The sequence below is a fragment of the Amycolatopsis mediterranei genome (genome assembly GCF_026017845.1).
Lineage (GTDB): Bacteria > Actinomycetota > Actinomycetes > Mycobacteriales > Pseudonocardiaceae > Amycolatopsis > Amycolatopsis mediterranei.
The window spans coordinates 1450147-1507817 of record NZ_CP100416.1 but is presented as its reverse complement, the minus strand read 5'-3'; the positions used below and the strand labels follow the sequence as shown (position 1 = coordinate 1507817).

At 71.1% G+C, this 57671-nt stretch carries 52 protein-coding genes (2 of these 52 only partly in view); 30 read left to right on the top strand and 22 right to left on the bottom strand.

Annotation, left to right across the window (positions count from 1 at the left end):
* Window positions 1–245, bottom strand: partial view of a GNAT family N-acetyltransferase gene (locus ISP_RS07230; RefSeq protein ID WP_013223228.1) — the 5' portion only. Its footprint begins 52 nt before the window's first position; 245 of the gene's 297 nt are visible here — the first part of the coding sequence; the start codon lies at window positions 243–245; its stop codon lies beyond the left edge, outside the window.
* Window positions 246–411: 166 nt separating this feature from the next.
* Here ISP_RS07230 and ISP_RS07225 point away from each other — a divergent pair, with 166 nt between their 5' ends.
* From ISP_RS07225 to ISP_RS07200, 6 genes are read left to right on the top strand one after another with little or no spacing between them, the layout of a single operon-like run.
* Window positions 412–2631, top strand: a complete 2220-nt coding sequence (locus ISP_RS07225; RefSeq protein WP_014466652.1) for a terpene synthase family protein — start codon at window positions 412–414, stop codon at window positions 2629–2631.
* A gap of 60 nt (window positions 2632–2691) precedes the next feature.
* Window positions 2692–3474 carry an MBL fold metallo-hydrolase gene (locus ISP_RS07220; RefSeq protein ID WP_013223226.1) on the top strand — a complete coding sequence of 261 codons (783 nt, stop codon included), beginning with the start codon at window positions 2692–2694 and terminating at the stop codon, window positions 3472–3474.
* Entirely contained in the window at window positions 3471–4052 is a 582-nt protein-coding gene (locus tag ISP_RS07215; RefSeq protein WP_013223225.1) for a DedA family protein, read from the top strand. The genes ISP_RS07220 and ISP_RS07215 overlap by 4 nt, the downstream gene beginning before the upstream one ends.
* On the top strand, window positions 4049–6160 hold the full coding sequence (locus ISP_RS07210; protein WP_013223224.1) for a phage holin family protein: 2112 nt from the start codon (window positions 4049–4051) through the stop codon (window positions 6158–6160). Before ISP_RS07215 ends, ISP_RS07210 begins: the two co-directional genes overlap by 4 nt.
* Window positions 6157–6387, top strand: coding sequence for a putative acetyltransferase (locus ISP_RS07205; protein WP_013223223.1), 231 nt, complete (start codon window positions 6157–6159; stop codon window positions 6385–6387). The genes ISP_RS07210 and ISP_RS07205 overlap by 4 nt, the downstream gene beginning before the upstream one ends.
* Window positions 6384–7139: a class I SAM-dependent methyltransferase gene (locus tag ISP_RS07200; RefSeq protein ID WP_013223222.1), complete on the top strand. Its 756-nt coding sequence runs from the start codon at window positions 6384–6386 to the stop codon at window positions 7137–7139. Before ISP_RS07205 ends, ISP_RS07200 begins: the two co-directional genes overlap by 4 nt.
* Here the strand turns inward: ISP_RS07200 and ISP_RS07195 are convergent.
* Complete coding sequence (locus ISP_RS07195) at window positions 7117–7911, bottom strand: TetR/AcrR family transcriptional regulator (RefSeq protein ID WP_013223221.1); 795 nt, start codon at window positions 7909–7911, stop codon at window positions 7117–7119. The two genes, ISP_RS07200 and ISP_RS07195, sit on opposite strands and share 23 nt — an antisense overlap.
* Before the next feature lie 76 nt (window positions 7912–7987).
* Here ISP_RS07195 and ISP_RS07190 point away from each other — a divergent pair, with 76 nt between their 5' ends.
* Genes ISP_RS07190 through ISP_RS07180 form a run of 3 tightly spaced genes read left to right on the top strand, consistent with a single transcriptional unit; the run spans window position 7988 to window position 11939 of the window.
* Window positions 7988–10261, top strand: coding sequence for an ATP-binding cassette domain-containing protein (locus ISP_RS07190; RefSeq protein ID WP_013223220.1), 2274 nt, complete (start codon window positions 7988–7990; stop codon window positions 10259–10261).
* Window positions 10258–11082 carry a siderophore-interacting protein gene (locus tag ISP_RS07185; RefSeq protein WP_013223219.1) on the top strand — a complete coding sequence of 275 codons (825 nt, stop codon included), beginning with the start codon at window positions 10258–10260 and terminating at the stop codon, window positions 11080–11082. The genes ISP_RS07190 and ISP_RS07185 overlap by 4 nt, the downstream gene beginning before the upstream one ends.
* On the top strand, window positions 11067–11939 hold the full coding sequence (locus ISP_RS07180; protein WP_013223218.1) for a phosphotransferase family protein: 873 nt from the start codon (window positions 11067–11069) through the stop codon (window positions 11937–11939). The genes ISP_RS07185 and ISP_RS07180 overlap by 16 nt, the downstream gene beginning before the upstream one ends.
* Window positions 11940–11966: 27 nt before the next feature.
* Here the strand turns inward: ISP_RS07180 and ISP_RS07175 are convergent, their stop codons facing one another.
* Complete coding sequence (locus ISP_RS07175; protein ID WP_013223217.1) at window positions 11967–12530, bottom strand: TetR/AcrR family transcriptional regulator; 564 nt, start codon at window positions 12528–12530, stop codon at window positions 11967–11969.
* 121 nt (window positions 12531–12651) lie between these two features.
* On the bottom strand, window positions 12652–13356 hold the full coding sequence (locus ISP_RS07170) for an SDR family oxidoreductase (RefSeq protein WP_013223216.1): 705 nt from the start codon (window positions 13354–13356) through the stop codon (window positions 12652–12654).
* Window positions 13357–13457: 101 nt separating this feature from the next.
* On the opposite strand from ISP_RS07170, the gene ISP_RS07165 reads away from it, so the two are divergent.
* Together ISP_RS07165 and ISP_RS07160 are read left to right on the top strand one after the other, a co-directional pair.
* Window positions 13458–13949 (top strand): winged helix-turn-helix transcriptional regulator, encoded by a 492-nt coding sequence (locus ISP_RS07165; protein ID WP_013223215.1) that lies wholly within the window; start codon window positions 13458–13460, stop codon window positions 13947–13949.
* A 60-nt stretch (window positions 13950–14009) separates the two neighbouring features.
* Window positions 14010–15167, top strand: a complete 1158-nt coding sequence (locus ISP_RS07160; protein ID WP_013223214.1) for an AAA family ATPase — start codon at window positions 14010–14012, stop codon at window positions 15165–15167.
* 6 nt (window positions 15168–15173) lie between these two features.
* On the opposite strand, the gene ISP_RS07155 is transcribed toward ISP_RS07160, so the two are convergent.
* Entirely contained in the window at window positions 15174–16178 is a 1005-nt protein-coding gene (locus tag ISP_RS07155; RefSeq protein WP_013223213.1) for a LacI family DNA-binding transcriptional regulator, read from the bottom strand.
* 153 nt (window positions 16179–16331) lie between these two features.
* On the opposite strand from ISP_RS07155, the gene ISP_RS07150 reads away from it, so the two are divergent.
* Genes ISP_RS07150 through ISP_RS07130 form a run of 5 tightly spaced genes read left to right on the top strand, consistent with a single transcriptional unit; the run spans window position 16332 to window position 23422 of the window.
* Window positions 16332–17411 (top strand): ABC transporter substrate-binding protein, encoded by a 1080-nt coding sequence (locus tag ISP_RS07150; RefSeq protein ID WP_013223212.1) that lies wholly within the window; start codon window positions 16332–16334, stop codon window positions 17409–17411.
* The gene (locus ISP_RS07145) at window positions 17408–18985 is read left to right on the top strand and encodes a sugar ABC transporter ATP-binding protein (protein WP_013223211.1); all 1578 of its coding nucleotides are present in this window, start codon (window positions 17408–17410) and stop codon (window positions 18983–18985) included. Before ISP_RS07150 ends, ISP_RS07145 begins: the two co-directional genes overlap by 4 nt.
* Complete coding sequence (locus ISP_RS07140; protein WP_013223210.1) at window positions 18966–19916, top strand: ABC transporter permease; 951 nt, start codon at window positions 18966–18968, stop codon at window positions 19914–19916. The genes ISP_RS07145 and ISP_RS07140 overlap by 20 nt, the downstream gene beginning before the upstream one ends.
* The gene (locus tag ISP_RS07135; RefSeq protein WP_013223209.1) at window positions 19913–20896 is read left to right on the top strand and encodes an ABC transporter permease; all 984 of its coding nucleotides are present in this window, start codon (window positions 19913–19915) and stop codon (window positions 20894–20896) included. The genes ISP_RS07140 and ISP_RS07135 overlap by 4 nt, the downstream gene beginning before the upstream one ends.
* A gap of 30 nt (window positions 20897–20926) precedes the next feature.
* On the top strand, window positions 20927–23422 hold the full coding sequence (locus ISP_RS07130) for a glycoside hydrolase family 2 (protein ID WP_013223208.1): 2496 nt from the start codon (window positions 20927–20929) through the stop codon (window positions 23420–23422).
* A 148-nt stretch (window positions 23423–23570) separates the two neighbouring features.
* Here the strand turns inward: ISP_RS07130 and ISP_RS07125 are convergent, their stop codons facing one another.
* Genes ISP_RS07125 through ISP_RS07115 form a run of 3 tightly spaced genes read right to left on the bottom strand, consistent with a single transcriptional unit; the run spans window position 23571 to window position 26084 of the window.
* A complete protein-coding gene (locus ISP_RS07125) occupies window positions 23571–24221 on the bottom strand; it encodes a TetR family transcriptional regulator (protein ID WP_013223207.1) in 651 nt (216 codons plus the stop codon).
* 10 nt (window positions 24222–24231) lie between these two features.
* On the bottom strand, window positions 24232–24660 hold the full coding sequence (locus ISP_RS07120; protein WP_013223206.1) for a PGPGW domain-containing protein: 429 nt from the start codon (window positions 24658–24660) through the stop codon (window positions 24232–24234).
* A complete protein-coding gene (locus ISP_RS07115) occupies window positions 24639–26084 on the bottom strand; it encodes a serine hydrolase domain-containing protein (protein WP_230468722.1) in 1446 nt (481 codons plus the stop codon). The genes ISP_RS07120 and ISP_RS07115 overlap by 22 nt, the downstream gene beginning before the upstream one ends.
* Before the next feature lie 154 nt (window positions 26085–26238).
* Between ISP_RS07115 and ISP_RS07110 the strand changes: the two genes are divergently transcribed.
* Window positions 26239–26847 (top strand): dihydrofolate reductase family protein, encoded by a 609-nt coding sequence (locus ISP_RS07110; RefSeq protein ID WP_013223204.1) that lies wholly within the window; start codon window positions 26239–26241, stop codon window positions 26845–26847.
* A 62-nt stretch (window positions 26848–26909) separates the two neighbouring features.
* On the opposite strand, the gene ISP_RS07105 is transcribed toward ISP_RS07110, so the two are convergent.
* The gene (locus tag ISP_RS07105; protein WP_013223203.1) at window positions 26910–27497 is read right to left on the bottom strand and encodes an FMN reductase; all 588 of its coding nucleotides are present in this window, start codon (window positions 27495–27497) and stop codon (window positions 26910–26912) included.
* Window positions 27494–28603 (bottom strand): LLM class flavin-dependent oxidoreductase, encoded by a 1110-nt coding sequence (locus tag ISP_RS07100; protein WP_013223202.1) that lies wholly within the window; start codon window positions 28601–28603, stop codon window positions 27494–27496. Before ISP_RS07100 ends, ISP_RS07105 begins: the two co-directional genes overlap by 4 nt.
* A 107-nt stretch (window positions 28604–28710) precedes the next feature.
* Between ISP_RS07100 and ISP_RS07095 the strand changes: the two genes are divergently transcribed.
* From ISP_RS07095 to ISP_RS07085, 3 genes are all read left to right on the top strand, one after another.
* Complete coding sequence (locus ISP_RS07095) at window positions 28711–30213, top strand: phospholipase D-like domain-containing protein (protein ID WP_013223201.1); 1503 nt, start codon at window positions 28711–28713, stop codon at window positions 30211–30213.
* 134 nt (window positions 30214–30347) lie between these two features.
* Window positions 30348–32399, top strand: coding sequence for a DNA gyrase/topoisomerase IV subunit B (locus tag ISP_RS07090; protein ID WP_013223200.1), 2052 nt, complete (start codon window positions 30348–30350; stop codon window positions 32397–32399).
* Window positions 32400–32428: 29 nt separating this feature from the next.
* Entirely contained in the window at window positions 32429–34915 is a 2487-nt protein-coding gene (locus tag ISP_RS07085; RefSeq protein ID WP_013223199.1) for a DNA gyrase/topoisomerase IV subunit A, read from the top strand.
* A gap of 42 nt (window positions 34916–34957) precedes the next feature.
* Here the strand turns inward: ISP_RS07085 and ISP_RS07080 are convergent, their stop codons facing one another.
* On the bottom strand, window positions 34958–36229 hold the full coding sequence (locus ISP_RS07080) for an RICIN domain-containing protein (protein WP_013223198.1): 1272 nt from the start codon (window positions 36227–36229) through the stop codon (window positions 34958–34960).
* Window positions 36230–36257: 28 nt separating this feature from the next.
* Entirely contained in the window at window positions 36258–38090 is a 1833-nt protein-coding gene (locus ISP_RS07075) for a glycoside hydrolase family 3 protein (protein WP_013223197.1), read from the bottom strand.
* A gap of 154 nt (window positions 38091–38244) precedes the next feature.
* Here ISP_RS07075 and ISP_RS07070 point away from each other — a divergent pair, with 154 nt between their 5' ends.
* From ISP_RS07070 to ISP_RS07060, 3 genes are all read left to right on the top strand, one after another.
* On the top strand, window positions 38245–38736 hold the full coding sequence (locus ISP_RS07070) for a mycothiol transferase (protein WP_013223196.1): 492 nt from the start codon (window positions 38245–38247) through the stop codon (window positions 38734–38736).
* A gap of 37 nt (window positions 38737–38773) precedes the next feature.
* Window positions 38774–39544, top strand: a complete 771-nt coding sequence (locus ISP_RS07065; protein WP_013223195.1) for a helix-turn-helix domain-containing protein — start codon at window positions 38774–38776, stop codon at window positions 39542–39544.
* A 72-nt stretch (window positions 39545–39616) separates the two neighbouring features.
* Window positions 39617–40759 (top strand): 4-hydroxybenzoate 3-monooxygenase, encoded by a 1143-nt coding sequence (locus ISP_RS07060; RefSeq protein WP_013223194.1) that lies wholly within the window; start codon window positions 39617–39619, stop codon window positions 40757–40759.
* Here ISP_RS07060 and ISP_RS07055 read toward each other — a convergent pair.
* From ISP_RS07055 to ISP_RS07030, 6 genes are all read right to left on the bottom strand, one after another.
* Complete coding sequence (locus tag ISP_RS07055) at window positions 40756–41250, bottom strand: YbaB/EbfC family nucleoid-associated protein (protein ID WP_013223193.1); 495 nt, start codon at window positions 41248–41250, stop codon at window positions 40756–40758. The genes ISP_RS07060 and ISP_RS07055 overlap by 4 nt on opposite strands.
* Window positions 41247–41630: a hypothetical protein gene (locus ISP_RS07050; protein ID WP_013223192.1), complete on the bottom strand. Its 384-nt coding sequence runs from the start codon at window positions 41628–41630 to the stop codon at window positions 41247–41249. Before ISP_RS07050 ends, ISP_RS07055 begins: the two co-directional genes overlap by 4 nt.
* A 3-nt stretch (window positions 41631–41633) precedes the next feature.
* Complete coding sequence (locus tag ISP_RS07045; RefSeq protein WP_013223191.1) at window positions 41634–42752, bottom strand: C40 family peptidase; 1119 nt, start codon at window positions 42750–42752, stop codon at window positions 41634–41636.
* Complete coding sequence (locus ISP_RS07040) at window positions 42749–43078, bottom strand: hypothetical protein (protein ID WP_013223190.1); 330 nt, start codon at window positions 43076–43078, stop codon at window positions 42749–42751. The genes ISP_RS07045 and ISP_RS07040 overlap by 4 nt, the downstream gene beginning before the upstream one ends.
* Before the next feature lie 168 nt (window positions 43079–43246).
* The gene (locus ISP_RS07035; RefSeq protein WP_013223189.1) at window positions 43247–43993 is read right to left on the bottom strand and encodes a DsbA family protein; all 747 of its coding nucleotides are present in this window, start codon (window positions 43991–43993) and stop codon (window positions 43247–43249) included.
* Window positions 43994–44059: 66 nt separating this feature from the next.
* Entirely contained in the window at window positions 44060–44566 is a 507-nt protein-coding gene (locus ISP_RS07030) for a MauE/DoxX family redox-associated membrane protein (RefSeq protein ID WP_013223188.1), read from the bottom strand.
* Between the two features lie 87 nt (window positions 44567–44653).
* Here ISP_RS07030 and ISP_RS07025 point away from each other — a divergent pair, with 87 nt between their 5' ends.
* From ISP_RS07025 to ISP_RS07010, 4 genes are all read left to right on the top strand, one after another.
* A complete protein-coding gene (locus ISP_RS07025; RefSeq protein WP_013223187.1) occupies window positions 44654–45484 on the top strand; it encodes a glutamate ABC transporter substrate-binding protein in 831 nt (276 codons plus the stop codon).
* A complete protein-coding gene (hrpB, locus tag ISP_RS07020; RefSeq protein ID WP_013223186.1) occupies window positions 45481–47874 on the top strand; it encodes an ATP-dependent helicase HrpB in 2394 nt (797 codons plus the stop codon). Before ISP_RS07025 ends, hrpB begins: the two co-directional genes overlap by 4 nt.
* Before the next feature lie 71 nt (window positions 47875–47945).
* A complete protein-coding gene (locus ISP_RS07015) occupies window positions 47946–48860 on the top strand; it encodes an ATP-binding cassette domain-containing protein (RefSeq protein ID WP_013223185.1) in 915 nt (304 codons plus the stop codon).
* Window positions 48857–49645, top strand: a complete 789-nt coding sequence (locus ISP_RS07010; RefSeq protein ID WP_013223184.1) for an ABC transporter permease — start codon at window positions 48857–48859, stop codon at window positions 49643–49645. The genes ISP_RS07015 and ISP_RS07010 overlap by 4 nt, the downstream gene beginning before the upstream one ends.
* Window positions 49646–49718: 73 nt before the next feature.
* Here ISP_RS07010 and ISP_RS07005 read toward each other — a convergent pair whose 3' ends face one another.
* Entirely contained in the window at window positions 49719–52673 is a 2955-nt protein-coding gene (locus ISP_RS07005) for an ATP-binding protein (protein ID WP_014466650.1), read from the bottom strand.
* A 293-nt stretch (window positions 52674–52966) separates the two neighbouring features.
* Window positions 52967–53620 (bottom strand): TetR/AcrR family transcriptional regulator, encoded by a 654-nt coding sequence (locus ISP_RS07000; RefSeq protein WP_013223182.1) that lies wholly within the window; start codon window positions 53618–53620, stop codon window positions 52967–52969.
* On the opposite strand from ISP_RS07000, the gene ISP_RS06995 reads away from it, so the two are divergent.
* The gene (locus ISP_RS06995; RefSeq protein WP_034284685.1) at window positions 53561–54697 is read left to right on the top strand and encodes an FAD-dependent monooxygenase; all 1137 of its coding nucleotides are present in this window, start codon (window positions 53561–53563) and stop codon (window positions 54695–54697) included. The two genes, ISP_RS07000 and ISP_RS06995, sit on opposite strands and share 60 nt — an antisense overlap.
* Here the strand turns inward: ISP_RS06995 and ISP_RS06990 are convergent.
* Both ISP_RS06990 and ISP_RS06985 read right to left on the bottom strand, forming a co-directional pair.
* Complete coding sequence (locus tag ISP_RS06990; RefSeq protein ID WP_013223180.1) at window positions 54642–55316, bottom strand: response regulator transcription factor; 675 nt, start codon at window positions 55314–55316, stop codon at window positions 54642–54644. The genes ISP_RS06995 and ISP_RS06990 overlap by 56 nt on opposite strands.
* Window positions 55313–56887: a sensor histidine kinase gene (locus ISP_RS06985; RefSeq protein WP_013223179.1), complete on the bottom strand. Its 1575-nt coding sequence runs from the start codon at window positions 56885–56887 to the stop codon at window positions 55313–55315. Before ISP_RS06985 ends, ISP_RS06990 begins: the two co-directional genes overlap by 4 nt.
* Window positions 56888–57312: 425 nt before the next feature.
* Here ISP_RS06985 and ISP_RS06980 point away from each other — a divergent pair, with 425 nt between their 5' ends.
* The gene (locus ISP_RS06980) at window positions 57313–57522 is read left to right on the top strand and encodes a hypothetical protein (protein ID WP_013223178.1); all 210 of its coding nucleotides are present in this window, start codon (window positions 57313–57315) and stop codon (window positions 57520–57522) included.
* A protein-coding gene (locus ISP_RS06975; protein ID WP_013223177.1) for a hypothetical protein crosses the window boundary here: on the top strand, window positions 57519–57671 show its 5' portion. 594 nt of this gene lie beyond the right edge of the window; only the first 153 of its 747 coding nucleotides appear in the window; it begins with the start codon at window positions 57519–57521; its stop codon lies off the right edge, out of view. The genes ISP_RS06980 and ISP_RS06975 overlap by 4 nt, the downstream gene beginning before the upstream one ends.

The following is a 57671-nucleotide window of genomic DNA, read 5'->3' as shown; positions in this document are numbered from 1 at the left end:
TACCCGGCGATGAACGGGCAGACCGGCACGATCGTCCCGCCGTGGGCGACGACGTCGTCGAGCGCACCCGCGGCGAGCACCTTGCCCAGGCCCTGGCCGGAGAAGGCGTCGTCGATCTCGGTGTGGGTGAACACCGTGAGGTCGCCGCGCCGGTCGTACTGCGCGATCCCCGCCAGCTTCTCGCCCGCCCACAGCTCGTAGCGGTCTTCGTCCGGGTTGTCGACCACCCGGTTTTCGTCGGTCATCAGCTCTCCTCGCTCGCCGGACACCCACCATCGTGCGACGGCTCGCCACCGCGTGCCGATCGGGCCGGGACACCGCTGGGCCGGCCGGGGGAAGCGCCCGTCCCGTTCGTGTGCTTCGCGGCTGTTCCCCTTGGCGGACACCGCGGCCGGCTGGTTGCCTCGCGGTGTGCCTGAACAGCCGTTCGTCCTCCCCGAGTTCTACCTGCCCTACCCGGCGCGCCTGAACCCGCACCTGGACCGGGCGCGCGAGCACAGCAAGGCCTGGGCGCGCGAGCACGACATGATCGACGTGCCGCAGCACGGCACGGTGATCTGGACCGAGCACGACCTCGACTCCCACGACTACGCGCTGCTCTGCGCGTACACCCACCCCGACGCCGGCGCCGAAGAGCTCGACCTGATCACCGACTGGTACGTCTGGGTGTTCTACTTCGACGACCACTTCCTCGAGCTCTACAAGCGCACCGGCGACATCGACAGCGCGCGGGGCTACCTCGACCGGCTCGAGCTGTTCATGCCCGCCGAAGGCGAAATCACCGCGGACCCGGAGAACCCGGTCGAGCGCGGCCTCACCGACCTGTGGAACCGGACGGTCCCGCACCGGTCGGCCGGCTGGCGGCGCCGGTTCGCCGACAGCACGAAGGCGCTGCTGGACGAGTCGCTGTGGGAGCTGGCCAACATCAACGAAGGCCGGCTCGCCAACCCGATCGAGTACGTCGAGATGCGGCGGAAGGTCGGCGGCGCGCCGTGGTCGGCGAACCTGGTCGAGCATTCGGTGCACGCCGAGGTGCCCGGCGCGATCGCCGCGTCCCGGCCGATGGAAGTCCTGCGCGACTGCTTCGCCGACAGCGTCCACCTGCGCAACGACCTGTTCTCCTACCAGCGCGAAGTGCAGGACGAGGGCGAGCTGTCCAACGGCGTGCTCGTGTTCGAGAAGTTCCTCGGGCTGGGCACCCAGGAAGCGGCCGACGCGGTCAACGACCTGATCACCTCCCGGCTGCACCAGTTCGAGCACACCGCGCTCACCGAGGTGCCCGCGCTGCTCGACGACCACTGCGTCGACCCGGCCGCGCGCGCGGCGACGTTCGCCTACGTCAAGGGCCTGCAGGACTGGCAGTCCGGCGGGCACGAATGGCACCTGCGGTCCAGCCGGTACATGAACGAAGGCGCCTTGACCGACCGGGGCGGCCCGGATCTGGGCGGCGCGAACGGCCTGGGCACCTCCGCGGCGCGCATCTTCGCGTCGGTGCTCGCCACCGCACCGCAACGGCTGCGGGCGTACGGTTCGACGCCGTTCCGCGCGGTGGACGTGCCGCGGCCGTCGGTCGACGTGCCGTTCCCGCTGCGGCTCAGCCCGCACCTCGCCGCGTGCCGGATCCGCAACGTCGACTGGGCGCGGCGCACCGGCTTCCTCGACGGCGTGGTGTGGGACGAGCGGAAGCTGCGCGCCGCCGACCTGCCGCTGTGCGCGGCGGGCATCCACCCGGACGCGACGGCCGAGGGCCTCGACGTCACGAGCGACTGGCTGACCTGGGGCACCTACGCCGACGACTACTACCCGGTGGAGTTCGGCGCGACGCGTGACCTGGCGGGCGCCAAGGCGGCCAATCTCCGCCTGTCGGCGTTCATGCCGGTGCACGATTCGCCGATGCCGGCGCCGGCGACGGCGCTGGAAGCGGGCCTGGCCGACCTCTGGCCGCGGACCACAGCGGGCATGCCCACGGAGAACCGGCGCGCGGTGCGCCGCGCGGTCGAGTCGATGACGTCGAGCTGGCTCTGGGAGCTGGCGAACCAGGCGCAGAACCGCATCCCGGACCCCATCGACTACGTCGAGATGCGGCGCCGGACGTTCGGTTCGGACCTCACGATGAGCCTCTCGCGGTTCTCGCACGGCCGTTCGGTGCCGCCCGCGCTGTACCGCACGCGGCCGGTGCAGGCGATCGAGCACTCGGCAACGGACGTGGCGTGCCTGATCAACGACCTGTACTCCTACCGCAAGGAGATCCAGTACGAAGGCGAGCTGCACAACGCGGTGCTGGTGGTGCGGAACTTCCTGGACTGCACCGAGGAGCGCGCGTTCGGCGTGGTGACCGACCTGGTGCACGCCCGGCTGGCGGAGTTCGAGCACGCGGCGGCGATCGAGCTGCCGGCCCTGGTGCGCGACCACGCCATCGAGCCGGCCGTCGAGGAGATGCTGCTCGGCTACGTCCAGGAACTCCGCGACTGGCTGGCCGGCATCCTGAACTGGCACGAGAACGTGGGCCGCTACACCGAGCCCGAGCTGCGCTACCACCCGGCGGCGGCGACGGCGACCACGTTCGGCGGCCCCACCGGCATCGGGACCTCGTCGCTGCGCATCTCGTCCCTGCTCCCCGCAGGTCACTGAACGGCGTTGCCCTGGCCACTCCGCCGGGCATTCGGCGGCGGAGGAGGTGATACTCGGGGCGTGAGCGGCTTCAGCCTGCGGTTCCTCGGCCATTCGACCGTCCGCCTGAACCTCGGCGGCCGGGTCCTGCTGACCGATCCCGTGCTTACCGCGCGCGTGGGCGGGCTCGTCCGGGTGGTTCCCGTCCCAGACCCCGGCGCCTACGCCGGCGTCGACCTCGTCCTGCTCTCCCACCTCCACGGCGACCACCTGCACCTGCCGTCGCTCGAACTGCTCGGCGCGGACACCCGGATCGTCGTCCCCCGCGGCGCGGGTTCCTGGCTCACCAAGAAGGGCTTCCGAAACGTCGAGGAGATCGCGCCCGGGGAGACGCTCACCGACGGCAGCCTGACCATCACCGCCACCGAAGCCGTCCATTCCGGACACCGGTGGGGCCCGCGCCTCACCCACGGCCCGCAAAGCCCCGCGCTCGGGCACCTGATCGAAGGCGACGGCAACACGATCTACAACGCGGGTGACACCGACCTCTTCGACGGCATGCGCGACCTCGGCCCGGTCGACATCGCCCTGCTGCCCGTCTGGGGCTGGGGGCCGACCCTCGGCCCCGGGCACCTCGATCCCGCCCGCGCCGCGCAGGCCGCCGCGCTGGTCCAAGCCAGGGCGGCCGTCCCGGTGCACTGGGGCACCCTCGCTCTCCCCGGCATCAGGCGCACTGCCCGGATGCAACGGCTGCTCGCCGACCCGCCGCGGGTGTTCGCCGCCGAAGTCAAAGGCAAGACCGAAGTGCTCTTCACCGAGCCCGGTGCCGACGTCGCCCTGCCCTCGCCGAAGGACCGCGCGTGAACTGGACCGACCCCGCCGCCATCGGGTACCCCGCGGTGTTCGGCGGCGTGCTGCTCGGCTCGATCATCCCCATCGTCCCGACCGGCGCGGTGGTCGGCGGCGCGGCCGCCGTCGCGACGACGACCGGCCACCTGTCCCTGCCGCTGGTGATCGTCCTCGCCACCCTCGGCGCCTACCTCGGTGACGTCGTGACGTTCGGGATCCCGCGCCTGGGCAGCGAAGCCGCGTTCCGCTGGATCAGCCGCCGCCAGCCCGCCGAACGGCTCGAGAAGGCCCGCGAGCAGTTCGCCCGCCGCGGCTGGCAGCTCGTGGTGATCGGCAGGCTCGTCCCGGCCGGCCGCATCCCGGTGCTGCTCGCCGCGGCCGCGCTGGGCTACCCGTGGCGGCGGCTGCTGCCCGCCGCGCTCGGCGCGTGCGTCCTCTGGGCGTGCGCGTACGCGGTGCTCGGCATCGTGAGCGGGGGCATCTTCGACTCGCCGGTCGTCGCGACGCTGCTGGCGACGGTGCTCGTCCTGCTGGTGACCGTGCTGGCCAACCTGATCGCCCGGTGGCGGCGCAAGACCAAGGAGCCGGTGTGACGGCGACAGCCCCGAAGGGCCGGCTGCTGCGCGGCGGCCGGGCGGTCGCCCGCGCGGTGGGGGTGTGGATCGCGGTGACCGGCGCGCTGCGCCTGCTCGACGTGCTCCTGCCCGGGTTCCGGATGACGCACTGGTGGCAGCCGGCGGTCTGCGCGCTGCTGCTCGGCCTGCTCGCCGCCGTGGTCTGGCCGCTGGTCATGCGGATCGCCTACCCACTGGCGTTTCTCACCTTCGGGATCTTCGGCTTCCTGCTGCTCGGGGCCGGGACCCTGGCCGTGTTCCGCACGGTGCCCGGCGTCGAGGTCGCGGGGTTCCGGACCGCGGTGACCGTCACGCTCGGCATGGCGGCCGTCGGCGCGCTCATCTCGAGCCTGCTCGCCGTCGACGAGGACGAGATCTTCTTCCGCCGCGCCGCCCGGCGCCGCCGCCGGCCCACTCCCGCGGGCGAGACCGCTGTTCCCGGGGTGCTCTTCCTGCAGATCGACGGCCTCGGGTACGACACCGTCCGCCGCGCGATCCGCGACGGCGACATGCCGACGTTCGCCGCGTGGCTCGCCGAGGACAGCCACAGTTTCACCCGGTGGCACACCGACTGGAGCTCGCAGACCGGGGCGAGCGTCTGCGGCATCCTGCACGGCTCCAACCACGACATCCTCGGTTTCCGCTGGTACGAAAAGGACCGCGACCACGTGATGGCGTGCGCGCACCCGGCCGACGCGGCCGAAATCGAGCGGCGGCACTCGGACGGGCGCGGCCTCCTGTCCGGCGACGGCGCGAGCCGCGGCAACCTGTTCTCCGGCGACGCCGCCCACGTCAGCCTCACGATGAGCTCGATCCCGGTGCTGGTCCCGAAAAAGCTGCTGCGCCGGCACCGCGACCGGCTCGGCGCGGGCTACTACGCCTACTTCGCGAACCCGGTCAACGCGCTGCGGACGTTCGCCGTCGCGCTCGTCGACGTCTTCCGCGAAATCAGCGCGTCGGTGCGCCAGCGCCGCGCCGGCGTGGTGCCGCGGATCCCGCGCGGCGGCTGGTACCCCCTGGCCCGGCCGGGCACGACGGTGATCGCGCGTGACGTCGTCGTCTCCGCGATCCTCGGCGACATGCTCGCCGGGCGGCCGGTCGTCTACGCGGACTTCCTCGGCTACGACGAGGTCGCGCACCACTCCGGCATCGAGCGGTTCGACACGCTGTCGGTGCTGCGCTCGATCGACCAGCAGATCGCCCGGCTGCACCGGGCGAGCCGGCTGGCGCCCCGCCGCTACCACGTCGTGGCGCTCTCGGACCACGGCCAGACCCAGGGCCAGGCGTTCTCGCAGCGGTTCGGCGAGACGATCGAGGCGTACGTCGGCCGGCTGTGCGGTGGTTCGCCGCCGCCGGCCGCGGCGTCTTCGGGGAAGCGGCGGCAGGCCGAGAGCTGGCAGATCAACGCGGCCCTGGCGGAGGCGACGAAGAGCGGCGGCCTGATCGCGCGCCGGCTGCGCGCCCGGGTGGAGGACGCGGAGTGCGCCGAAGACCGCCCGCGCACGACGTCCGGCTCGCCCGGCGCGGTCACCCGCGTGGCACCCGGCGTGGTGGCGGTCGTGTCCGGGCACCTCGCGATGGTGTCGTTCACCGAGCACGAAGGCCGCGTCGAGCTGGAGACGATCGAGCGGGAGTTCCCGGACCTGCTGCCGTCCCTGGTGGACCACCCCGGCGTCGGGTTCCTGCTGGTCCGCAGCGGCGAGTTCGGCCCGGTGGTGCTGGGCCGCGACGGCCTGCACCGGCTGGCGACGAACGTCGTCATCGGCGAGGACCCGCTGCTGCCGTACGGCCCGCACGCCGCGGACCTGATCCGCCGGGTCGACACCTTCCCGCACTGCGCCGACGTGATGATCAACAGCCGCTACGACCCGGACTCGGACCAGGCTTCGCCGTTCGAGACGCACGTGGGCTCGCACGGCGGCCTGGGCGGCCCGCAGCAGCGCGGTTTCGTGGTGCACCCGCGTGAGCTGCGGTTCCCGGGCGAGGTCGTCGGGGCGGAGGCCCTGCACCGGGTGTTCCGCGGCTGGCTGACCGAGTTGGGCCACCCCGAGCCGGCCGGGGCCCCGGTTTCGGAGGTGGTGGCGTGAACCTGCTGCGGGAACTGCCGCTGGGCACGCGCGTGGTGGTGCGCTACCGCATCGAGGGCGGCTTCACCGACGCGCTCGGGGACCTGGTGGCCCGCGACGAAACGACGTGCACGGTCGAGACCCGGCGCGGCCCGGTCGTGGTGACGTTCTCGTCGGTCACGCTCGCCAAGCCGGTGCCCCCGCCGCCGGTGCGGAAATCGGGTGGCGGGCCACCGCCCGGTTTGTGACCATCGGAGGCGTGTTCGACGACCTGGTGGCCGAGGCGGCAGCGGTGTCCGTCGACGGCTGGGACTTCTCCTGGCTCGACGGCCGCGCCACCGAAGCCCGTCCTTCGTGGGGCTACCAGCGGCTGCTGGGTTCCCGTCTCAGTGGCGTGCAGGCGGCGCTCGACCTGGAAACCGGCGGCGGCGAAGTCCTCGACGGCTGCCCGGCCCTGCCACCGGTTCTGGTGGCCACCGAGTCCTGGCCGCCGAACATCGCGAAGGCATCGGCCCGGCTCCGGCCGCGCGGGGTCCACGTCGTGGCCACCGCGGGCTTCCCCTTCCGCGACAACACCTTCGACCTCGTCTCCAGCCGCCACCCGGTGACGACTTCGTGGGCCGAAATCGCCCGCGTCCTGCGGCCGGGCGGGACGTACTTTTCGCAGCAGGTCGGCCCGGCCAGCGTGTTCGAGCTGGTGGAGTTCTTCCTCGGCCCGCAGCCGGAGCAAGCACGCAACAGCCGTCACCCGGACCACGCCGTCGCCGCCGCGTCCGCCACGGGGCTGGAGGTCGTCGACCTGCGGGCGGAGTCGCTGCGCACGGAGTTCTCCGACATCGGCGCGGTGGTCTACTTCCTGCGCAAGGTGATCTGGATGGTGCCGGGGTTCACGGTGGAGCGGTACCGGGACAAGCTGCGGGAGCTGCACGAGCGGATCGAGCGCGACGGCCCGTTCATCGCCCACTCGACGAGGTTCCTCATCGAGGCCCGGAAGCCTTGACGATCGCCGCCTCGACGCCGTCGAGCAGCAGCTCCAGCCCCGCCTCGAACGACAGCCGCGCCTCCCGCTCCAGGTAAGGCTCGTCGGAAGGTTCGAAAGCACCCTCCTCCCCCAGCTTGGCCACCGTCGGGAACCGGGCCGGGAGATCCGGCGCCAGCTCCCCCAGCAACGCCGACCGCGCGTACCACCAGTCCTCTTCGGACTGTCCCGTCTCCTGGGCCGCCTGGCGGGACTCCGCCGCCGCCTGGACCGAGCCCCGCACGATGTTGAACAACGCCGCCACCACCCAGCGGACGCGGGACAGCGGCAGCCCGGTCGACGCCAGGACGGAAAGCAGCGTCTCCTGCACGTGGAACTCCCCCGGCCCCAGCACCGGCCGCGCGGGCGAGACCTGCAGCAGCCACGGGTGCCGCAGGTGCAGGTCCCACAGCGCGTCGGCCAGCGAGAAAGCCGCCGCGCGCCACCCCGAAGTGACCGGGAACGACGACGGCAGCTCGCCCAGCGTCCGGTCGTACATGAGGTCGACGAGCTCGGTCTTGCCCGGCACGTAGGTGTACAGCGCCATCGCCGTGCGGCCGAGGCGCTCCCCGACCGCGCGCATCGACAGCGCCGCCATGCCCTCGGCGTCCGCGATCTCGATCGCCGCCGCGACGATCGCCTCGACGGACAGGCCCGGCTTGGGCCCCGGGCCCGTGCGCGGCGCCGCCACGCGCGGCCCCCACAGCAGTTCCATGGACCTGCGGGCGTCGCCCTGACCCGCGAAGACGACCACCTTGCCGACTCCTTACAGCCTAAAGTAATGTACGATGGACAATCACTTTACAGCCTAAACTATCAAGAGGGACGGTATGACCTCACCCAGGCGGGCCGCCGACACCCACGACGTGATCGAGGTCCGGGGAGCCCGGGAGAACAACCTGACCGGCATCGACCTGGACATCCCGAAGCGCCGGCTCACGGTGTTCACGGGCGTCTCCGGCTCCGGCAAGTCGTCCCTGGTCTTCGGCACCATCGCGGCCGAGTCCCAGCGGCTGATCAACGAGACCTACAGCGCCTTCCTCCAGTCCTTCATGCCGAGCCTGTCCCGCCCGGACGTCGACCTGCTGGAGAACCTGAGCGCGGCCATCGTCGTCGACCAGGAGCGGATGGGCGCCAACTCGCGCTCCACGGTCGGCACCGCGACCGACGCCTACGCGATGCTGCGGATCGCCTTCTCGCGGCTCGGCGAACCGCACGTCGGCACGTCCGGCGCGTTCAGCTTCAACCTGCCCGAGGGCATGTGCCCGGCCTGCGAAGGCCTCGGCCGGGTGTCCGACCTCGACGTCCACGCCCTGCTCGACTTCGACCGCTCGCTCAACGAAGGCGCGGTGCTCGTCCCCGGCTGGGCGCCGGACAACTGGTACGTGCAGATCTACGCGGCGTCCGGCTTCTTCGACCCGGACGCCAAGATCCGCGACTACACCCCCGAACAGCTCGACGAGCTGCTGCACAAGGGGCCCTGCAAGGTGAAGGTCGGCAAGCAGAACCTCACCTACGAAGGCCTCGCGGTGAAGGTCAAGCGGCTCTACCTGCAGAAGGACACCGAGTCGCTGCAGTCACACCTGCGGGCGTTCGTCGAGAAGGCCGCCACCTTCAAGACCTGCGGCGAGTGCGGCGGCGCCCGGCTCAACCAGGCCGCGCTGTCGGCGAAGATCGCGGGCCGGAACATCGCCGACTGCGCCGCGATGCAGATCAGCGACCTCGCCGAGTTCGTCCGGAGCCTCGACGCGCCGTCGATCCGCCCGCTGCTGGGCAACCTGCGCGACACCCTCGACTCGCTGGTCGAGATCGGCCTCGGCTACCTCTCGCTCGACCGCGAATCGGCGACGCTCTCGGGCGGCGAGGCGCAGCGCGTGAAGATGGTGCGGCACCTGGGCTCCAGCCTCACCGACGTCACCTACGTCTTCGACGAGCCGACCGTCGGGCTGCACCCGCACGACATCGAGCGGATGAACAACCTCTTGTTGTGCTTGCGGGACAAGGGGAACACGATCCTGGTCGTCGAGCACAAGCCGGAGACGATCCGGATCGCCGACCACGTCGTCGACCTCGGCCCCGGCGCGGGCACCGCGGGCGGGCGGCTCTGCTACACCGGCAGCGTCGACGGCCTCCGCGCGTCCGGCACGCTCACCGGCCGCCACCTCGACCACCGGGTCACGCTGCGCGCGCAACCCCGCAAGCCGGCCGGGCACGTCGGCATCACCGGCGCGAAGCTGCACAACCTGCGGGACGTCAGCGTCGACGTCCCGCTCGGCGTGCTGACCGTGGTCACCGGCGTGGCGGGCTCCGGGAAGTCGTCGCTGATCCACGGCTCCCTGGCGCACCGCGACGACGTCGTCGTGGTCGACCAGTCGGCGATCCGCGGGTCCCGCCGGTCCAACCCGGCGACCTACACCGGCCTGCTCGACCCGATCCGGACGGCGTTCGCCAAGGCCAACGGGGTCAAGGCGAGCCTGTTCAGCGCCAACTCCGAGGGCGCCTGCCCGCGCTGCAAGGGCCTCGGCGTGATCTACACGGACCTGGCCATGATGGCCGGTGTCGCGTCGGTCTGCGAAGAGTGCGAGGGCAAGCGGTTCACGCCCAAGGTGCTCACCTTCGAACTGCGCGGCAAGAACATCAGCGAGGTCCTGGCGATGTCCGTCGCCGAAGCGCGGGAGTTCTTCGCCACGGGCAACGCGCGCACGGTCCTCGACCGGCTCGCCGACGTCGGCCTCGGCTACCTGACGCTCGGGCAGCCGCTGACCACGCTTTCGGGCGGCGAGCGGCAGCGGCTCAAGCTGGCGATCCGGATGGCCGAGAAGGGCTCGACGTACATCCTCGACGAGCCGACGACCGGGCTGCACCTCGCCGACGTCGACCAGCTGCTGGCGTTGCTCGACCGGATCGTCGACGCGGGCAACACGGTGATCGTCATCGAGCACCACCAGGCCGTGATGGCGCACGCCGACTGGCTGATCGACCTCGGCCCCGGCGCCGGCCACGACGGCGGCCGGGTCGTCTTCGAAGGCACCCCGGCCGCGCTCGTCGCGGACGCCACCACGCTCACCGCCCGGCACCTGCGCGAATACCTGGGGAAGCCGTGAAGCCGGCCGGCTTGCTCGAAGTGACGGCGGTGCGGCAGGTGACCCCGCGCACCGTCCGCGTCACGTTCACCGGCGACGGTCTCGGCGAGCTCGAGCCGTGGCCGGACCAGCAGCTCAAGCTCCTGTTCCCGCCGCCGGGCCGTCCGGTGCGGCTGCCGTTGGCCGGCGACGACGTCCTGCGTTGGTACCAGGCGTACCTCGCGATCCCCGAGGACGAGCGCCCGGTGATGCGCAGCTACACGGTGCGCGGCCGCGACCCGGGCCGGGCGGCGATCGACGTCGACTTCGTGCTGCACCCCGGCTCGGCGGGACCGGCCACGGCGTGGGCGCGCCGAGCCGCGCCGGGCGACGTCCTCGGCCGCTACGGCCCGGACGCGGCCTACCGCCGTCCACTGTCCACAGCGGACACCCTGCTGTGCGCGGGCGACGAGACGGCGATCCCCGCCATCGCCACCATTCTGTCCGAAGTGGACAATGCGGTGGTGTTCGTCGAGGTCGCGGACGTGGCGGAGGAGCAGCCGCTGCCCGGCGAGGTGCACTGGCTGCACCGGGACGGCGCCGGGCACGGCAGCCGCCTGGTCGAAGCCGTGCGCGACGCGAAGCTGCCCGACGGCTCGGTGGCCGCGTGGCTGGCGGGCGAAGCGGGGATGGTGCGGTCGCTGCGCCGCCACCTCGTCGGCGAGCGCGGCTGGGCCAAGGACGTCATCGAGTTCACCGGCTACTGGCGGCGCAGCCTGACCCAGGATGACGCCCCGACCCCGGACGACCTGGCCGACGCGGCGGAAAAGCTGGGAGACTCGGCCGGGTGGACGGGGAACTGACGGCCTCGGGCATCGACCCGGCTTCGGTGGTGGCGGCCGAGGACATCGGCGGCGGAACGTACAACCGGGCGGTCCGGCTGCGGCTCGCGGACGGACGGCGGCTGGTGCTCAAGATCGCGCCGTCCGCGCCGGGCCTGTCATACGAACACGACCTGCTCGCGACGGAAGCGGAGTACTACCGGCTGGCGTCCGGGCCGCTGCCGTCGGTGGTGGGCGCGGGGCCGGGGTTCCTGCTGATGACGGAGGTGCCGGGCGAGCCGTGGAACCGGACGCCCGGCGCCGGCCCCCACCTGCGCGCCGAACTGGGCGCGATCGTGGCGCGCCTGCACGAGACGACCGGCGACGGCTTCGGCTACCCCCAGGACCCGCTGCACCCGACGTGGCCCTCGGCGTTCACGGCGATGGTGGACGCGATCCTCGCGGACGCCGTCCGGTATCGCCTGCGGCTCCCGCGCCCGGCGGCGGAGATCGCCCACCTGGTGCGCCGCCACGAGCCGTTGCTGGAGCTGGTCACGACGCCGGTGCTGGTCCACTTCGACCTGTGGCAGGGCAACATCCTCGTGGACGGCGACCGGGTGTCGGGCATCATCGACGCCGAGCGCGCGTTCTGGGACGACCCGGTGGCGGAGTTCGTTTCGCTGACGCTGCTCCACGACCTGGACGCACCCCTGCTGGAGGGGTACGGCACGGCCCGCTTCGACGCCCCTGGCCGCCGCCGGCTGACGTTGTACCGGGTGTACCTGGGCTTGATCATGCTGGTGGAGATGGTGCCGCGGCAGGACACGAACGCGGACCGGGAGCGGTTCGTCTCGGCCTGGCTGGCCGAGAACCTGGACGCGGCCCAGCGGGCGTTGTGACGACGTCGCGCGCACGGCCACCGGCCGTCACGCGAAGACCAGCGACACCAGCTCGTCCACGAACGGCTCCACCAGCTCCGCCCCCGTCCGGTGGAGCACGCTGTGGAACAACGCCACCCGCCCGTGCGCGCCCACGAACACCACCGCCGCCGCGCGACCCGGCGTCACCCGCAGCGGGTGACCGGCCTCGACGCAGCGCTCGAAGCCCGCGGCCAGCCGGTCGATCACGTCCAGCAGCGGGCCCTCCGCGCGGGCGTCCGGGTCCGGCCGCGAGGCTCCGTTCGCGAGCATCAGGCGATAATGGCCGGGATTCTCCATGGCGAACCCGCAGTACGCGTGAATCTGCGCCCGGACCCGGCCGACGACGTCGGTTTCGCCGAGTGACTCCTCCGCCGCGCGCATCGAATCCCGCAGTCGAGCGTATTCGTGATCGAGCAATCCGCGGACCAATTCCGCACGATCGGAGAAATGCTGGTAGATGCTCGCCGGGGCGATGCCGACGGCCCGGGCGACGCCGCGGATCGTCAGCCCGTCCTCGCCGCCGAGCTCGGCGAGCAACCGGCCGGCCGCGGCCAGGATCTCGCCGCGCAACCGTTCACCTTCGCCCCAGCGGTTTCTCGTTCGGCCTATTCCGGCTTCGACGTGTTCCGGCACCCGCCTATTCATACGCCCGCGGCAGGCACCACTGTATTCCGGGGTCCGGAAAACGCCTTCAGGAAACCAGTGCGGGGTACAGCCCGGCGAGATCACCGGAGAGCCCGGCGCGCACGTTCCGGCTGACGTCGTCGGCGAGCACCTCGAAGCGGCCTTCCTCGACGCCGTCCAAGGCCAGTCCCGCCACGACCGCCGGGTCGATCTTCGGGCCGTCGACGTGCTTGGCCATGTCGGTGTCCATGTACCCGACGTGCAGCGCCGTCACCTGCGTCTTCTGCGCCGCCAGTTCGAGGCGCAACGCGTTGGTCAGCGACCAGGCCGCCGACTTGGCCGCGGAGTACGCGGCCACCTGCGGTGCGGTGAACCAGGAAAGCACCGACAGCACGTTGAGCACCGCGCCGCCGCCGTTGCGCTCGAGGACCGGCGCGAACTCGCGCGTCACGGCCAGCGTGCCGAAGTAGTGCGTGTCCATCTCCAGCCGGATGTCCTCGAGGGACCCGCCGAGCAGGGACGCCCCGGTCGACGAACCGGCGTTGTTCACCAGCAGCGTGACGTCGCCGGCGATCTTCGCCGCTTCCCGGATGGACTCCGGGTCGGTCACGTCGAGGCGCAGCGGGACGACGCCCGGCAGGTCGATCGACTCCGGATTCCGCGCGGCGGCGTAAACCTTGGCCGCACCCCGCTCCAGCAGCGCCGCGGCGAACCGGCGGCCCAGGCCCCGGTTGGCTCCGGTGACCAGCGCCACCGCACCCGTGATCTCCATGACGAACTCCTCTCGCACCTGGCTTGCTCGTTGCAAGCTAGCTAAGGAGGACTGTACGACGTAGACTTGCTCGTAGCAAGTCAGGTCGAAGGGATCACACGATGAGCCGTCGCGTCACCTGGGCGGACGCCGCCTGCCCGATCGCCCGCGCCGCCGACGTCCTCGGCGAGCCGTGGACGCTGCTGATCCTGCGCAACGCCACCGCGGGCACCACCCGGTTCGAGGACTTCCGCACCCAGCTCGGCATCGCCGACAACGTGCTGACCACCCGGCTGGCCAAGCTCGTCGACCGCGGCCTGCTGACGAAGCTCCCCTACCGCGACGGCGGCCGCACCCGCCACGAGTACCGCCTCACCCAGGCCGGCTCGGACGCCCTGCCGGTGCTGCACGCCCTCGGCGCGTGGGGCGACGCCCACACGGCGTCGGAGCACACCCCCGGCCCGATGACCCTGGTCCACTCCCGCTGCGGGCAGCTCACCCGGCCGGGCGCGAAGTGCGATGCCTGCGGGAAACCGCTGACCAGGGGCGACCTGGCGTGGCGCGGATCCTGGCTCGGCGAGGGCGAAATCCCCCTGGCGGATCCGGTCGGCTGAGCCGGCCGGGCCTGCCGGACCACTACGAAGACCCGTGGCACGTCGGCTAGGTTCGACGGCATGCTCACCACGCTGGCCGTCGAGAACTACCGCTCGCTGCGTGACCTGGTGCTGCCGCTGTCCGGCCTGACCGTCGTCACCGGGCCGAACGGCAGCGGCAAGTCGAGCCTGTACCGGGCGCTGCGGCTGCTGGCCGACGCGTCGCGCAACGGCGCCGTGGCGGCGCTGGCCCGGGAGGGCGGGCTGCCGTCCACGCTGTGGGCCGGCCCGGAAAACGGCGTGCGACGGGGCACTACGCGGGTTCAGGGCAAGGTGCACACGAAGGCCGTCGGGCTGCGGCTCGGCTTCGCGGGCGGCGAGTTCGGCTACGCGCTCGACCTGGGATTACCCGTGCCGGGCAAGAACACGCTGTTCAACCTCGACCCGGAGTTCAAGCGGGAAGCGGTGTGGTCGGGGCCGGTCCTGCGGCCGTCGGCGCTGCTGGCGGACCGCGGGGGCCCGTCGGTGCGCACCCGCGTGGCTTCCGGGGCGTGGGGTGACGAGCGGTTCAAGATCCGGCTGACCGACAGCATGCTGAGCGAGTTCGCGGACCCGCGCGCGTGCCCGGAGCTGGTGGTGCTGCGCGAGCGCATCCGGTCGTGGCGGTTCTACGACCACTTCCGCACGGACGCGGACGCCCCGGCGCGCCAGTCCCGCATCGGCACCCGCACCCCGGTGCTGGCCCACGACGGCGCCGACCTCGCGGCGGCCCTGCAGACGATCATCGAGGTGGGCCGCACCGAGGAGCTCGCGGAAGTGCTCGACGCGGCGTTCCCCGGCTCGGCCTTGGAGGTGCACTCCCAGGACGGCCTGCTGTCGGTCCAGTTCCGCCAGCACGGGTTGCTGCGCGCGTTGTCGGCGGCGGAGCTGTCGGACGGGACGCTGCGGTTCCTCCTGTGGATCGCGGCCCTGCTGACCCCGCACCCGCCGGAGCTGCTGGTGCTGAACGAGCCGGAGACGAGCCTCCACCCGGACCTCCTCCCGGCCTTGGCGACCTTGATCGCGACGGCGGCGAAGGAGACCCAGCTGGTGGTGGTGTCCCACGCCCGGCCCCTGATCCGCGCACTGGCGGAGGTGGCCGAGGTGAGCACGGTCGAGCTGGAGAAGGAGTACGGCGAGACGAAGGTGGCCGGCCAAGGGCGGCTGGACCGGCCGTCGTGGCACTGGCCCGCCCGCTGACCGGCGTCAGCGGCCGCCGGTGCTTTCGCGGATCTCCAGCGCGAACGGCGTCTGGATGTCCTGCGGCGGTGACGTCTTGTCCCCCGTGATGCGCCGGTGCACGAGGTCCACCGCCGCCTCGGCCAGCGCCGTCTTGTCCGGCGCGATCGTCGTCAGCGACGGCAGCGAGAATGCGCTCTCTTCGTTGTTGTCGAACCCCACGATCGCCACGTCCTGGGGCACCCGCAGCCCCAGCTCGGCCACCGCGCGCAGCGCGCCGACGGCCAGCAGGTCGTTGAAGCAGAACACCGCGTCCGGCGGCGAAGGCAGCGCCAGCAACGACTTCATCGCCGCCGACCCCACCGACCGGTGCCACTTCTCCGCCGGGGCCACCAAAGCGTCCGAATAGGACAAACCGGCCTCCGCGAGCGCCGAACGGTAGCCGGCCAGCCGCTGCGACGACGTCCCGCGCTCCGGGTTCCGCCCGATCGCCGCGATGCGCTTGCGGCCCAAGGAGGCCAGGTGCGAAACCGCCGTGCGCGCCGCCAGGACGTTGTCGATCGCGACGTGGTCGATCGGCACGTCCACCGCGTGCTCACCCAGCATGACCAGCGGGATCCCGCCCGGATCGGCCGGGAAGTCCGGCGCTTCCAGTGCTTCCGGGTGCACCAGGGCGCCGTCGACCAGGTGGGGCCCCAGCGACGAAAGCGTCTCCCGCTCCCGTGACCGCGTCCCCTGCGTCTGCTCGATCAGGACGCTCCAGCCACGCTTCTGGGCCGCGGTGATCACCAGGCCGGCCAGCTCGCCGAAGTACGGGATCGACAGCTCCGGCACCATCAGCGCCAGGAACCCGGTGCGGCCGCGGCGGAGGTTGCGGGCCCCGACGTTGGGCCGGTACCCGGTCGCCGCCAGGGCTTCCTCGACCCGCCGGCGGTTCTCCGGCTTGACGAAGGCGTAGCCGTTCACGACGTTCGACACCGTCTTCACCGAAACTCCGGCAAGCGTGGCGACGTCCTTGAGCGTCACGGTCACGGGCGGTCCCTTCAGAGAGTGAGCACGAAGTGTAGCGAGCCGCCGCCGGTTTACAACGTTGTTCCAACGATGTAAAAAGTACCTCAAGGCTCCCGCGGTGACCCCGATCACCCCGGCGAGCGGGCCACCAACGACGCTGCCCGAGGAGTCACCGTGCTCTTGTCCTCCCGTCCCCGACTGGTCCTGGTCACCGCAGCCGCCGCCGCGCTGACCCTCACCTCCTGCACCAGCAGGGAAGAATCCCCCGCAGCCCCGTCGAGCGGCGGTGGGCCGGCCGCCAGCGCCCAGTCCGCCGCGCCGTCCGCCGACGGCTGCACGCTGCAGAAAACCGGTTACCCCAAGGTCGACCTGAAGACGGCGGTGGTCGGTTTCTCACAGTCCGAAAAGGAGGCCAATCCCTTCCGGATCACCGAGACGCAGTCCATCCGCGACGAAGCCGCGAAGCTCGGCATCGCGAGCGACAAGCTGCTCGTCACCAACGCCCAGAGCGACCTGAACCGGCAGATCAGCGACATCAAGTCCATGCTCGACCGCGGCGCCCAGCTGCTGGTCGTCGCCCCGCTGAACTCTGACGGCCTCCAGCCGGCCTTCGACGCGGCGAAGGCCAAGAAGGTCCCGGTCATCACCATCGACCGCAAGGTGACCTCGCAGCCCTGCACCGACTACCTGACCTTCATCGGCTCGAACTTCGTCGAGCAGGGCAAGCGCGCCGCCGAGGAGACCGCGCGGGTCACCGGCGGCACCGGCAAGGTCGCGATCCTGCTCGGCTCGTCCGGCAACAACGTCACCACCGACCGCACCAAGGGCTTCAAGGACGAGCTCGCGAAGACGTCCGGCCTGTCCGTGGTCGCCGAGCAGACCGGCGAGTTCGACCGGTCCAAGGGCCAATCCGTGATGGAGCAGCTGATCCAGAGCCACCCGGACATCACCGCCGTCTACGCCGAGAACGACGAAATGGGCGTCGGCGCGGTCAACGCGCTCAAGACGGCAGGCAAGACGCCGGGCAAGGACGTCAAGATCGTCTCCATCGACGGCACGCGCAACGCCGTGCAGCTCATCGTCGACGGCAGCTACAACGCCGTGATCGAGTCCAACCCGCGCTTCGGCCCGCTGGCCTTCCAGACGCTGCAGAAGTTCGAGAACGGCGAGCCGATCCCGGCGAGCATCGTGATCACCGACGACCAGTACGACGAGACCAACGCTGCGCAGAAGGTCGGGAACTCCTACAAATGACGGCAGCCACCGAAGAGGACGTCGCCATGACGACCGCACCGGTGCTCGAGGTGACCGGGGTGACCAAGCGGTTCCCCGGCACCCTCGCGCTCGACGACGTCGGCTTCGTGCTGCGGCCGGGCGAAGTGCACGCGCTGGTCGGCGAGAACGGCGCCGGCAAGTCCACGCTGATCAAGGTGCTCACCGGCGTCTACCAGCCCGACGAAGGCGAAGTGCGCCACCTCGGCGAGCCGGTGACGTTCAAGCGGCCGATCGACGCGCAGCGCGCCGGGATCTCCACGATCTACCAGGAGGTCAACCTCGTCCCGCTGATGAGCATCGCCGGCAACGTCTTCCTCGGCCGCGAGCCGCGCACTCGCACGGGGCTCGTCGACTGGTCGAAGATGTACGCCGAGGCCCGCGAGCTGCTCAAGGGCTACGGCATCGACGACGACGTCAAGCGCCCGCTGCACACCCTGGGCGTCGGCGCGCAGCAGATGGTCGCGCTCGCCCGCGCGGTCTCGACCGACGCCAAGGTCGTCATCATGGACGAGCCGACGTCGTCGCTCGAGCCGCGCGAGGTGGAGACGCTCTTCGAGGTGCTGAACCGGCTGCACGCCGAAGGCATCGCGATCGTCTACGTCAGCCACCGGATGGACGAGCTGTACCGGGTGTGTGACAGCGTCACCGTCCTGCGCGACGGCCGGGTCGTCCACAGTGGACCGCTGAAGCCGCTGCCGCGCATCGAGCTCGTGTCGCTGATGCTCGGCCGCGAGATCCGCCAGATCCGCGAAGAGGGCGTCACGGCGTTCGGCGAGGAGCACGACGTCGAGCGCGAGCCGCTGCTCAAGGCCGAAGGCCTCTCCGGCCTGCGGAAGCTGCACGACGTCTCGGTGAGCATCCGGCCCGGCGAGGTCGTCGGCCTGGCCGGGCTGCTCGGCTCCGGCCGCAGCGAGACCGCGCGGGCCATCGTCGGCGCGTTCCCCCTCGACGGCGGCAGCGTGCTGCTGGCCGGGAAACCGCTGAAGAGGGGCAAGATCGCCCAAGCCGTGCGGGCCGGGATCGCGTTGCTGGCCGAGGACCGCAAGACCGACGGGATCATCCCGAACCTGTCGGTCCGGGAGAACATCGTCCTGGCCGCGCTCCCGACGCTCTCGCCGTTCGGCCTGGTCAGCAAGGCCAAACAGGACAAGATCGTCAAGATCTTCATGGAGCGCCTGCGGATCAAGGCGGCCGGCCCCGAGCAGAAGGTGTCGGAGCTGTCCGGCGGCAACCAGCAGAAGGTGCTGCTGGCCCGCTGGCTGGCCACCGGCCCGAAGATCCTCCTGCTCGACGAGCCCACCCGCGGCATCGACGTCGGCGCCAAGGCCGAGGTCCAGGCGCTGATCGACGAACTCGCCCAGGAGGGGCTCGGCGTGCTGCTCATCTCGTCCGAACTGGAGGAACTGATCGACGGCTCCGACCGCGTGGTCGTGCTGCGCGACGGCTCGGCCGTCGGGGAGCTGACCGGCGACCGCATCACCGAGGAGAACGTCCTGACGGCGATCGCCGCGGAGAGCACCGGGGGTGACAACGATGTCCACCGCCACCCTTGAGCGCGCGAAGGTCACCGCGTGGCTGCAGGACTACGGCGTCTACCTGGCCGTCGTCGTGCTGCTGCTGTTCAACGTGGTGTTCACCGAGAACTTCCTGTCCGCGGCCAACTTCCGCACCCAGCTGGTGCAGGCGGCGCCGGTCTGCATCGTCGCGCTCGGCATGGCGCTGGTGATCGGCACCGAGGGCATCGACCTCTCGGTCGGCTCGGTGATGTCGATCGCCGCCGCGCTCATCCCGCTCTACCTCGGCGCGGGCTCGCTGACGGCGATCGTCGTGGCCGTCCTCGCCGGGATCGTGTCCGGCCTGTTCAGCGGCTACCTGGTGGCGTACCTGGGCATCCAGCCGATCATCGCGACCCTGGCGCTGCTGGTCGGCGGCCGCGGGCTGGCCCTGGTCATCGCCCACGGCCAGCTCGTCCAGCTGCACAACCGCGACTTCCTGGAACTGGGCACCGGCGACGTCCTCGGCGTCCCGATCATGGTCATCGTGGCGGCGGTGCTCGCGGTGCTGGCCGGGCTGGTCGTGCAGCGCACGACGTTCGGGCGGCACCTGGTCGCCGTCGGCGGCAACCGCGCGGCCAGCACCCTGGCCGGGCTGCCGGTGAAACGCGTGCTCGTCGGCGTCTACGTCATCTCCGGGGCACTGGCCGCGGTGGCCGGCGTGCTGGCGACGTCGAGGCTCGCCGCCAGCGACCCGAACGACCTGGGCCTGCTGATGGAGCTGTCCGCGATCACCGCGGTCGTCGTCGGCGGCACGCCGCTGAGCGGCGGCCGGGTCCGCGTGCTCGGCACCGTGTTCGGCGCGCTGCTCATGCAGCTGGTGCACGCCACCCTGATCAAGCACAACCTGCCGGACTCGACCGCGCAGATGGTCCAGGCGGCCATCATCGTCGTCGCCGTCTACGTCGCCCGCGAGCGGAGCAGCCGATGACCGCCCAGTCCGCCACGCCGGTCACCGAGCGCAACGCCGCCCTCGCCGGAGTCCTGCAACGCCAGGGCGCGGCCGTCGTCCTCGTGCTCGGCATCGCCGCCGCGTGGTTCGCCTTCCCGCGCTTCGGCTCGCCCGACAACCTGCGCGACCTCGCGCTGCAGAGCTCGTTCCTCGCGGTGATCGCGCTCGGCATGACGTTCGTGATCATCTCCGGCGGCATCGACCTCTCGGTCGGCTCGAACTACGCGCTCGGCGGCGTCCTCGCCGCGTACGGCGCCCAGTACGGGCTGGTCGTGGCGATCCTGCTGCCCCTGGCGGTGTGTTCGCTGATCGGGTTCGTCAACGGCCTGCTCATCGCCCGCACCGGGATGGCACCGTTCATCGTCACCCTGGCGTCGCTGCTGTTCGCCAGGGGCCTGCTGCTCGCGCTGACCTCCGAGGGCGCGACGACGTACAAAGTGGACGCCGGCTCGGCGTTCCTCTGGCTCGGTCAGGGCACGATCTTCGGCATCGGCGTCCCGGTCTACCTGACGCTCGTCCTGTTCGCCCTCGGCGGGCTGCTCCTGCGCCGCACCCGGTTCGGGCAGTCCGTGTTCGCCATCGGCGGTGCCGAGCAGTCGGCGCTGCTGATGGGGCTGCCGGTGGCCCGCACCAAGATCAGCCTCTACACGCTCAGCGGCGCGCTCGCCGGCGTCGCGGGCATCCTCACCGCCGCCTACCTGCAGTCCGGCGTCACGGTGATCGGCGTCGGCACCGAACTCGACGCGATTTCCGTCGTCGTCATCGGCGGCACGCTGCTGACCGGCGGCGCCGGGACGATCGTCGGCACGCTCGTCGGCGTGCTGCTGCGGACGCTGATCCAGAACGTCATCAACCAGATCGGCACCCTCGACTCCAACTACCAGACGGTGGTGAGCGGGGCCTTCCTGCTCGTCGTCGTGGTGATCCAGCGCCTGCTCGCGCGCTCCCGTACCCGCTGAACCCGCGTCCCCTACCAGGAGGTTCACCGCATGTTCCGCCCCGCCCGAAAATCCCGGAGATGGCTCACCGCGGCCGCCGCGTTCGCGGTCGCGGTGGCCGGCCTCGGCACCGTGCCGGCCGCGGCCTCGGCCGCCGAACCCCAGTGGCAGCGGCTCACCCCGCCGCTGTCCACGCCGTGGACCAAGGACGTCTCCCCCGCCAACGCCCTCCCCGACTACCCCCGGCCCCAGCTGACCCGCGACAAGTGGCAGAACCTCAACGGCGTCTGGGAGTTCGCCAAGGCGACCCCCGGGGAAGCCGCGCCGGTCGGCAAGACACTGGGAGAGCGCATTCTCGTGCCCTACCCGGTCGAGTCCGCGCTGTCCGGGATCATGCGCCACGAGACGAACATGTGGTACCGGCGCACGTTCGAGGTCCCGAAGGACTGGCAGGTCGGCAAGGGACAACGGCTGCTGCTGCACTTCCAGGCCGTCGACTACGACACGACGGTCATCGTCAACGGCAAGACCGTCGGCCGCCACACCGGCGGGTACGACGCGTGGTCGGTGGACGTCACCGATGCGCTGACCACCAAGAAGACCCAGGAGGTCGTCGTCGGCGTCGCCGACCCGAACGACCAGGGCGGGCAGCCGATCGGCAAGCAGCGCCAACCCGGTGACGGCATCTTCTACACGCCGACGTCGGGCATCTGGCAGACCGTCTGGATGGAGCCGGTGGCCTCCGCGCGCATCGACCGCCTGGACGTGACGCCCGACGCCGCTTCGGGTTCGGTCACGGTGAACGCAGTGGTCGGCGGGCCGGTGAAGCAGCGCGTCGAAGCCGTCGCCTACGACCACGGCCGCCCGGTCGGGCGCGTGTCCGGTGACGCGAACAAGCCGTTGAAGCTCAAGGTGGACCGGCCGCACCTGTGGTCGCCGGACGACCCGTTCCTCTACGACCTGCGCGTCAAGCTGTCCGGCGGGGACGAAGTCGGTTCGTACTTCGGCATCCGGTCGATCAGCGTCGGCAAGACCGCCGACGGCAAGCAGCGGATGCTGCTCAACGGCAAGTTCGTCATGCAGGTCGGCCCGCTCGACCAGGGTTTCTGGCCGGACGGCATCTACACCGCGCCGACCGACGCGGCGCTGAAGTTCGACCTGGAGCAGGAGAAGGCGCTCGGCTTCAACATGGTGCGCAAGCACATCAAGGTCGAGCCGGACCGCTGGTACTACTACGCCGACAAGCTCGGACTGATGGTCTGGCAGGACATGCCGGCGATGAAGGACGACATCGAGCCCTCCGCGGCTTCGCGCGTCAACTTCGAGTCCGAGCTGCACCGGATGATCGACCAGCACCGCAGCTTCCCGTCGATCGTCACGTGGGTGCCGTTCAACGAAGGCTGGGGCGACTACGAGGTCGGCCGCATCGCCGATCTCGTCAAGTCCTGGGACCCCTCCCGGTTGGTCAACGCCGAATCCGGCGTCAACTGCTGCCGGTCCGAACCGGACAGCGGCCGCGGTGACATCTACGACGACCACAGCTACACCGGCCCGGGCACGCCGATGCAGAGCGGCCCGCGCGCGGCGGTCGACGGCGAGTACGGCGGCCTCGGCCTGAAGGTCGACGGCCACCAGTTCGACCCGGCGGGCAGCTTCGCCTACGAAATGGAGCCCGACAGCGCAACGCTGACCCGGCGCTACGGCGAGCTCCAGCAGCGCCTGCTGCTGGTCGCCCAGCGGTGCGGGGTGTCGGCGGGTGTCTACACGCAGACCACCGACGTCGAGAAGGAGGTCAACGGCTTCTTCACCTACGACCGGCAGGTGAAGAAGATGGACTTCGCGGCGGTCCGCGCGGCGAACCTCGCGGTGATCAAGGGCGCCACCGGGGCGCCGGTTTCCGGTCCCTCGGTGCCGGCCGGAACGCCCGGCATCGACGGCATCGCCGCGTACCCCTTCGACGAAAACGCCGGCACGGTGGCGAAGGACGTCGTCGGCAGCCACGACGCGACGCTCGCGGGCGGCGCGTCCTGGACCGCGGGCAAGACCGGCTCGGCGCTGGCGGTGAACGGGTCGGGCCAGTACGCCGACACGGGTGCCGCGCTGCTGAACACCGAAGGCAGCTACAGCGCGGCGGCGTGGGTGAAGTTCAACGCCGTGGGTGACGGCTTCCAGACGATCGTGAGCCAGGACGGCGACAGCAACAGCGCGTTCTTCCTGCAGTACTCGGGCGCGGACCACCGGCTGGCGATGAGCTTCGTCGGCACGCGGGCCTTGGCGCCCACGGCTCCGGAGCCGAACCGCTGGTACCACGTCGTCGGCGTCCGCGACGCGGCCGCGGGCACGCTGAAGCTGTACGTCGACGGCCAATTGGCGGCCACGAAGAGCGTCTGCCTCGGCGAAGCGTCGACGGGCCACACGGTGATCGGCCGCGGCAAGTACGGCGGCGGCCCGGTCGACTACCTCAACGGGGCGGTCGACCAGGTCCACGTCTACGACCGGGCGCTGTCCGACGCGGACGTGAGCGCGTTGTACGGCAGCGGCAAGTAGCGATCGGTCCGGAATGGCCGCACCGGGATTTCCGGTGCGGCCATTCCGCTTTCCGCGGGCAACACGCCGGCTCGTGGACGTGCGTCGACCCGGCCGCGAGCGCACGCGGTCTGACGGCCGCCCGTGGCGGTAGCCGTCACGGTCGTCCTCACCCCTGCCGCGCGAGCAGCCCGGCCAGTAGGTTCGTGAGCCCTTCCGCCAGCCCGAACGCGGGCGGCTCCGCCGGCCCGGCGGCCGCCACGGCCGCCGTCGGGTGGGCCGCGGGCCAGGAGCCCGACACCAGGACCACCACCCCGTGGGCGAAGTGCCGGGCCGCTTCCGACGGCAGCTCCGGCACCCGGACCCGCACCAGCTCGCCCAGCCGCTCGGTGTTCGCGGCGGCGCGGCGGCTGAAGCTGCGGGCGAACTCCGCCGGGATGTTGCGCTCCAGCACCGGCGCCATCGAACTCAGCAGCTCGCACAGCACCGGCTGCCCGGCGAGCGTCGCCGCGATCGTGCCGGCGATCCGCTCCTCCCGGGCGAAGCCGGGCTCCGCCGGCCCCGGCTCGCCGAGTGCTTCGGCCAGGTCGTCGAGCCACGCCGTCCACGCGCTGTCGAGGACCTCCAGGAAGATCGCTTCGCGGCTGTCGAAGTACCGGAGCACATTGGACTTCGCCAGCCCCACCCGGCAGCTGAGCTCCCGCAGGCTGATTTCGGCGACCGGCCGCTCGGCGAGCAGCTCCCGCGCGACGGCGAGGATGACCCGCCGGCGCGCCTCGATCTGCTCGGGACGGCGGGCGCGCTGGAATCCGGCGCTCATGGCGCCGAGGCTACCGATCCGTCGACGCCTTCGTCCCGGACTCCCGGCGCGACTTGACCCGGCGGTAGCTCCAGCCCAGCAGCGCGAACAGGATGACCGACGACAGGATCAGGCTCGACCCGGTGCTCCAGCCGCTGAACGGCAGCGACTTCACCGTGCCCCAGACGATCCCCGCCGCCAGCAGCGCCAGCCCGGCCAGCACCGAGCCGGCGATGCGCAGCGGCGACGACACGCTGTCCTCGGCCGCCTTCATCGCGCGGTCGCGCACCGGGTCGACGTACCGCTCGAGCGCCGGGAACTCCGAGGCCAGCAGCAGCAACCCGGCGAGCACCAGCAGCAGCCCGGGGCCGGGCAGCACCAGCAGCAGCACCCCGACCACCAGCAGGATCGCACCGGCCACCACGACCAGGACCCGCTTCATCCGCTTTCCGAGCCCCACGCGACCACTCCTGTCGTTTCGGCCGATTCTTCCCGTCGCGGCCGCTGTCTGCCACTCACGAGAGCCCGTACCCGCGCGGCGGCCACGACTAACGCGCCGAGCGTCGCCGAACCCAGCCAGCCGACGACGCCCGGCCAGACGTACAGCACCTGCCCGAACGTGCCCCGCCGTCCGGCGAAGACCACCCCCATCAGCTCCGGCAGCAGCACCAGGGCCACGCCGGGCACCAGGCAGGGCAGCAGCCGCAGCCCCGCCCGCCACGGGCTCGTCCGCCGCGCGGCCCACCGGCGCGCGTGGCGGACGCCGAGGGCGGCGAGCAGCACCGAAAGCAGGATCAGCGAGGCGAGCACCCGGTCCGCGATCACCCCCGCGGGCAGCGCGAGCTCCGGCGAACCACCTTCGACCAGGGTGGCCAGGCCCTGCGCCAGCGTCTCCGCGTCGTTGTCCAGCGCCAGGCCGGTGGTGGCCGTCACGGCGATGCCGTGGCCGTCCGGCAGCAGGATCTGGGCGGCGGTGTGGCTGAACCAGTCGCCGGAGTGGGACAGCTGTCCCGGCGGATAAGCCCGCCAGCCGAAGGCGTAGTCGCGCCCGGGTGCCGGCGTGTGCGCCAGCGCGACCGACGACGGCGACAGGACACCGCCGCCGTCACGCTGCGCGATCAGCCACCGCGCCAGGTCCTCGGCGGTGGTCAGCACGCCGTGGCTGCCCCCGGTGAACCAGTCCCGTTCGGCCACCGGGATCGCGAACCCGAACGCCCGCACGTACCCCGGCGAGAGGTCCGCGGGCGGCTCGTCCACGGTGGTGCTCGACGTCATCCCGAGCGGCTGGAACAGCCTCGCCCGCAGGTAGGGGGCGAACGGCTGCCCGGCGACGACCTCGACGATCCGGGCGGCGACCTCGTAGTTCGGGTTGTGGTAGTGGAACCGCGTGCCCGGCTCGTCGGCGAGCTGGGCGTCCTGCAGCCGGGTGACGGCCTCGGCGAGGGTGTGCGGCTGCGGCAGCGTCAGGTCGGGGAACGCCGAGTCGGCCATCCCGGACGTCTGGTCCAGCAGCATCCGGACGGTGATCTTCGCGCCGCGCGGGTCGGCGAGCCGGAAGCCCGGCAGGTACCGCGTCACCGGCTGGTCCAGCCCCAGCCGGCCCGCTTCGGCGAGCTGCAGGACCGCAAAGGCCGTCATGGACTTGCTCACCGACGCGATCGGCAGCCGGGTCGACGCCGTGAGGGGCGTGCCCGCGGCGTCGTGCCCGTAGCCGGCGACGCGGACGACGTCCTTGCCGTGGGTGACCGCCACCGTGGCGCCGGGCAGGCCGGTGTGGTCCAGGTAGGCCCGGACGTAACCGTCGATGTCCCGGGGCGGCGCCGCGCCGGCCGGGGTGGCCGTGGTCAGGAGGAGGGCGGCCAGCACGAGGAGGAGCCTTGTCATGGCGGTGAAGGTAGGCAGCACGGGGCGGCGGTCGCTGCTGCCGGACGGCCGGGGCGGCCCCCTACTTTCGGCAGCTCCTTGACGAGCGGTGGCGGCGTCCCTATATTCAACTCATTGGTTGATAAACCATCTGGTTGATCGGAAGGTGCGGCTCATGCCGGGCGTGGTGGCGAGCTTCTGCATGTCGCTCGACGGGTTCGTGGCACGGCCCGACGACAGCGTCGGACCGCTCTTCGACTGGTACCAGGCCGGAGACGTCGAAGTCCCGATGGCCGGCTACCCGATCACGTTCCGCGTCGCACCCGCCAGCGCGGAGTACCTGAGCACGTTCCTCGATTCGGTGCGCCACAGCGCCTTCGTCTGCGGCCGCCGGGTGTTCGAGTACACCCACGGCTGGGGCGGCCGGCCCCCGGGCGGCGGCGCGGCGTTCGTCGTGACCCACCGCCCACCCCCGGCCGGCTGGCCCGCCGGCAACTTGGCGCCCTTCACCTTTTGCGCGGACGTCACGAGCGCGATCGAACAGGCCAAGGCGGCCGGCGACGGGACGGTGGGCGTTTCCGGGCCGTCGATCGCCCAGCAGTGCCTGCGCCTCGGCCTGCTCGACGAGGTGCGGATCGACCTGGTCCCGGTGCTCCTCGGGACCGGCGTGCGGTACTTCGAGGACGCCGACAGCGGGGACGCCGAACTGGAGCAGGCGGAAGTCGTTGCGGGACAAGGAGTTACCCATTTGCGGTACCACGTTCGCTACCGTCGATCCCGATAGGACACCCCACGCCAGTCCGGGCCGGCGACCGACTCGGCGGCCGCCGCGGACCCCCGGCAACTTCAGTCGGCCGCCAGCAACTGCTCGAACGGAACGAACTCCGGCTCCCCCGGCGCAGCAGGCCGTCCCCCGGCCAGCGAAGCCAGCTCCGCCCCCGCCTTCTCGATCCGCCGCTGCAACGCCCCTGAGGCCTCACCACTGCCCCAGTCGGACGAAGCCGCGTACACGCCGGTAGCGACCGCGTCCGCCTTCAAATACCCGAACAACGGCCGCAACTGGTAGTCCAGCACCAGGGAATGCCGTTCCGTCCCGCCCGTGGCCGCGAGCAGCACCGGCTTGTCCACCAGCGAATCCGCGTCCAGCACGTCGAAGAACGACTTGAACAACCCGCTGTAGGCCGCCGTGAACACCGGCGTCACCGCGATCAGCGCGTCCGCGCCGGTCACCGTCTCGATCGCCGTGCGCAGCTGGGGGCTCGGGAAACCCGTCAGGAGGTTCTTGGTGATGTCCAACGCGATGTCCCGCAACTCCACCACGGACACCGCGACCGGCTCCCCGGCCGCGGCGACGGTCGCCGCGGCCAGGCGGTCGGCCAGCAGGCGGGTCGATGAGGGCACCGACAGTCCGGCCGTCACCACTGCGAGTTTCATACCGAAGCCTCCACCGATGCCGCATTCGAAGCCGCAGCCGCAGCCGCCTTCAGGGACGCGTGCGTCGGCGCGTCCGGGACGTGGGCCGGGCGCCGGGCGTCCAGCTCCTTGCGCAGCACCGGGATCACGTGCTCGCCGAGCAGGTCGAGCTGCTCCAGCACCGTCTTCAGCGGCAGGCCCGCGTGGTCCATCAGGAACAGCTGGCGCTGGTAGTCGCCGAAGTTCTCACGGAAGGTCAGCGTCTTGTCGATGACCTCCTGCGGGCTGCCCACCGTCAGCGGCGTCTGCTCCGTGAACTCCTCCAGGGAGGGGCCGTGCCCGTACACCGGTGCGTTGTCGAAGTACGGCCGGAACTCGTTCCACGCGTCCTGGGACTTCGGGCGGATGAACGCCTGGCCGCCCAGGCCGACGATCGCCTGGTCCGCCGATCCGTGGCCGTAGTGCTCGAAGCGCTGGCGGTAGAACGAGATCAGCTGCTGGAAGTGCGACGTCGGCCAGAAGATGTGGTTGGCGAAGAAGCCGTCGCCGTAGTACGCCGCCTGCTCGGCGATCTCCGGGCTGCGGATGGACCCGTGCCAGACGAACGGCGGGACGCCGTCCAGGGGCCGCGGTGTCGACGTGAAGCCCTGCAGCGGGGTGCGGAACTTGCCGGACCAGTCGACGACGTCCTCGCGCCAGAGCCGGCGCAGCAGCGCGTAGTTCTCGATGGCAAGGGGAATGCCCTGGCGGATGTCCTGGCCGAACCAGGGGTAGACCGGGCCCGTGTTGCCGCGGCCCATCATGAGGTCGACGCGGCCGTCGGCGAGGTGCTGCAGCATCGCGAAGTCCTCGGCGATCTTCACCGGGTCGTTCGTGGTGATCAGCGTCGTCGACGTCGACAGGATCAGCTTGGACGTCTGCGCCGCGATGTGGCCCAGCATCGTCGTGGGCGACGACGGGACGAACGGCGGGTTGTGGTGCTCGCCGGTCGCGAAGACGTCGAGGCCGACCTCCTCCGCCTTGAGCGCGATGCGGACCATCGCCTTGATCCGCTCGTGCTCCGTCGGCGTGGTTCCGTTCGTGGGATCGGTCGTGACGTCGCCCACCGTGAAGATTCCGAACTGCATGACCTGCTCCCTTCGCGAGCACCATCTTACATGCGCGTTCAACTACTTCCAAGCAAGAGATATTCCGGCCGTCAGGTGCTCCAGAGGCACCGGCTAAGGTCGGGGGCATGGACGCGGAGCTCGCTCGGCTGGGTTTGGCAGAACGTTCGGTACGACTACTCGCCGGTCGCGACATCTGGGCCTCGATCACCCCCTTGCTCGCCCCGCGCCGGAACCTGGTGGCCGCCTTCGGCCACGTCGGTCCCGGCGCGGCGGCCCTGCTGCCGTTGCAACCCGGCGACACGCTGATCACGGACGCGAGCCTGGACACCGTGCTGTCCGGCGCGACGAGCCCGCACGCGCTGCTGCACTGGGTCAAGGCGGGCGTGATCGTGCACTCGCTGCGGGGGCTGAACGCGAAGCTGGTGATCGCGGAGGACGACCCGTCGTTCGTCGTGGTCGGCTCGGCCGACGTCACCGCGGCCGGCCCGCGGCAGCTGTTCGAGGCCGTCACGCTCTCCCACGAGCGGCACACCGTCGAGGAGGCCCAGGAGGCCTGGCTCGAGTGGTGCGACCTCGCGGGCCCCTCGCTGACCGCCGGCGACCTGGAGCCGCTGCTGGAGCAGTACGGCGCCGGCAAGCTGGTCACGGCCCGCCCCGCGGCGACCCGGACCGCCGCGGCCGCCCGGCCGGTCGTGACGAGCCGCCAGGTGACGCCGGTCCGCCCCGCGGCCACGACACCGCCCCCCTCGTCGGTCCGCCCGGCCGCGCCGGCGCCCTCCCCGGTCCGCCCCGCGGCCGCGCCCGGCACACCCGCCGCCGGCGCCCCCGTGCGCCCGGCCGATCCCGCTCCCTCGCCGGTCCGCCCGGCGGTGGCCACGCCCGGTTCCCCGGAGCGGCCCCTGGCCACCCCTTCTTCCTCCCCGGCGCAGCCGGGCGCGGATGAGCCGCCCGCCGCCCCAGGCACTCCGGAGCGCCCCGCGGAGGCCGCGCAAGCGGGCGCACCCGCGGACCGGCCCGGCACCGCTACCGCCGGCTCCCCGGCGGGGGCCGCCACGACCGCGGAACCGGTGGCGGCCGAGCCGGAAGCCGGCGAAACCCCGGAAGCCACCCCCGAAGTCACCGACGTGCCCCGGCCGTCCTGGCCGCGCCCGGCCGAGCTGTACCTGGTCAGCCTCGTCGAAGGCGGCGAACCGAACGCCGAGGCCGCGTACCGGCTCGAAGAGCTGCAGCGCGAATACACCCACCCCGGCGAGGACGGCGAATCACCGTTCCGCGTCGAGCTGCTCTGGGCCGACGACGGCCAGGGCCAGGACCCGCCGCGCACGCTCCGCGCGGGTGTGCACGTGATCCCCGTCTACAGCCAGAAGCAGGGCCGTCCCCTCGTCGGGTCGCGGATCGAGGCCCCCGGTCTCGTCCTGCAGGCGTACATCGACGAGTTCGCCTACCCCCGCCGCACGTACTGCTACGTCCTGACCCGGCAGTCGGCCGCCAAACCGGCCTTCGGCGACCTCCGCAAGGCCCTCGCCACCATCGGCGAGAAGCCGAACTTCCGGAACAGCTTCCAGGTCCCGCGGAAGATCGAAGCCCTGCTGGGCCTGTGGCCCGACCTGGGCTACGACCCCCGCTAGCGAGCGGCGCACGCCACTCCGGGGACGACAGCCCGCGAAAGTTGTCGGGGTGGGCGGATATCCTGCACTACGGTGCAGGCGAGTCCGCACCACCACCAGCACTTTCGCGAGCCACGATCCGGGAGAACGACCCTGTGACTGCCGAGACCTTGTACGGGGCCGACGACCTGACGCATCTCGAGGGTCTCGAAGCCGTCCGCAAACGACCCGGGATGTACATCGGCTCCACCGACAGCCGGGGCATCAACCACCTCTTCTCCGAGGTGGTGGACAACTCCACCGACGAAGGGGTCGCCGGCCACGCGACGAAGATCGTCGTCACGCTGCACGCCGACGGCAGCGTCCAGGTGGACGACGACGGCCGCGGCATCCCGACCGGCACCCACGCCAAGTCCGGTTTGTCCGGCGTCGAGCTGGTGCTGACGCGCCTGCACGCCGGCGGCAAGTTCGGCGGCTCGGGCTACAAGACCTCCGGCGGCCTGCACGGCGTCGGCGCTTCGGCGGTCAACGCGCTGTCGCACCGCTTCGACGTCACGGTGAAGCAGGACGGCAAGGTCCACCAGATGTCGTTCAAGCACGGCGTCCCCGGCACGTTCGACGCGCCCGGCCCGAAGGCGAAGTTCACCCGCCGGTCCGGGCTGAACCTCACCGGCAAGATGAAGCGCGGCGAGCGCAGCGGCACGTCGATCCGCTACTGGTACGACGCGCGCTACTTCGAGTCCGGCGCGGCGCTCGATGTCGAGGGCGTGCGGGCCAAGCTGCGCAACACCGCGTTCCTCGTCCCGGGCGTCACGTACGTGCTGCGCACCGCGATCGAAGACACGATCAACGAAGAGACGTTCCACTTCCCGCACGGCCTCGTCGACATGGTCGACTTCCTGACGCCGTCGGGCGAGAAGCCGGTCTGCGGCACGCTGCTGATCACCGGCGAAGGCACGTACAAGGAGAACGCGGCCGACGCCGCCGGGGTCATGCAGTCCAATGTGGAGCGCCACGCCGAGGTCGAGGTGGCGATGCGCTGGGGCACCGGCTACGAGCGCACGGTCGAATGCTTCACCAACACGATCCGCAACGTCCACGGCGGCACCCACCGCCGCGGCTTCGACCGCGCGGTCACGAAGGCGCTGCAGGAGGCCATCTCCAAGACCCGCGGGCTGCTCAAGCCCAAGGAGGACATGCCGACGCTCGAGGACGTCCTCGAGGGCATGACGGCCGTGGTGCACGTCCGGCTGCCGGAGCCGCAGTTCACCTCGCAGACCAAGGACGAGCTGTCCACCGCCGGGATCACCCGCGTCCTGCAGGCCATCGTCGACAAGCACGTGAAGGCCTGGACCGAGGATCGCAAAACCAAGTCCGAGGCCAAGGTCGTGCTGCAGAAGGTGGTCGACGCCTCCCGCGTCCGGCTCACCCAGAAGCAGCAGAAGGACGCCGCCCGGCGCAAGACCGCGCTCGAAGGCGCGGCGATGCCGCCGAAGCTGGTCGACTGCCGCACCACCGGCGTCGCCCGCAGCGAGCTGTTCCTGGTCGAGGGCGACAGCGCGCTGGGGTCGGCGCGGATGGCGCGCGTCTCGGAGTACCAGGCGCTGCTCCCGCTGCGTGGCAAGATCCTGAACGTGCAGAAGGCCTCGCTGGGCGACACACTGAAGAACGCCGAGATCGCCTCGATCGTGCAGGTCCTGGGCGCGGGCACCGGCCGCACGTTCGACCTGACGACCATGCGCTACGGCCGGGTGATCCTGATGGCCGACGCCGACGTCGACGGTTCGCACATCCGCACGCTGCTGATCACGCTGTTCGCGAAGTACATGCGCCCGGTGATCGAGGATGGCCGGCTGTACGCGGCGATGCCGCCGCTGCACAAGCTGGTCACGAAGGGCCGCAACCCGGAGACGCACTTCACCTTCACCCAGCGGGAGATGGAGACGAAGTTCGCCGAGCTGGAGAAGGCGGGCAAGAGCATCGTCACGCCGGTGCCGCGGTTCAAGGGGCTCGGCGAGATGGACGCCGACGAGCTGTGGGAGACCACGATGAACCCGGCGACACGCTCGGTGCGCCGCATCACCATGGACGACGCCGAAGCCGCCGAGGGCGCGCTGGAACTGTTGATGGGCGAGAAGGTCGAGCCCCGGCGGAACTGGCTGGTCGCCTCCTCCGACCGGGTCGACCGCGAAGCCATCGACGCCTGAGTTTTTCGTAGCTACCAAGGAGTTCTGCCGTGGCACGCCGCAAGGGCACCACCACCAAGGTCGATCCGAGCGCGTTCGACGCCGCCGGGGCGCAGGTCTTCGAGAACCCGCTGAAGACGGAGATCGAAGACTCGTACCTGGAGTACGCGTACTCGGTCATCCACTCGCGCGCCCTGCCGGACGCACGGGACGGGCTCAAGCCGGTGCACCGCCGGATCCTGTACTCGATGAACGAGAACGGCTACCGCCCGACGCACGCGTACGTGAAGTCGTCACGCGTGGTCGGCGACGTGATGGGCAAGTACCACCCGCACGGCGACGTCGCGATCTACGACGCGATGGTGCGGCTGGCGCAGGACTTCTCGCTGAACGTCCCGCTGATCGACGGCCACGGCAACTTCGGTAGCCCAGACGACGGACCGGCCGCGAGCCGATACACGGAAGCCCGGATGTCGCCCGAAGCGATGCAGCTGGTCGGCGAGCTCGGCGAGGACACCGTCGACTTCCGGCCGAACTACGACGGTTCGCTCGAAGAGCCGTCCGTGCTGCCGGCGGCGTTCCCGAACCTGCTGGTCAACGGCACCTCCGGGATCGCGGTCGGGATGGCGACCAACATGATCCCGCACAACCTCGGCGAGGTCATCGCCGCGGCGCGGTGGCTGATCACACACCCCTCGGCGACGCTCGACAAGCTGATGGAGTTCGTGCCCGGCCCCGACCTGCCGACCGGCGGCAGCCTCCTGGGCCTCGACGAGGTCCGCCGCGCGTACGAGACCGGCCGCGGCGTCGTCCGGATGCGGGCGAACTGCGAGACCGGGCCCCTGGAGGGCAGCCGCGGGCGGCAGGCGATCACCGTCACCGAGCTGCCCTACGGCGTCGGGCCGGAGAAGGTGATCGAGAAGATCACCGACGAGGTCAACAAGTCCAAGCGGCTCACCGGCATCGCCGACGTCAAGGACCTCACCGACCGCGAGAACGGCACGCGGCTGGTCATCGAGTGCAAGGTCGGCGTCAACCCGCAGGCGCTGCTCGCCGACCTCTACCGGCTGACCCCGCTGGAGCAGTCGTTCGGCATCAACAACCTGGTCCTCGTCGACGGCCAGCCGCAGACCCTGGGCCTGAAGGAACTCCTGGAGGTCTTCCTCCGCCACCGCTACGACGTCGTCACGCGGCGCACGAAGTACCGGCGCCGCAAACGTGAAGAGCGCCTGCACCTGGTCGACGGCCTGCTGATCGCGCTGCTGAACATCGACAAGGTGATCCGGCTCATCCGCGAAAGCGAGAACGCGCAGGCCGCGAAGGACGGCCTGATGACGCGCTTCAAGCTGTCGGAGATCCAGGCGACGTACATCCTGGACACGCCGCTGCGCCGGCTGACCAAGTACGACCGGCTGGAGCTGGAGTCGGAGCAGGAGCGGCTGCGCGAGGAGATCGCCGAGCTGTCCAAGATCCTCGACGACGAGTCGGTGCTCAAGAAGCTCGTCTCGGCGGAGCTGGCGAAGATCGCGAAGGACTTCCCGACCGAGCGCCGCACCGCGCTGATCGACGGCGACCTGAAGGAGGTCCTGGCCGCGTCGAAGCCGTCCGGGCCCCTCGAAGTCGCGGACGACCCGTGCCAGGTGATCCTGTCGGCGACCGGGCTGGTGGCGCGCACCGCGGCCGAGTCCGAGGAAGCGACCGAGACCCGTCGCCGCAACGGCCGCGTGAAGCACGACGCGGTGGCGGCCCTGGTCCACACGACCGCGCGCGGGCAGATCCTGCTGGTGACCAGCCGCGGCCGGGCGTTCAAGACCGACGTGCTGCCGCTGCCGGTGCTGCCCGAGCAGGCGGGCACGGTGTCGCTGCGCGGCGGCATGGCGGCGAAGGAACTGGTGCCGCTGGAGAAGGGCGAGACGGTCGTCGGGATCGCGCCGCTGGGCGAGCAGGCGGCGGGCTCGCCGGGCCTGGCGCTCGGCACCCGGGCCGGCGTCGTGAAGATCTGTTCGCCGGAGTGGCCGGTCCGCTCGGACGAGTTCGAGGTGATCTCGTTGAAGGACGGCGACGAGGTCGTCGGCGCGACCTGGCTGACGGACGGCTCGGAGACGCTGGCGTTCGTGTCGTCGGAGGCATCACTGCTGAAGTACGCGGCGTCCCTGGTCCGCCCGCAGGGCCTGAAGGGCGGCGGCATGGCGGGCATGAACCTGAGCGGCGACGCTTCGGTGGTGTTCTTCGGCGCGGTCCGCACGGACGACGACGAGCACGGCGAGCCGATGGTGATCACCGCGACGGGCCTGAGCGTGAAGGTGACGCCGTTCAGCGAGTACCCGGCGAAGGGCCGCGCGACCGGCGGCGTCCGCGCCCAGCGGTTCCTCAAGGGCGAAACGGCGTTGCGGGTGGCGTGGATCGGCCCGCGCCCGGCGGCCGCGGCGCGCAACGGCGACCCGGTGGAACTGCCGGAGATCGACGTCCGCCGCGACGGCTCTGGCCACGCCCACCCCGGCCCGGACGTGGTGGGCCACCTCGTCGAACGCGGCTGATCCGTGCGGGGCCACCTCGGCAGGTGGCCCCGCACGGCCCGGCTAGGCGACCTTGAACGACTGAGCGGCGCTGCCGCTGCAGGCCGCCTGGACCAGCTGGACGCTGTCCGCGGTGGACGAGCCCGGCACGGTCAGGCACTTGCCGCTGTGGCGGGCGACGAAGTGGTAGTAGCCGCCGCCCTCGGACACCGGCTGCCACTGCTGGTTGCCGCCGCCGCTGTAGGACCACAGCTGCAGCCCGGCGTTGTCCGCGGTCGAGACGTCGGTGACGTCGATGACCTCGGCCGGGTTCGTCCGGTTGTTGATCCGGTCGTAGCCGCCGCTGGTCGGGGCGAACTGGTACTGCTGGGCCGCGGTGCCGTTGCAGGTGTACTGCTGGATCACCGTGCCGTTGGCGCTGCCGGCCGCGCGGGCGTCGACGCACTTGCCGGACGCCTTGTTCGTCACCGCGTAGAAGGCCGCGGGGTCGATCGTGCCCGGGTCGGTCGGCCCGGTCGAGCCGCCGCCGAGCCACTTCAGGCCGTCGAGCACGAACCGGTTCTGGTCGGCACTCTCGAACGTCGAGGACAGCGCGGTGTTCGTCTCGTAGTTCATCGCGTTGTGGCCGAAGTTGGCGTAGAGCATCTTGTAGTTCTTGTTCGTCCACGCGATCGGGTAGTAGCCGCTGTACCAGGTCTGGTTCGGGTCGGTGCCGATCGGGAAGGTGGCGGAGTCCATCGACGCCAGGATGGTGATGTTGCCGTTCTGGCGCAGGTCGTTCTGCCACGCGTACCACTCCGACGTCGACGACCGGATCGTCGCCGGCAGGTTCACCGTCGACGGGTGCGTGCGGTTCTCGATCTTCAGGGTCTCCGGCGTCGGGCCCCACGTGTTCGACGTGAACCGGCCGGTGCCGAGGAAGTCGTTGTGGAACCAGTTCGCGTACGACGGCGTCGAGCTGTCGTTGTAGGCGGTGACGTGGAAGCCGAAGAACGCGCCGCCGGCCTGCATGTACCGCTGGAAGCCCTGGAACTGCGCCTGCGACTGCGGCTGGTCGTCGAGGAACAGCACCACCTGGTACTGGTCCGGGGTGAGGGTGGTGAGCTGGTTCCAGTTGGTCGTCGCGGTGTAGGTGAAGCCGTTGGCCGCCGCCTGCTGCGGGAACCAGACGTTCGCTTCCTTCTCGAAGCTGATGTGCGCGGCGTCGTACGTGCCGCTGTAGAACGCCAGAACCTTGAACGGGGTCGCGGCGTGCACGGGCGGAGCGCCCAGGCTCAACCCCAGGCAGGCGGCGAAGAAGGCCAGGATCCGGAGCAGCGGACGGCGGGATCTCATGGGCGGACCTTTCCGGTGGGGAACGGGATCACCAGGGGCGGTGCGGGTACCGCAGGCCGAAGCCGAACGGGAACAGCGCGGGTTTGCCGTCGCCGGCGTTGATCGGCTGCTGGTCGGCGCTGCGCATCCAGGTCACCGGCAGCTTGCCGGTCGGGTGGTAGTCGCCGAAGAGGACATCGGCGACGCCCTGGCCTTCGCTGCCCGGCAGCCACGACTCGACGAGCCCGGCCCAGTCCGGCAGCTGCGCGGCGATGTCGAGCTGGCGCCCGGACACCAGCACGACCACCGTCGGCACGCCCGAGTCCTTCAGCTTCTGCAGCGTGGCGAGGTCGGTGGCGTCCAGCCCCATCCCCTGCGGCCGGTCGCCCTTGCCCTCGGCGTACGGCGTCTCCCCCACGACCGCGACGGCGACGTCGTAGCTCTTGTCGATCCCGGTGCCGTCCTTGGCGTAGGTCACCGCCGAGGACTTCTGTTCGATGCCCTGCAGGATGGTGGTGCCCGGGATGACCGGGCCACTGGTGCCCTGCCAGCCGACCGTCCAGCCGCCGGACTGGTTGCCGAGGTCGTCGGCGTTCTTGCCGGCCACGAAGATCTTGCTGCCCCGCTTGGAAAGCGGCAGGACGTGCCCCTCGTTCTTCAGCAGCACCTGGGATTCCCGCACGGCCTGGCGCGCGAGGTCGCGGTGCGGCTTGCTGCCGATGGTGGCCAGGAACCGCCGGTCGGTCAGCGGGTGCTCGAACAGGCCGAGCTCGAACTTCTTGGTGAGGATGCGGCGGTTGGCGTCGTCGATCCGGGACATCGGCACGCGGCCTTGTTCCACCAGCGACCGCAGCGTGTCGATGAACTTCTGCCACTCGTAGGGCACCATCACCATGTCGATGCCGGCGTTGACGGCGGCCTCGACCTCGTCGGGGGTGAACCCGCTCTTGCCGTCGATCTTGTCGACGCCGTTGTAGTCGGAGACGACGATTCCGCTGAACCCGAGTTCCTTCTTGAGGACGTCGTTGATCAAGTAGGAGTTCGCGTGCAGCTTGACGCTGTTCCAGCTGCTGTAGGAGATCATCACCGAGCCGACCCCGCGCTGGACCGCGGCCTTGAACGGCGGCAGGTGGATCGTGCGCAGCTCCTGCTCGCTGATTTCGGTGTTGCCTTCGTTGACGCCGCCGGTCGTGCCGCCGTCACCGACGTAGTGCTTGGCGGTGGCCATCACCGAGCCCGGCCGATTCAGCGCGGTTCCTTGCAGGCCGGTGATGATCGACGTCATCTGCGTGGCGAGCTGCGGCACCTCGCCGAAGGACTCGTAGGTCCGGCCCCAGCGGTCGTTGCGCGCGACGCACAGGCAGGGCGCGAAGTCCCAGTCGATCCCGGTGCCGGAGACCTCTTCCGCGGTGGCGCGGCCGATCTTCTCGACCAGCCGCGGATCGCGCGTCGCGCCGAGGCCGATGTTGTGCGGGAAGACGGTGGCGCCGTAGAGGCCGTTGTGGCCGTGGACGGCGTCGACACCGTAGATCAGCGGAATGCCCAGCGGGGTGGCGAGCGCGGCCTTCTGGAAGCCGTCGTACATGTCGGCCCAGGTGACGGGCGTGTTCGGGGTCGGCTGCGAGCTGCCGCCGGAGAGCAGCGAGCCGAGCCGTCCGGTGGTCACGTCGGCCGGGCTTTTGACCCCGAGCCGTTCGGCCTGCATCATCTGGCCGAGCTTGTCGTCGAGGGACATCCGGGACAGCAGGTCGGCCACCCGGACCTTCACGGGCCGCCAGGAATCCTTGTAGGCCGGGCCGTTCCCGGCCAGTGCCGGCGTTCCCGGCGTCAGCAGCAACCCCACGGCCAGCGCGCCGATGCCCAGCCTGCGTCCGAGGCGCATCCGGGTCCTCCTCGTCGAGAGACCAAAATTCACGCCTTGAATTAATACATAGCCGTTAGGGGTTGGTCCAGACCTCTGCCCGAACTCGGTTTCCGCTCAGCGGGACCGCCGGTTCCGGCCGGGAACTGGCCTAATTCGGTCTTACGGTGTCGTCATGACGCGCGAACACGAAGACCTCCTGGGCCTCTTGGCCGAAGCCCGCAAACGCTTGCTGATCCCGGTGCGCGACCTCACGGACGCCGACGCGGCCAAGCGCACGACGGTCAGCGAGCTGACCCTGGGCGGCTTGATCCGCCACCTGGCCACGGGCGAGCGCCTGTGGCTGCAAGTCCTGCGGACGGCCGACGGCTCGCTGCCGGACGGCATGCTGGACACGTACCAGTACACGATGAGCGAAACGCTGTCCCACTGGCTCGCGGCTTACGCGGAGGCCGCCGCCGCGACGGACGAGTACGTGGCTTCGCTGCCTTCACTGGACATCGAGGTGCAGCTGCCGGCCACACCGTGGTCACCCCCGGAACCGCAGTTCTGGTCGGCCCGCCGGATCGTGCTGCACCTGATCCACGAGACGGCCCAGCACGCCGGCCACGCGGACATCATCCGCGAATCCCTGGACGGCGCGAACTCGACGGCCCAATGGGGATGAGGGCCACCGCGTCGCTTCCCCGGTAGGCTCGGGATCGATGCCGGAAACCCGCCACCTCACTCCTCCTCCCGGGGCGACACCGGAGGGGAAAGGCCGGCTGCCGCACGGCTTCCACCTCGGCACCCACCGCCACGCCGACGGCCAGCTGGTGTACGCGGCCGCCGGCGGCTTCGCCACGACCACCGCGCTCGGGACCTGGGTCGCCCCCGCCGACCGGGTCACGTGGACGCCGCCCGGGTTCGACCACTCCCACCGCTGCTACGGCCGGACCGACTTCCGGCTCGTCGTCATCCCGGCCGGCCTGTGCGGCGAGCTCCTCGCCCACCCCGGCGTGTTCGCGGTGAGCCCGCTCCTGCGAGAGGCCCTCCTGGCGCTGACCGACCCGCGGGAGAGCAAGCCCGGCGCGCACCGGCGGCTGCGCGCCGTCGTGATCGACGAGCTCGCTTGCCCGCCGGAACAGGCCCTGCACCTGCCCGAACCCCGCGACGACCGGCTGCGCACCGCCACCGACCTCCTGCACGCCGAGCCCGCGCGGACCACGACCCTGGCCGAACTGGGCCGGGCGGCCGGGGCGAGCGAACGCACCCTCAACCGCCTGTTCCAGGCGGAGCTCGGCATGAGCTTCCTCCGCTGGCGGACCATCCTGCGCATCCACCACGCCCTGGTCCACCTGACCGAAGGCCGGTCCGTGACCGACACCGCGATGGCGTGCGGGTGGTCCAACCCGTCGAGCTTCATCGACGCCTTCACCGAGGTCGTCGGCCGGACACCCGGCCGGTACCAGGCCGGGCTGAACCGGCCGCGGTGAATTGGCGGGTTTCCGGTACCCGCTGTCCGTTCCCCGGTGGGTGGTGGCCGCCGCCGGAGCCACAGTGGAGCCATGACCGAACACACCACCGTCGTCATCGTCGGGGCCGGGGTCGCCGGGCTCACCCTCGGGAACATCCTGCTGCGCAACGGGATCGACTGCGTCATCCTCGAGAAGTACGGCCGGGAGCACGTCGAGCAGCGGCAACGAGCCGGGACCATCGACAGCCGCGGCGTCCGCATGTTCCGCGAGTGGGGGCTCGAAGAGGTGCTGGCGCACGACGCCCCGACCGAGGTCGACGCCGGTTTCTTCCTCGACGGCGAGGAGCTGCCGATCGACTTCTCCGCCGACGACAACGACAGCGTCTTCCTTCCCCAGCAGGTCCTCGTCCGGAACCTCACGGACGCCTTCCTCCGCGCCGGCGGCGACCTCCGGTTCGAGGCCGACAGCATCACTCTGGAAAACCTCGAGCACCCCGTCGTGCGCTACGGGGACAACGTCGTCACTGCCGGCTTCATCGCCGGCTGCGACGGCGACCGCGGGGTCAGCCGGACCGCGTTCCCCGCCGGCGTCCTCACCCGGTACTCGCGCGAATACGGCTACGCCTGGCTGAGCGTCCTGGCCGAGGTGCCCGCGAACCCGTCGGGCATGGCGATCCATTCCCGCGGCCTCGCGGGGATGCTCCCCCGCGGCCCGCACGCCAGCCGCACCTACCTCCAGTGCGCGCTCGACGACGACCTCGCGCAGTGGCCGGACGAGCGCGTCTGGAGCGAGCTGGAAGCCCGGTTCGGCCGGCCGGTCGCGTCCGGCCGGATCGCCGACAAGCGGCTGGTGCCGCTGCGGAACGTGGTCCACAGTCCGATGCAGAGCGGCAAGCTCCACCTGCTCGGGGACGCGGCGCACATCGTTCCGCCGATGAGCGCCAAGGGAATCCACCTCGCTCTGTTCGACGCCGAGGTCTTCGCGCGCGGCGTCATCCGGCAGGCGAAGGAGAACGATCCGAGCCTGCTCGACAGCTATTCCGAAACGTGCCTGAGCCACGTCTGGAACTACCAGGCCTTCGCGGCGTGGATCACCGACATCATGCACGACGCCGGTGACGCCTCCTACGCGGGAGAGTTCCGCAAGCGGGTCGCTCGTGCGGAGCTGGAACGCCAGTTCACCTCGGCCGCGGCGGGCCGCCTCTTCGCCGAGTTCATGGCCGGGGTCGCTTAGCGGTCCGAGCGCAGCGAAGCCGGATCGAAGGACTCCCAGTACGCGTCCTCGTCCTCGACGCTCGAAGCGGGCTCGGGTTCGGGCGGCGCAGCCCCCAGCCGCTCGGCCCGCTGCCGCTGGAACTCCTCGACCGTCATGCCCGGGTCGTCGTCCTCCGCCCGGGCCGGCGCCGGCACGCCGGTCATCTGCTCGATCATGGCCGTCATGTCTTCGCCGAGCAGCAAGGCCACCTTGTTGTAGCCGTCCTGGGTGGCCTCGCGCATCGCCGCCTGGGCGATCTCCACCACCAACGGCCCCAGCCGCTCGCCCAGCTCCACCGCCGAAGGGGCCAGCCACAGCCGCAGGAGCTTCCCGCGGGCGTCGACCGTCACCTCGACCTGGCCGTCGAGGTCGTGGGCCGTACCGGAAGCCGACGCGAGCAGCTCCTCCACCCGGGCCATCGCCTCCTCGCGGGCCCGGGCCTGGGCGATCAGCTGACGGGTCGTGATCACCTCGGCCCTCCTCCGTACGAGTACGTCTCGGCGTCCGGGTCGTCGTCCGGGATCGGTTCGTAGCCCAGGGTTTCCAGCTGTTCGCGGTCGACGACGGGCGAGAGCGCGTGGTACATCCGGTCGCCCGCGCGGCGGGTCGCGCGCTGGGCCAGCTCGAAGATCCGGTCGGCGAGCACCGCGGATCCGTGCCGCAGCGCCGATCGGTGAATCGACAAGCCGGTCAGCAACCCGCCGGGCGCCACCTGGACCTCGATGCCGTCGGCCTCCGCCTTGCCCACCACCGGGCCGGAGCGGGCCAGGCGCGCGGAAACGTCCGCGCCCGCGCGTTCCGCCTGCTCGGCGATCCGCGCGGACGCCAGGTCGATGTCGAATTCAGCCACCGCTCACCCCGTCGGCCGGTAGAAGCCGATGAACGACTGTCCGGCGTTCGTGGTGCGGATCTTGCTGATCTGCACCGGGTCGCCCGCCTCGATCATCTGGCCGTCGCCGATCACCATCGCCACGTGCCCGGACCACACCACCAGGTCGCCGGGCAGCAGCTGGTCGATCGAGGGCACCTCGGCCCCGACCGTCTGCTGCGCCGCCGTCCGCGGCAGCTGCAAGCCGGCGTCCTGGTACGACGTCATGGTCAGCCCGCTGCAGTCGAGGCCGACCCCGCGGGCGGTGCCGCCCCACACGTACGGCACGCCGAGCTGGGAAAGCGCGTTGCGCACGGCCTTCGCCGCGGTTTCGTTCGGCGCCATCACCTGCTTGCCGCCGGGCAGGTTGATCGCGACGCCGCTGCCGGGCTGCGGCGGGATCGCGACCGGCAGCCGCGGCTTGTGGACGGCGCCACCGCCGCCACCGCCGCCACCACCTCCCCCGCCGCCGTCCGAACCGCCGGAGTACCCGCTGTTGCTGTTGAACGACGACCCGACCTTGGTCGGGGAAGCGGCCGAAGAAGCCGACGTCGACTGGTCGCCGCCGAGCCGGGTGCCGATGGCGGTCAGGTCGTTGATCGTCTGCTCGCTGAACGCCGCGGCCTGGCCCGTCAGCTGGCTGATCTTGGTCTGCAGCTTCAGCAGGATGTCGCGCGAAGCGGCGCCGCGGCTCTCGGGCGGCTGGATGGTCTTCACCGCTTCGAGCGCCTTCATCGACGCGGAGATCTCTTTGATGATCTGGTCGCGGACCTGGTCGTTCTTGATCTCGCCGACGTGCAGCGTCTCGGCCGCCTCCGCGACGGCCTTCTCGATCTCGGCGCTCTCGTCGAGGAGGTCCTGGACCTCCTTCTCCAGGCTCTGCGACGTCGCCGTGGCGCGGTCGGTCGTCGAGCCGGAGCTGGCCGAAGCCAGCGAAACGCGCTGCTCCGAAGCGACGTCACGAGTGCGGCCCACCGACGTCCGCAGTGCGACGTGCGCGTCCCGCGCGCCGGTGATGGCGACGGGGTCGTGGCGCAGCTTGTGCGCGAACTGGTTCGTCGTGTCGAGGCCGTGCCGGACCAGGTGATCGGTGTGCTCGGTCACGCCTCGCCACCGAGTCTCCGGAGGACGTCGCCGTGCTCACCCTCGACCGCCGCGTAGTTGCGATCGGTCTGCCGGGCGGCCTCGCCGACCTGCCGCCAGCTGCCGCCGACGCGGTGCAGCTTCTCCTGCAACGCCCGCATCCGGCCGCTGTAGGCGCCGGAGAAGCCGGACTCGCCGCCCATTTCGGAAAAGCCGTGGCCGCCGAGCGTCACGTGCGGGCCGACGTGCTTCTCGGCCGCACCCTTGACGTCTTCACCGAGCGGGTCGACTTCGCGCGCGTACCGCGTGTACGCGCCCTCATCGACGTGAAACCCCGAACCGTCCACTGGCCCTCCCTGTCACCGGAGGTGCGACGTACGCGCGGCACCCCCGGTTCCCTGTGACATCCGGGCTTCGCCCGGGCCAGGGGCTCCGCCACCCGGACCCCCGAAGAGATGTCGTGCGGGAGCCAGCCTAGTCGACGGTCCGTACCCGGGTGGGCGAATTGCCCGGCGTCAGCCGAGGACCTTCTTGAGCCAGTCCGGGTCCTGCCAGGACACGATCGAGCCGTTCGCGGTGACCGTCGGCGTGCCGAACCCGGACTGCCCGCCGCCGAAGTCCTGCGCCAGCTTCGGGTCGTTCTCGATCTGCTGGAACGCGGCGTTCAGCTGCTGGTCGTAGGTACCGGCGTTGACGGTCTGGGCGAACGCCGGGTCGGTGATGCCGACGTTCTTGCCGAGCTCGATCAGCTGTGCCTTGTCGTAGCCGCGCTTGCCCTCTTGGGGCTGGTTGGCGAACAGCGCGTCGTGGAACTGCAGGAACTTGCCGGCGTTGGCGGCGGCCAGCGCCGCGTTCGCCGAGTCGAGCGAGTAGCCCGGCGGGCTGGACCGCTCGTTGAGCAGCGGCACCATGTGGTAGCGCACCTGCAGCTTGCCGTCGTTGATCGCCTGCTCGACCTGGCCCTTGTACTGCTTCTCGAACTCGCCGCAGATCGGGCAGAGGAAGTCGGCGTAGACGTCGATCGAGGCCTTGGCGCCGGTCTTGCCCACGATGGCGACCACGCCGTCACGCTTCTGGGTGACATCGCCCGCCAGCGCGCTCGTCGACGCGCCGGAGTTGATCACCTGGCCCTCGGTCTGGTTCCGGTCCGCGATCGTCCAGATGACGCCGCCGATCACGAGCACGACGACGACCACCACCGCCCCGACCCCGATGATCCACTTCCGCCGGTCGCCGGACGCTCCCCTGGCCTGCGCGACCACGTTCGAACCGGCCTGCGCCGCCTGACGACGCTTCCGAGCGGTCCGCTCAGCTCCACCCACTGTGTATCAGTTCCCTTCCGCGATACCCGAGTAGTCGTGCCCGGGCTCGCCCGAGTTCCCGCGACCTCGCCCCAGCCAGCCGTCGAGCGACAGCCACGTGCGCGGACGCGCCAGCAGCCAGCCGGCGAGCAGCGCGAACCCCGTGTCACGGAGGATCTCCTGCGGGTACTCGGTCTGCCCCGCCGCCACCTGGCCGCCGCCGCCGAAGCACCCGCAGTCGATGCTCAGGCCGCGCGCCCACGATTGGGCGATGCCGGCGATGAGCACGAGCAGCAGTCCCAGCGCGGCCGCGGCCGCCCACCGGGTGGCCAGGCCCGCGAGCAGCAGCAGCCCGAGCACGAGTTCCACGAGCGGCAGCGCGATGGCCACCACGTTTTCGAGTGCGTCCGGCAGCACCTGGTACGCCTGCACGGCGATCAGCGTCTGACCGGGATCCGCCAGCTTGAGCGCACCGGAAACGAGCCAGACGGCCGCGAGCCCGAGCCGGGCGAGCGTGCCGACGGTGTTCAGCACGGGTTGGGACGGTCGCACCACGCACTTAGGCTAACGGGGGGACCTGAGAACTTCGTGAGGCAGGACAGCGGTGGAGGGAGCGGCCGGATGCGGTGGCGCACGCTCCTCGGCTCGGTGTTGCTGCTGGTCACCGCATCGGCGTGCGGGCCGGCGAAGGTTTCGCCGACGGACTCGCTCGTCACCCGGGCGAGTGCCACGGATCACCTGACCATCGGCATCCGGTTCGACGCCCCGGGGCTTTCCGAGCACACCGTCGACGGCCGGTTCGTCGGGTTCGACGTCGATGTCGCGACTTTCGTCGCGAGTGAGCTCGGCGTCTCCGCGAAGGACATCACGTGGCGCGAGACGACGTCGGCGACGCGGGAGACGGACCTCACCTCGGGCGCCGTCGACCTGGTCGTGGCGAGCTACTCGATCACCGACAAGCGCAAGCAGGTCGTGTCGTTCGCCGGCCCGTACTTCACCACCGGCCAGGACCTGCTGGTGCGGCGGACGTCGGCCGACATCGCCGGGCCGGAGGCGCTCAACGGCCGCCGCCTGTGCTCGGTCACCGGGTCGACGCCGGCGCAGCAGGTGAAGGACAAGTACGCCCAGGCCGTCCAGCTGGTCGAGTACCCGCGGTACTCCGACTGCGTAACCGCCCTGCTCGCCGGGCAGATCGACGCGGTGACCACGGACGCGGTGATCCTGGCCGGCTACGTCGCGCGGGACCCGGAGCTGCTGAAGATCGTCGGGAAGCCGTTTTCGAAGGAGAGCTACGGCGTCGGCCTGCGCAAGGACGACACCCAGGGGGTGGCCGCGGTCGACGACGCGATCCGGAAGATGATCTCCTCCGGCGAATGGCTGCGCTCGCTCAACGCGAACATCGGCCCGTCCGGTTACCAGCTGCCCCCACCCCCCGAGGTCACCCAGAAGTGAAGCTCCCCGATCTGCCGGTCCGGTCCGTGCTGCCCGACGTCGTCGCCGCGCTCGACGAACGCGGCGCGGCGGTGCTCGTGGCGCCGCCCGGCACGGGGAAGACGACGCTGGTCCCGCTCGCCTTGGCGGCGGCGGCCGAAGGCCGGGTCGTGGTCGCCGAGCCGCGGCGGCTGGCGGCGCGCGCGGCGGCGGCGCGGATGGCCGCGCTGCTGGGTGAACCGGTCGGCGAGACGGTGGGTTACGCCGTGCGCGGTGACCGGAAGGTGAGCGCGCGGACCCGCATCGAGGTCGTGACGTCGGGGCTGCTGGTGCGGCGCGTGCAGGGCGATCCGGAACTGCCCGGCGTCTCGACGGTGCTGCTCGACGAGTGCCACGAGCGGCACCTGGACGCCGACCTGCTGCTCGCGCTGCTCCTGGACGTCCGCGCCGGGCTGCGCGAAGACCTGCGGCTGCTGGCGACGTCGGCGACGGTCGCGTCCGGGCGGCTCGCGGCCCTGCTCGGCGACGCCCCGGTGGTGACGGCCACGGCGCGGACGTACCCGGTGGAGTTCTCCTACCTCCCGCCCGCGCGCGGTGAGCGCGTCGAGGTGTGTGTCGCGCGGGCGGTGCGAACGGCGTTGTCCGAGGGCGACGGCGATGTGCTGGCTTTCCTGCCCGGCGCGGGCGAAATCGCCCGGACGGCGGGACTGTTGCGATTGTCCGATGTGGACGTTCTCCCGCTGCACGGCCGGTTGTCGGCGGCACACCAGGACGACGCGCTGCGCCCGCGTGACCGGCGGCGGGTGGTGCTGGCGACGGCGGTGGCGGAGTCGAGCCTGACGGTGCCGGGTGTGCGCGCGGTGGTGGACTCGGGCCTGGCGCGCGTGCCGCGCGTCGACCACCGGCGCGGGCTGCCGGGGCTGGCGACGGTCCGGGTGTCGGCGGCGGTGGCCACGCAGCGGTCCGGCCGCGCGGGCCGCGAGGCGCCCGGGCGGGCGTACCGCTGCTGGGCCGAGCACGAGCAGGCGACGCTGCCGGCGTACCCCGAGCCGGAAATCCGCACGGCCGAGCTGGCCCGGCTGGCCCTGGAGCTGGCGTGCTGGTCGACCCCCGACGGCAGCGGGCTCGCCTGGTGGGACCCACCGGGCGAAGGCGCGCTGGCGGCGGGCCGGGCGCTGCTGGTGACGCTCGGCGCGACGTCCCCGGACGGCACGGTGACCCAGCGCGGACGGCGGATGGCCGAGCTGGGCCTGCACCCGCGGCTGGCCCGCGCGCTCCTGGACGGATCTTCCGAAGTCGGCGCCCGCAACGCGGCGGAGGTGGTGGCGCTGCTGGACGCGGGCGCAACGCTGACGGACGTGCACGCGGAGCTGCGCCGCCTCCGCTCGGCGACCGACGAAGGGGCGCGGCGCTGGAAGCGTGAAGCGCGGCGGCTGGAGGGCTTGGTCCCGGAACGGCGGGCCGAGCGTCCGGCCCCGGCCGATCCCGCGCTGGTCGTCGCCCTCGCGCATCCCGAACGGCTCGCCAAGCGGCGTCCGGGTGACGCGCCCGTCTACCTCATGGCCGGCGGCACCGCCGCCGAACTCCCGCCCGGCAGCGGCCTCGACGCCGAATGGCTGGCGATCGCCGAAGCCACCCGCGATCCCGGCCGCGTCCACGGCACCATCCGCCTCGCCGCGGCCGCCGACGAAACCCTCGCCGTCCGCACCGGCGCAGTGTCCGAAGTGGACGAAGTCACCTGGGACGGCGATGTCGTCGCCCGGCGGGTCCGCAAGCTCGGCGCCATCGTCCTGTCCGAGAAGCCGCTCAAGAACGCCGACGTCCGCGGCGCCCTGGTCGCCGGCCTGAAATCCGAGGGACTCGGCCTGCTCAAGTGGAGCCAGGACGCGACCCGCCTGCGCGAGCGGATGGCCTTCCTGCACCGCGTCCTCGGCCCACCCTGGCCGCCGGTCGACGACGCCGCCCTCCTGTCCGATGTGGACAGCTGGCTGGACCTCGGCACCGCCCGCCGGAAGGCGGACCTGGCGAACATCAACGCGGGCACCGCCCTGAAGGCCCTCCTCCCCTGGCCGGAGGCGGCGAAACTCGACGACCTCGCCCCGGATCGCCTCGAAGTGCCGTCGGGGTCGCACATCCGCGTCGACTACCGCGGTGACCAGCCGGTGCTCGCCGTGAAGCTGCAGGAAACCTTCGGCTGGACCGAAACCCCGGTGATCGCCGGCGTCCCGGTGGTGCTGCACCTGCTCTCCCCCGCCGGCCGGCCCGCGGCGATCACCGCCGACCTCGCGTCCTTCTGGACGTCCGGCTACCCGGCCGTGCGCGCCGACCTGCGCGGCCGCTACCCGAAGCACCCCTGGCCGGAGGACCCGGCCGGCGCCGTCCCGACCCGCCACACCCGCCGCCGCTCCTGACGAAAGTCGGGGGGCGGCGCGCGACCGTCGTCCGATGCCCGCGCACCCCCGCGGACCGCAGACTTCGAGGCATGATCACCCTCAGAGGACTTACGAAGCGCTACGGGGAAAAGACCGTCGTCGACGCGCTCACCTGCGACATCGCCGCGGGGCAGGTGACCGGGTTTCTCGGCCCCAACGGCGCCGGGAAGTCGACGACCATGCGGATGACCGTCGGGCTCGACCACCCGCAGGCGGGCGAAGCCCTGGTCGGCGGCCGGCGCTACGCCGAGCTGCGCCACCCGCTGCGCGAGGTCGGCGCGCTGCTCGACGCCAAAGCACTGCACCCCGGCCGCAGCGCCGGGAAGCACCTGCTGGCCATGGCCCGCAGCAACGGCATCGCGGCGAGCCGCGTCGAGGAGGTGCTGGCGACTGTCGGGCTGTCCGACGTCGCCGGCAAGCGGGCCGGGCAGTTCTCGCTCGGCATGGGTCAGCGGCTCGGCATCGCGGGCGCGCTGCTCGGCGACCCGGGGGTGCTGCTGTTCGACGAGCCGGTCAACGGCCTCGATCCGGACGGCGTCCGCTGGGTGCGGCAGCTGATGCGCTCGCTGGCGGCCGAGGGGCGGACGGTGTTCGTCTCGAGCCACCTGATGAGCGAGATGCAGCTGACCGCCGACCACCTGGTGGTGATCGGCAAGGGCCGGCTGCTGGCCGACGCCCCGGTGGCGGAGTTCATCGCGGGCCATTCCCGCACAACGGTCTCGGTCCGCATCCCGGCCGACGGCGACCGCTCCATTTTGGACGCACGGTTGCGCGCCGAAGGCGGTCTGACGCGCCAGGGCGAGCCGGGCGAGCTGGTGGTGGACGGCATCCACGTCACCCGCGCCGGCGACCTCGTGCACGAGCTCGGGATCCGCGTGCACGGGCTCGCCGAGCGAACGGCGTCGCTCGAGCAGGCGTACATGGAACTGACGGCTTCTTCGGTGGAATACGGGGTCTCGGCATGACGGCATCGGTCGAAATACGCGGCGGCGGGCTCCCGGGGGCGGTGGCCGCGGAGTGGACGAAGTTCTGGTCGGTCCGGGCGACGTGGTGGTGCCTGGTGACGGGAGCGGCCCTGATGCTGGGCTACGGAACGCTGTCGGCGATCACCCAGCGCATCGGCGGCGACGAACCGCAGGCCGCCCCCACGATCGCCCTCGGCGGCGGGTTCTACTTGGCCCAGTTCGCGGTGATCGCGCTGGCAACGCTGGCCGTGACGAGCGAATACGCGGGAGGCGGCATCCGCTCGACGTTGCTCTGGACACCGGTCCGGCCCCGGGTGGTCCTGGCGAAGGCGGCGGTGCTGGCGCCGGCGCTGTTCGTGTACGGAGTGCTGCTGTCGTGCGCGGGAATGGCCCTGGCAACAGCGGTGATGAACGGCCACGGCTTGCCGACGTCACCGGAGGCGGCCTTCACGACGGCATCGGGCATGGGCGGGTACTTCGCACTGCTGGGCCTGTTGTGCGCGGGAATCGGCTGGGCATTGCGCAGCACGGCCGGGACGCTGGTGTCGGTGATCGTGCTGCTGGTCCCGCTGCCGCTGATCGTGGCGTCGCTGGGCCTGCCGGAGGCCATGCCGTACTTCCCGGGCATCGCGGGGGTGAACGCCATGGTCGAGGCGGGGAAGCCCAACCCGATCACGATGACGGCCGCCCCGTACGCACCTTGGGTGGGATTGGCGATCTGCGCGGCTTGGGCAGCGGCGGCGTTGCTGGCGGGCGCGGCGGTGTTGCGCCGTCGCGACGCTTGACAGACCGGGGAGTGAGGCTGCTGGCCGCCGCACGGGAGCGCCCACCTGAGCCGGCAGCCTCGGCGGACCCAGCCTACATGTTCGCCAACTCGTCCAGGGTCGCTCTGACGGCGGCCGCTTCGGGAACGGCCAACTCCCGGTATAGCGCCAGTGCTTGACGAAGGTACTCGATTCCCCGGGCCCCGTCAGCGGCTTTCAACGCACTTCGCCCGAGTCCTTCGAGTGCCCGACCCACCTGTAGCCGGACGCCGACCGCACGTGCCAAGTCAAGCGCTCGGCCATGGAGCTCTGCGGGGTCACCGGCATCGGGCCATTCCAAGGCGAGACTGCCGAGATTGTTCAGGTTCTCTGAGTGCCAGCCCTGGTCGTCGCCGAACAAGTCCGCTGCCCGGGTCATGTACGTGAACGCCAACCGGTGGTTGCCGGCGGCGTGGTGCAGCCGTCCGAGATTGGTCAAGGTAACCGCCACGCGAGCCCGGTAGTCCAGTTGGCTGTAGATGATCTGGGCACGGCTGTAGTAGCTGTCGGCCGTTCCGTAGTTGCCGCAGTCAAAGTGCATCCGGCCGAGGTTGTTCAAAGCCCTTGCCTCGGCGAATCGATCGCCGAGTTTTCTCGACAGCGACAGCGCCTGTGTGAAGGCGGCGACTGCGCACGCGTAGGCGCCGGACATGCCCTGCGCACACCCGACGGTGAGCAGGGCGCTCATTTCACCGGGTTCATTGCCTAGCAGGCGATAGAGGTCAAGACTACGCTCAGCATTCGTTCTCGCCGCTTCAAGGTCGCACGACCGATACTGAACACGGGCGAGCTGCGCGAACGTGGCGGCCACGCCGAGTGGGTTGTGGAGCTCTTCATACAGCTGGTGGGCGCGATCCAGGTACGCGGTAGCGCCGATGAAGTTGGAGACCTCCTGTTGGACGCGCCCTGCTTCGTTGAGCACGTCAGCTTCACCGAGCCGGTTGCCGAGTTCAAGGTACAGGTCTCGAGCACACGCCAAAGTAGCTGCAGCATCGTGGTAGTTGCCCAGCAGGCGCAGCACTCTGCCGAGGTCCGCGCGGGTTGCCGCCTCGACGACGAGATCGCCTGCCTCTTGCGCCGCCGTGAGCACGGCGCGCTGGAGGCGGTAGGCGTCGTGCCAGTACCCATGCTGCTCGAGGAACGGATACAGCGCGGCTGCTAACTCGGCTGCACGCCGCACACGGTTGCTGGCAGCGGCGGCGTTGATGCAGGCACCGATCGTTGGCCGCTCCGCGGTCAGCCAGGCGATCGCCTCGCCTTCAGTGTCGAACTTGCGGGTCGGCATCGGTAGCCTCGGCCCAAGGTCCAGCCGTGGTGAAGGACTAGCGGCGAACTGGCTAGCCGCCCGGACAGTCTCGAGGTAGTAATCGAGGAGACGCTCGAAGGCTCCTTTGTCCGTCTTCGGGTCGGTGAGTGACTGACTGTAGGCCTGTGTCAGGTCGTGCAGACGGTAACGACCGGGCGATGGTTCATCTAGCAGGTTGTTGAGGTACAACACCTCGAGTCGCTCGCGGGTGGCGTCGACGTCGTTGCCGTCGAGAGCCGCGGCGGCCGCGGCGTCGATGTGGCTGCCAGGGTGCAGGCTCAGACGCCGGAACAGCCGCTGCTGGTCCGGGTCCAGGTCGCGGTAGGAGAGTTCGAACGCGGCAGCCACGCTCCGGTTGTCGGCGCGAAGCGTCTTGAGGCGGTTTTGGGAGTGATTGAGGTCGTCGGCCAGCTGCCGGAGCGTCCAACTGGGGTGGCTGCGCAACCGGCCGGCGGTGAGTGAGATAGCCAGTGGCAGGTTTCCGCACAACGTCATCAGCTCAGCTACAGCGCCTGGTTCGTGCTGCTCTGGGGAGGTGAATCGATCGAACATCGCAGCAGCTTCCGCTGCCGGAAGCGTTTGCAGTGAGACGCGGCCGGCGTCGGCGATCGATTCGAATCGGTGCCGGCTGGTGATCAGCACAAGGCAGCCGGCCCCGCCGGGCAGGAGTGGCTGGATCTGCTCGCCGTCAACGGCGTCGTCGAGCAGGAGCAGAATCTTCTTTCCTGTCAGCTTCTCGCGCCACAACCGTGCGCGGTCATCGAGGTCGGCCGGGATGCCCAATGTCGACACACCTCGGAGAAACAGTAGTGAGGCAAGCGCGTCAGCAGGAGTAACTGGGACTTGCGACGGACTGTGCCCGTGTAGCTCCAGGAATATCTGTCCATCCGGGAAGTGGGCCGCCAGCTGATATGCAGCATGCACCGCGAAGGTCGTCTTCCCCGTTCCTGGCATACCGTCGATGACGTGGATCGCCATACCGAGGGTACCCTTCTCCGCCTCGGCGGTGACCGTCGCGGCGAGGATGTCGAGTTCCTTCGCGCGTCCGGTGAAGACCGGGAGATCTCGAGGCAGCGTGCACTGCCCGATCACCGGACCGTGGGCGTCGACCGTAGCCGGCTGCCGCGGAGGGGTGGGAATACCAAGCTCGGGATGGGGCGCACAGAAATGGTCGGGCAGGCTGATCCAGCCAGTCGCAATAGTCTCCTTGACGGCCACTCGAACCGGACGGAAGGTCGCCGCGTCCACGACAGTGCTGCTGCGAACGACCTCATCGAAGAACCAGTCTGACGTGATCAACGCGAGGACACCGGGCGATTCGGCCAGTGCGGCTTTCAGCTGTGGCGCTTCAAGGAGACGAAACGTCCGGTTGATCGCCGAGCCGGTCACGCCCTGATCGTCGTAAGCGACTTCTCCCGCGTGCAAAGCCATCCGCAGCCGGATCTGTTCTTCCGGTTGATGTGCCTCGTTGTGCCGTCGCAACTCGCGGGCGAGGACCATGGACAGGACCTCCACAAAGGGACTCTTCGGGACCTGCGCCGGTACCAGTACGAACGTGCCGTCACCGGTGCTCTCGTGACGGCAGTCGAACCACGGCACGCCCGCCTCGTCGAAGGCTCGACGCAGCGCTTGGTCAAGCCCCCGGCGAACCGTCAATCTATGCGGCGTCGTCCGGCGCAAAGCCCCGTAGCTCTCGATGTCCACTGCCAGGATCGTGCGATGAACAACCTGTCTTGAATGCTCCATGTCCCCCCACAGGGTCGAGCCTAGTTTAAGAAGGGGCTACTGGAAGCGCCACCACGCTCGCGACGAGCGGTACAGTCAGTCGGACGAATGGTCGCGAGAGTAAGCCGCACTGAATCAGCAACTGAAGATCGCGCATCGACAGCCGCGCACACCTCTATCCGGCACTGCCGATCAATTGCGGCTTCTGGACCTGAAACCGCGCGCAGGCACCTGATCGACCGAGAGGCTGAGCAATATGTTGTGATCGACTTTCAGGCCACGCCGATCCCCGTGAGGATTTCCCGGGCACTCGCCACCAGCTCATCCAAGTCAGGCGGCGCAAGCGATCCCGTCCCCGCCAAGGCCCCGAAGATCGTCCCCTCCATCCAGTCCACCACGACCCTCGCGTGCCGCGAAGGGTCCGCCGAACCGGCCGCCTCCAGCGCCGCCGCTGCTTGGCGGCGGATCTGCAAACCGCCCTCGTCGTACACCGCTCGCAGCTCCGGGCGCCGCGTCGCCTCCAGCGCGAACTCGTAGCGCGCCAGCATCCGCGTCCGCCCCGAAGTGATCGCCTCGAACGCGTAGCCCGCGATGAACTCCGCCAAGGACCCCGACGCCCCAGTCGGAGCCTGGTCCAGAACCACGATCCGCGCGATCGTCAGCTCCAGCAGCGCCGCCCGCGTGCGCGCGTAGTACGACGTCGACCCCACCGGCAGGCCCGCCGCGCGATCGACCGCCCGGTGGGTCAAGCCGCGCATGCCCTCCGCCGCGATCACCCCAATCGCTGCGTCGGCGATCACATCCACTCGCTCCACGAAAATACACTCTACAGGCGTAGAGTCCTCTACAAATGTAGAGGAGGCGACATGCACGCAGTAGTGGTCGGCGGAGGCATCGGCGGCCTGGCGGCGGCCGCGGGGCTGCACCGGGTCGGCTGGACCGTCACCGTCCTCGAGAAAGCGCCCGAGTTCGGCGACGTCGGTGCCGGGATCTCGCTCTGGCCGAACGCCCTGCGCAGCCTCGACGAACTCGGTGTCGACCTCGGCAGGCGCCTGGCCCCGCAGCAAGAAGGCAGGTTCCGCGACCGCCGCGGCCGGCGGATCTCCCACTTCGACGCCACCGAGTTCGCGCGCTGGCACGGGCGGCCGCTCGGCGCGATCCACCGTCGGGACCTCATCGCCGCCCTCCGGGACGCGGTTCCCGCCGAAAGCCTGTGCACCGGCCAAGAAGTCACCGAAGTCCGCGAAGACGGCCTGGTCCGCGTAGGCAGCAAAGAACTGCGTGCCGACCTCGTCGTCGCGGCCGACGGCATCCACAGCCGGGTGCGCCACACGCTCTTCCCGGACCACCCGGAACCCGTTTACACCGGCAGCACGGCGTTCCGCGGCGTCGCGCACCGCCCCGGAACCGGGCTGAGCACGAGCTTCGACCGCGGCACCGAAGTCGGCGTCCTCCCGCTGACCGGCGGCGACGTCTACTGGTGGATCTCGACCCTCGCCGCACCCGGCACCCGGCGAGCCGACCTCGAACAGACCTTCGGGAACTGGCACGACCCGATCCCAGCCCTCCTGGCCGCCACCCCGCCCGAAGCCGTGCTGCACCACGACCTCTACTACCTCGGCACCCCGCTCCCCGCCTACACCCGCGGCCAGATCGCGCTGCTCGGCGACGCCGCCCACGCGATGTCTCCGTTCCTCGGCCAGGGCGGCTGCCAGGCCATCGAGGACGCCGTCGTGCTCGCCCACGCGGTGTCCACACAGGACACCGTCGACGCGGCCCTCGTGCGCTACGACCGGCAACGACGGCCGCGCAGTCAGCACGTCGTGCGCGAGTCCGTCCGGATGGGCAAACTCGGCCCGCAGCTGACCAACCCCGTCGCGGTGGGACTGCGCACGGCCCTGCTGAAGTGCCTGCCGGCCAAAGCGACGGCCCGCGCCGGCGCGGGGATCACGGGGTGGACGCCGCCGCGTCTCCGCCGACCAGTCCCGCCTCGTACGCCGTGATCGCCGCCTGGACCCGGTTCTTCGCGCCGAGCCGGTTCAGGATCGTGCTCACGTGTGCCTTCACCGTGCCCTCGACGACGAACATCTTCGCCGCGATGTCCGCATTGGACAGTCCCGAGCCCAGCAGCGTCAGCACTTCCCGCTCGCGCGGGGTCAGCGCGGCGATCCGCTCGCGGGCCGCGGCGGCGCGTGCCAGCTGTCCGCCGGAGAGCCGGGCGATCACCCGCTGGGCCACCTTCGGCGAGAGGAACGCGGCCCCGCCGGCGACGGCGTGGATACCGGAGAGGAGCTCGCGCGGGTCGCCCGACTTGAGCAGGAACCCGCCCGCGCCGAGGCCGAGGGCGCGCTCGATGTACTCGTCCTCGCCGAACGTGGTCAGCATGATCACGCCGGTCGCGGGCAGCAGCCGCCGGATCTCGGCGGCCGCGCCGAGGCCGTCGAGACCCGGCATCCGGATGTCCAGGAGCACGACGTCGGGGCGCGTGGCGAGGACCTGGGAGACAGCCGAACGGCCGTCGGCGGCTTCGGCGACGACCTCGATGCCCGGGTCCGCGGCGAGGATCGCCGCCACTCCCGCCCGCATCATCGCTTCGTCGTCGGCCAGCACGACCTTGATCACGGTGCCCCCTCGGCGAACCAGTCCTTCGCCACCAGCATCCCATCGGCGAAGCACAGCCGGTAGGCGGCGTAGTCGTTGTCGAGCCACGACCGCCCGGTGCCGTAGTACTCGCAGGCGACCCCGGGCACGGCCGGCCGCGGCGGCTCGCTCCGCAGCGGCCGGGCGTCACGCTGGTTCTCCGGCAGCTGCGGCGCCACGTCGGTCCGCGGCTGCCCGATCCGCAGCCGCTCGTAGACCCCGGTGGACAGCTCCGAGGAATTCCACTGGTAGAGGAACGCGATCCCGGCGACCGCCAGGACCAGCCCGAACAGGACGAGCGGGACGGTGACGGCCTGGATCAGGCTGCGCCGCACATCGCGCCGGGCCAGTTCGAGGGCCCGTGCCGACGTCGACAGCCCGGCCTCCTCGTCAGCCGGGGCGGTCTCCGGCCGCTCGACCGGCGCGGCGCCGTGCGGCAGCGTCGCGGTGACGGCGAACCCGCCGGCGTCGGGCCCGGCCCGCAGTGTGCCGCCGACGAGCCGGACGCGCTCCCGCAGGCCGATCAGCCCGACGTGCCCGGACGCGGTCCCGGGCAGCGGCCCGGCGGGCGGCGGCGCGTTGACCACGCTGACGTCGGTCCGCGCGCCGGCGCTGGTCACCCGGACCGTCACGGCGGCGCCCGGCGCGTGCTTCGCCACGTTCGTCAGCGCTTCCTGCACCACGCGGTAGGCCGCGCGGGCCACCATCGGCGGCACCTCCGCGACGTCCACTGTGGACTCGATGAGCAGCCCGGACGCCCGCGCCCTGGCGATCAGCGCACCGAGGTCGCCCTGCACCGGCTCGACCGGCGCGGCGTCCTCGCGCAGCACGCCGATGATCTCGCGCAGCCGCTCGGTCGCCGTCGCGGCGCTGGTCCGCAGCTGTGCGGCGGCGTCGCGCTGGGCGTCGCCGAGCCCGCCCGCGACCTCCAGCGCGGCGGCGCGGACGGCGATCAGGCTCAGCTCGTGCCCCAGCGAGTCGTGCATGTCGCTCGCAATCCGCGCCCGCTCCCGCAGCCGGGCCTGCTCGGCGACCAGCTGCTGCCTGCTCTCCATCTCCTCGGCCCGGCGCCAGCCGGTGCGGGCGAGCTCGCCGCGGACCCGGACGTACCGGCCGAGCAGCCACGGCGACAGCCCGGCGAAGACGAGGATCGCAACCAGCTCTGCCCAGTCGCCCAGCCCGTCGGTGCCGAAGACCAGTGCGACCGGGAGGCCCACGACCGCGACGGCCGTCCCGGTCAGGACCCCGGGGCGGGCGCGCGGCATCCGCAGCCCGGCCTGGTAGCTCATCGCGACCAGCACGAAGATCACCCACGCGGGCACCCGGTTGCCGTACGGGAACGGCACGGCCAGCGCGCCGCTCAGCGCGATGCCGAGTGAGACGGCCGGGTACCGCCGGGCCGTCGCGACCGAACCGGCCACGACCACGAGACCACCGGCCAGCTCTCCGTACGACCGGCTCTCCAGCGTGCCCGCGACGACGATGAACGCGAGGAACAGCCCGACGGCGACGTCGAGCGCCGTCTGCCACCTGCGCTTAGTCACCGTCCGCACGAAATCGAAGCTACAAGGCGTGACGGCGGCCGACCACTGCCGAAAGTCAACCGTTCAGCACGTCCACGCCCTGCAGTGGCTCCAGTCTCGGCGTCTCCGTGAGCGGTGCTCTCGAAGTTGAACATCGCTCGCAGTGGCGCGTGAGCAGTGCTCTTGTTTCAGAGCACCACGCCGGGCCGGGTGTGAGCAGTGCTCTCGACGCCGGTCGTTGTGCGCCGCGATGCGTGAGCAGTGCTCTCGATATCGAGCATCGCTCGCCCATCGCGCGAGAGCAGTGCTCTCGAAGCTGAGCACTGCCGGTCGCCGCACGAGAGCAGTGCTCACAACACGGAGCACTTGGGCAGCACCGCCGCCGACACGGACGGTGGACGTCTTGATGCGCATATCCGCCCGGTGGCGCCCGCGGTGTTGCATGATGATCCACCATGGCCGAGCGCACACTCGCCGACCAGTTGGGCGGCTACCTCCCCGAAGGCATCGAGGCCCTCGAAGAGCACGAGCGGCAGGACCTCGCCGACGCGCTGCGCGACGCGCGCAGGCGGCAGGCGAAAGCGCTCGCCGAAGCGGGCGAAGAAGGCCTCCTGTACGTTCCCGCGCTGCTGCGCGGCGCGGTCCGGAAGGCGGTCGGCCTGTGACAGAGAACTACGCCGCCGAGGCCGAAATCCTCAAGCTGGCCCGCGTCCTCGACGTCGAGCCCGCGCGCCTGGCCTACCTCGGCCGTGTCGACGCCGACGACCTGCAGGCCTTCCGCGGGCAGGTCACCGACACGCTGTTCGACGCCAAC

Coding starts and splice junctions, on each gene's coding strand:
- ISP_RS07190 (WP_013223220.1), top strand. CDS start 7,988: ATGACCTCACCCAGGCGGGCCGCCGACACCCACGACGTGATCGAGGTC.
- ISP_RS07170 (WP_013223216.1), bottom strand. CDS start 13,356: ATGGAGATCACGGGTGCGGTGGCGCTGGTCACCGGAGCCAACCGGGGC.
- ISP_RS07165 (WP_013223215.1), top strand. CDS start 13,458: ATGAGCCGTCGCGTCACCTGGGCGGACGCCGCCTGCCCGATCGCCCGC.
- ISP_RS07160 (WP_013223214.1), top strand. CDS start 14,010: ATGCTCACCACGCTGGCCGTCGAGAACTACCGCTCGCTGCGTGACCTG.
- ISP_RS07145 (WP_013223211.1), top strand. CDS start 17,408: ATGACGGCAGCCACCGAAGAGGACGTCGCCATGACGACCGCACCGGTG.
- ISP_RS07140 (WP_013223210.1), top strand. CDS start 18,966: ATGTCCACCGCCACCCTTGAGCGCGCGAAGGTCACCGCGTGGCTGCAG.
- ISP_RS07135 (WP_013223209.1), top strand. CDS start 19,913: ATGACCGCCCAGTCCGCCACGCCGGTCACCGAGCGCAACGCCGCCCTC.
- ISP_RS07130 (WP_013223208.1), top strand. CDS start 20,927: ATGTTCCGCCCCGCCCGAAAATCCCGGAGATGGCTCACCGCGGCCGCC.
- ISP_RS07125 (WP_013223207.1), bottom strand. CDS start 24,221: ATGAGCGCCGGATTCCAGCGCGCCCGCCGTCCCGAGCAGATCGAGGCG.
- ISP_RS07115 (WP_230468722.1), bottom strand. CDS start 26,084: ATGACAAGGCTCCTCCTCGTGCTGGCCGCCCTCCTCCTGACCACGGCC.
- ISP_RS07110 (WP_013223204.1), top strand. CDS start 26,239: ATGCCGGGCGTGGTGGCGAGCTTCTGCATGTCGCTCGACGGGTTCGTG.
- ISP_RS07105 (WP_013223203.1), bottom strand. CDS start 27,497: ATGAAACTCGCAGTGGTGACGGCCGGACTGTCGGTGCCCTCATCGACC.
- ISP_RS07100 (WP_013223202.1), bottom strand. CDS start 28,603: ATGCAGTTCGGAATCTTCACGGTGGGCGACGTCACGACCGATCCCACG.
- ISP_RS07095 (WP_013223201.1), top strand. CDS start 28,711: ATGGACGCGGAGCTCGCTCGGCTGGGTTTGGCAGAACGTTCGGTACGA.
- ISP_RS07080 (WP_013223198.1), bottom strand. CDS start 36,229: ATGAGATCCCGCCGTCCGCTGCTCCGGATCCTGGCCTTCTTCGCCGCC.
- ISP_RS07075 (WP_013223197.1), bottom strand. CDS start 38,090: ATGCGCCTCGGACGCAGGCTGGGCATCGGCGCGCTGGCCGTGGGGTTG.
- ISP_RS07070 (WP_013223196.1), top strand. CDS start 38,245: ATGACGCGCGAACACGAAGACCTCCTGGGCCTCTTGGCCGAAGCCCGC.
- ISP_RS07065 (WP_013223195.1), top strand. CDS start 38,774: ATGCCGGAAACCCGCCACCTCACTCCTCCTCCCGGGGCGACACCGGAG.
- ISP_RS07060 (WP_013223194.1), top strand. CDS start 39,617: ATGACCGAACACACCACCGTCGTCATCGTCGGGGCCGGGGTCGCCGGG.
- ISP_RS07025 (WP_013223187.1), top strand. CDS start 44,654: ATGCGGTGGCGCACGCTCCTCGGCTCGGTGTTGCTGCTGGTCACCGCA.
- ISP_RS07015 (WP_013223185.1), top strand. CDS start 47,946: ATGATCACCCTCAGAGGACTTACGAAGCGCTACGGGGAAAAGACCGTC.
- ISP_RS07010 (WP_013223184.1), top strand. CDS start 48,857: ATGACGGCATCGGTCGAAATACGCGGCGGCGGGCTCCCGGGGGCGGTG.
- ISP_RS06995 (WP_034284685.1), top strand. CDS start 53,561: ATGCACGCAGTAGTGGTCGGCGGAGGCATCGGCGGCCTGGCGGCGGCC.
- ISP_RS06980 (WP_013223178.1), top strand. CDS start 57,313: ATGGCCGAGCGCACACTCGCCGACCAGTTGGGCGGCTACCTCCCCGAA.